Annotated in this window: 44 protein-coding genes (1 of these 44 running past the window's edge); 28 read left to right on the top strand and 16 right to left on the bottom strand. The window is 54.1% G+C overall.

The genetic code is table 11. The features are described 5' to 3' along the window. Positions 1-2 precede the first annotated feature (2 nt). Together K1558_RS05995 and K1558_RS05990 are read left to right on the top strand one after the other, a co-directional pair. Entirely contained in the window at positions 3-1,391 is a 1,389-nt protein-coding gene (locus K1558_RS05995) for a sigma-54 interaction domain-containing protein (RefSeq protein ID WP_238650473.1), read from the top strand. Positions 1,392-1,461: 70 nt separating this feature from the next. After that, positions 1,462-3,576: a serine hydrolase domain-containing protein gene (locus K1558_RS05990; RefSeq protein WP_238650472.1), complete on the top strand. Its 2,115-nt coding sequence runs from the start codon at positions 1,462-1,464 to the stop codon at positions 3,574-3,576. A 371-nt stretch (positions 3,577-3,947) separates the two neighbouring features. Here the strand turns inward: K1558_RS05990 and K1558_RS05985 are convergent, their stop codons facing one another. Together K1558_RS05985 and K1558_RS05980 are read right to left on the bottom strand one after the other, a co-directional pair. Continuing rightward, complete coding sequence (locus K1558_RS05985) at positions 3,948-4,823, bottom strand: ankyrin repeat domain-containing protein (protein WP_238650471.1); 876 nt, start codon at positions 4,821-4,823, stop codon at positions 3,948-3,950. 257 nt (positions 4,824-5,080) lie between these two features. Beyond that, positions 5,081-8,806, bottom strand: coding sequence for a glycoside hydrolase family 9 protein (locus K1558_RS05980; RefSeq protein WP_238650470.1), 3,726 nt, complete (start codon positions 8,804-8,806; stop codon positions 5,081-5,083). Positions 8,807-9,122: 316 nt separating this feature from the next. Here K1558_RS05980 and K1558_RS05975 point away from each other — a divergent pair, with 316 nt between their 5' ends. The 10 genes from K1558_RS05975 to K1558_RS05930 all read left to right on the top strand — a co-directional run bounded on the left by K1558_RS05975 (position 9,123) and on the right by K1558_RS05930 (position 25,976). Then, positions 9,123-10,487, top strand: a complete 1,365-nt coding sequence (locus tag K1558_RS05975) for a response regulator transcription factor (protein ID WP_238650469.1) — start codon at positions 9,123-9,125, stop codon at positions 10,485-10,487. An 82-nt stretch (positions 10,488-10,569) separates the two neighbouring features. Continuing rightward, positions 10,570-12,264, top strand: a complete 1,695-nt coding sequence (locus K1558_RS05970) for a sensor histidine kinase (protein WP_238650468.1) — start codon at positions 10,570-10,572, stop codon at positions 12,262-12,264. A 104-nt stretch (positions 12,265-12,368) separates the two neighbouring features. Then, entirely contained in the window at positions 12,369-13,304 is a 936-nt protein-coding gene (locus K1558_RS05965; RefSeq protein WP_238650467.1) for an ABC transporter permease, read from the top strand. A 19-nt stretch (positions 13,305-13,323) separates the two neighbouring features. Continuing rightward, positions 13,324-14,235 carry a carbohydrate ABC transporter permease gene (locus K1558_RS05960; RefSeq protein WP_238650466.1) on the top strand — a complete coding sequence of 304 codons (912 nt, stop codon included), beginning with the start codon at positions 13,324-13,326 and terminating at the stop codon, positions 14,233-14,235. A 75-nt stretch (positions 14,236-14,310) separates the two neighbouring features. Further along, on the top strand, positions 14,311-15,891 hold the full coding sequence (locus K1558_RS05955) for an ABC transporter substrate-binding protein (RefSeq protein ID WP_238650465.1): 1,581 nt from the start codon (positions 14,311-14,313) through the stop codon (positions 15,889-15,891). Between the two features lie 86 nt (positions 15,892-15,977). Beyond that, entirely contained in the window at positions 15,978-17,081 is a 1,104-nt protein-coding gene (locus K1558_RS05950) for a glycoside hydrolase family 88 protein (RefSeq protein WP_238650464.1), read from the top strand. A gap of 39 nt (positions 17,082-17,120) precedes the next feature. Next, positions 17,121-19,274: a GH92 family glycosyl hydrolase gene (locus K1558_RS05945; RefSeq protein WP_238650463.1), complete on the top strand. Its 2,154-nt coding sequence runs from the start codon at positions 17,121-17,123 to the stop codon at positions 19,272-19,274. A 424-nt stretch (positions 19,275-19,698) separates the two neighbouring features. Beyond that, positions 19,699-21,987, top strand: coding sequence for a polysaccharide lyase 8 family protein (locus K1558_RS05940; protein WP_238650462.1), 2,289 nt, complete (start codon positions 19,699-19,701; stop codon positions 21,985-21,987). An 83-nt stretch (positions 21,988-22,070) separates the two neighbouring features. After that, positions 22,071-23,111: a leucine-rich repeat domain-containing protein gene (locus K1558_RS05935; RefSeq protein ID WP_238650461.1), complete on the top strand. Its 1,041-nt coding sequence runs from the start codon at positions 22,071-22,073 to the stop codon at positions 23,109-23,111. Positions 23,112-23,192: 81 nt separating this feature from the next. Further along, positions 23,193-25,976 carry a polysaccharide lyase family 8 super-sandwich domain-containing protein gene (locus tag K1558_RS05930; RefSeq protein WP_238650460.1) on the top strand — a complete coding sequence of 928 codons (2,784 nt, stop codon included), beginning with the start codon at positions 23,193-23,195 and terminating at the stop codon, positions 25,974-25,976. A gap of 69 nt (positions 25,977-26,045) precedes the next feature. Here K1558_RS05930 and K1558_RS05925 read toward each other — a convergent pair whose 3' ends face one another. Next, complete coding sequence (locus K1558_RS05925) at positions 26,046-26,897, bottom strand: aldo/keto reductase (RefSeq protein ID WP_238650459.1); 852 nt, start codon at positions 26,895-26,897, stop codon at positions 26,046-26,048. Positions 26,898-27,002: 105 nt separating this feature from the next. On the opposite strand from K1558_RS05925, the gene K1558_RS05920 reads away from it, so the two are divergent. From K1558_RS05920 to K1558_RS05890, 7 genes are all read left to right on the top strand, one after another. Beyond that, entirely contained in the window at positions 27,003-27,458 is a 456-nt protein-coding gene (locus K1558_RS05920) for a MerR family transcriptional regulator (RefSeq protein ID WP_238650458.1), read from the top strand. Beyond that, on the top strand, positions 27,455-27,874 hold the full coding sequence (locus K1558_RS05915; protein WP_238650457.1) for an HIT family protein: 420 nt from the start codon (positions 27,455-27,457) through the stop codon (positions 27,872-27,874). Before K1558_RS05920 ends, K1558_RS05915 begins: the two co-directional genes overlap by 4 nt. 172 nt (positions 27,875-28,046) lie before the next feature. Next, complete coding sequence (locus tag K1558_RS05910; protein WP_238650456.1) at positions 28,047-28,889, top strand: transporter substrate-binding domain-containing protein; 843 nt, start codon at positions 28,047-28,049, stop codon at positions 28,887-28,889. A gap of 18 nt (positions 28,890-28,907) precedes the next feature. Continuing rightward, complete coding sequence (locus K1558_RS05905) at positions 28,908-30,239, top strand: CapA family protein (RefSeq protein WP_238650455.1); 1,332 nt, start codon at positions 28,908-28,910, stop codon at positions 30,237-30,239. A 39-nt stretch (positions 30,240-30,278) separates the two neighbouring features. Next, on the top strand, positions 30,279-31,034 hold the full coding sequence (locus K1558_RS05900; protein WP_274528400.1) for an amino acid ABC transporter permease: 756 nt from the start codon (positions 30,279-30,281) through the stop codon (positions 31,032-31,034). After that, a complete protein-coding gene (locus K1558_RS05895) occupies positions 31,034-31,783 on the top strand; it encodes an amino acid ABC transporter ATP-binding protein (protein WP_238650453.1) in 750 nt (249 codons plus the stop codon). Before K1558_RS05900 ends, K1558_RS05895 begins: the two co-directional genes overlap by 1 nt. A gap of 84 nt (positions 31,784-31,867) precedes the next feature. Next, a complete protein-coding gene (locus tag K1558_RS05890; protein ID WP_238650452.1) occupies positions 31,868-32,239 on the top strand; it encodes a hypothetical protein in 372 nt (123 codons plus the stop codon). Here the strand turns inward: K1558_RS05890 and K1558_RS05885 are convergent. Beyond that, positions 32,192-32,743 (bottom strand): SMI1/KNR4 family protein, encoded by a 552-nt coding sequence (locus K1558_RS05885; RefSeq protein WP_238650451.1) that lies wholly within the window; start codon positions 32,741-32,743, stop codon positions 32,192-32,194. The two genes, K1558_RS05890 and K1558_RS05885, sit on opposite strands and share 48 nt — an antisense overlap. A gap of 203 nt (positions 32,744-32,946) precedes the next feature. Here K1558_RS05885 and hflK point away from each other — a divergent pair, with 203 nt between their 5' ends. Both hflK and hflC read left to right on the top strand, forming a co-directional pair. Continuing rightward, complete coding sequence (gene hflK / locus K1558_RS05880; RefSeq protein ID WP_238650505.1) at positions 32,947-33,990, top strand: FtsH protease activity modulator HflK; 1,044 nt, start codon at positions 32,947-32,949, stop codon at positions 33,988-33,990. Continuing rightward, positions 33,987-34,856: a protease modulator HflC gene (gene hflC / locus K1558_RS05875; RefSeq protein WP_238650450.1), complete on the top strand. Its 870-nt coding sequence runs from the start codon at positions 33,987-33,989 to the stop codon at positions 34,854-34,856. Before hflK ends, hflC begins: the two co-directional genes overlap by 4 nt. Positions 34,857-35,231: 375 nt before the next feature. On the opposite strand, the gene K1558_RS05870 is transcribed toward hflC, so the two are convergent. The 6 genes from K1558_RS05870 to K1558_RS05845 all read right to left on the bottom strand — a co-directional run bounded on the left by K1558_RS05870 (position 35,232) and on the right by K1558_RS05845 (position 41,930). Continuing rightward, the gene (locus K1558_RS05870; protein ID WP_238650449.1) at positions 35,232-36,044 is read right to left on the bottom strand and encodes an undecaprenyl-diphosphate phosphatase; all 813 of its coding nucleotides are present in this window, start codon (positions 36,042-36,044) and stop codon (positions 35,232-35,234) included. A gap of 121 nt (positions 36,045-36,165) precedes the next feature. Then, on the bottom strand, positions 36,166-36,759 hold the full coding sequence (locus K1558_RS05865) for a DedA family protein (RefSeq protein ID WP_238650448.1): 594 nt from the start codon (positions 36,757-36,759) through the stop codon (positions 36,166-36,168). Between the two features lie 276 nt (positions 36,760-37,035). Beyond that, the gene (locus K1558_RS05860; protein ID WP_238650447.1) at positions 37,036-39,075 is read right to left on the bottom strand and encodes a serine hydrolase domain-containing protein; all 2,040 of its coding nucleotides are present in this window, start codon (positions 39,073-39,075) and stop codon (positions 37,036-37,038) included. A gap of 105 nt (positions 39,076-39,180) precedes the next feature. After that, positions 39,181-40,470: an ATP-binding protein gene (locus K1558_RS05855; protein ID WP_238650446.1), complete on the bottom strand. Its 1,290-nt coding sequence runs from the start codon at positions 40,468-40,470 to the stop codon at positions 39,181-39,183. Continuing rightward, the gene (locus tag K1558_RS05850; RefSeq protein ID WP_238650445.1) at positions 40,467-41,213 is read right to left on the bottom strand and encodes a LytR/AlgR family response regulator transcription factor; all 747 of its coding nucleotides are present in this window, start codon (positions 41,211-41,213) and stop codon (positions 40,467-40,469) included. The genes K1558_RS05855 and K1558_RS05850 overlap by 4 nt, the downstream gene beginning before the upstream one ends. A 177-nt stretch (positions 41,214-41,390) precedes the next feature. Further along, positions 41,391-41,930, bottom strand: a complete 540-nt coding sequence (locus K1558_RS05845) for a cupin domain-containing protein (protein WP_238650444.1) — start codon at positions 41,928-41,930, stop codon at positions 41,391-41,393. Between the two features lie 452 nt (positions 41,931-42,382). Between K1558_RS05845 and K1558_RS05840 the strand changes: the two genes are divergently transcribed. Further along, positions 42,383-43,564, top strand: a complete 1,182-nt coding sequence (locus K1558_RS05840; RefSeq protein ID WP_238650443.1) for a hypothetical protein — start codon at positions 42,383-42,385, stop codon at positions 43,562-43,564. 286 nt (positions 43,565-43,850) lie between these two features. Here the strand turns inward: K1558_RS05840 and K1558_RS05835 are convergent, their stop codons facing one another. The 3 genes from K1558_RS05835 to K1558_RS05825 all read right to left on the bottom strand — a co-directional run bounded on the left by K1558_RS05835 (position 43,851) and on the right by K1558_RS05825 (position 48,419). Further along, the gene (locus tag K1558_RS05835) at positions 43,851-44,984 is read right to left on the bottom strand and encodes a response regulator (RefSeq protein ID WP_238650442.1); all 1,134 of its coding nucleotides are present in this window, start codon (positions 44,982-44,984) and stop codon (positions 43,851-43,853) included. A 43-nt stretch (positions 44,985-45,027) separates the two neighbouring features. Continuing rightward, the gene (locus K1558_RS05830) at positions 45,028-48,108 is read right to left on the bottom strand and encodes a hybrid sensor histidine kinase/response regulator (protein ID WP_238650441.1); all 3,081 of its coding nucleotides are present in this window, start codon (positions 48,106-48,108) and stop codon (positions 45,028-45,030) included. A 131-nt stretch (positions 48,109-48,239) separates the two neighbouring features. After that, positions 48,240-48,419, bottom strand: a complete 180-nt coding sequence (locus K1558_RS05825) for a hypothetical protein (RefSeq protein WP_238650440.1) — start codon at positions 48,417-48,419, stop codon at positions 48,240-48,242. 287 nt (positions 48,420-48,706) lie between these two features. Here K1558_RS05825 and K1558_RS05820 point away from each other — a divergent pair, with 287 nt between their 5' ends. Continuing rightward, complete coding sequence (locus K1558_RS05820; RefSeq protein WP_238650439.1) at positions 48,707-49,123, top strand: MerR family transcriptional regulator; 417 nt, start codon at positions 48,707-48,709, stop codon at positions 49,121-49,123. A gap of 67 nt (positions 49,124-49,190) precedes the next feature. Here K1558_RS05820 and K1558_RS32690 read toward each other — a convergent pair whose 3' ends face one another. The 3 genes from K1558_RS32690 to K1558_RS05805 all read right to left on the bottom strand — a co-directional run bounded on the left by K1558_RS32690 (position 49,191) and on the right by K1558_RS05805 (position 53,626). After that, complete coding sequence (locus K1558_RS32690) at positions 49,191-51,053, bottom strand: collagen-like triple helix repeat-containing protein (protein ID WP_274528398.1); 1,863 nt, start codon at positions 51,051-51,053, stop codon at positions 49,191-49,193. Positions 51,054-51,167: 114 nt separating this feature from the next. Then, the gene (locus K1558_RS05810; protein WP_274528397.1) at positions 51,168-53,042 is read right to left on the bottom strand and encodes a pyocin knob domain-containing protein; all 1,875 of its coding nucleotides are present in this window, start codon (positions 53,040-53,042) and stop codon (positions 51,168-51,170) included. A 215-nt stretch (positions 53,043-53,257) separates the two neighbouring features. Further along, positions 53,258-53,626, bottom strand: a complete 369-nt coding sequence (locus tag K1558_RS05805; protein WP_238650438.1) for an alpha-helical endospore appendage domain-containing protein — start codon at positions 53,624-53,626, stop codon at positions 53,258-53,260. Positions 53,627-53,815: 189 nt separating this feature from the next. Here K1558_RS05805 and K1558_RS05800 point away from each other — a divergent pair, with 189 nt between their 5' ends. From K1558_RS05800 to K1558_RS05780, 5 genes are all read left to right on the top strand, one after another. Beyond that, complete coding sequence (locus tag K1558_RS05800) at positions 53,816-54,094, top strand: hypothetical protein (RefSeq protein ID WP_238650437.1); 279 nt, start codon at positions 53,816-53,818, stop codon at positions 54,092-54,094. Beyond that, the gene (locus tag K1558_RS05795; protein WP_238650436.1) at positions 54,084-54,617 is read left to right on the top strand and encodes a hypothetical protein; all 534 of its coding nucleotides are present in this window, start codon (positions 54,084-54,086) and stop codon (positions 54,615-54,617) included. Before K1558_RS05800 ends, K1558_RS05795 begins: the two co-directional genes overlap by 11 nt. A 182-nt stretch (positions 54,618-54,799) precedes the next feature. Continuing rightward, positions 54,800-56,062 carry a nucleotide sugar dehydrogenase gene (locus K1558_RS05790; protein WP_238650435.1) on the top strand — a complete coding sequence of 421 codons (1,263 nt, stop codon included), beginning with the start codon at positions 54,800-54,802 and terminating at the stop codon, positions 56,060-56,062. Positions 56,063-56,079: 17 nt separating this feature from the next. Next, positions 56,080-57,195, top strand: a complete 1,116-nt coding sequence (locus K1558_RS05785) for a glycosyltransferase (protein WP_238650434.1) — start codon at positions 56,080-56,082, stop codon at positions 57,193-57,195. Beyond that, positions 57,192-57,671: the 5' end (the start) of a glycosyltransferase gene (locus tag K1558_RS05780; RefSeq protein ID WP_238650433.1), read on the top strand. 1,527 nt of this gene lie beyond the right edge of the window; 480 of the gene's 2,007 nt are visible here — the first part of the coding sequence; it begins with the start codon at positions 57,192-57,194; the stop codon falls past the right edge of the window. The genes K1558_RS05785 and K1558_RS05780 overlap by 4 nt, the downstream gene beginning before the upstream one ends.

The raw sequence follows: 57,671 nt of genomic DNA, 5'->3' as shown, positions 1-57,671 counted from the left end.
TGATGAATGTGACCAAAAAAAACAAAAACACAGGTAAACCCGCGCTCGACGAATTCGTAGAAGAATATCCTTCGACCCTGTTTGTCACCGACCAGAACGGGAATATCTTAATCTCCAATGAATTCACCGCGCTCACCATCGGCATTCATCTGGAAGAGTTGCTTAAGGCCAACGTTCAGGACCTGGTGAAGGCAGGCTATTACAGCCATTCCATCACGATGGAGGCCATTGCGACGAAGCAGAAGGTCTCGAGAACCGTCAATACCTCCAGAGGCTTCCATGTGTTCTCGTCGGCGATTCCTATTCTGGATAAGGACGGGGAGGTACAGCTGGTCGTCACCACCTCCAATGAATTCAGCCAGGAGCATAACTATTATGAAGCGAATGTGCCGGTCGCCCAGCAGATCAACAAGCAGCTCGGCAAGGCGGCAGCAGAGAAGAACGAAGGGCTGGTCGCCGAGAGTCTGGCGATGAAGCAGATTATCAAGGTCTGCAACCAGATTGCTTCTTACGACAGCAAGGTGCTGATCTACGGCGAATCCGGGACGGGTAAAGAGGTCATTGCCAAGTATATTCATCTCAAAAGCGAAAAATGGAAGGGCCCCTTCATTGCCATTAACTGTGCCGCGATTGCTCCGGCCTTGTTCGAATATGAGCTGTTCGGCTACGAGAAGGGTGTCCTTGAAGGGCAGACAGAGGTCAAGGCGGGCATGATTGAGATCGCGAACGGCGGGGTGCTTTTTCTGGATGAGATTGCAGATTTGCCGATGGAGATGCAGGCCAAGCTATTGCGGGTGCTGGAGAATAATGAAGTGCGGCGGGTAGGCGGCCTGACGAATATCCCGGTCAACTGCCGGGTGATCTCTGCGACGAACCGAGATTTATGGAGTCTGGTCAAAAAAGGGCTGTTCCGCGAGGATCTGTATTACCGGATCAACGTCATTCCGATTCATATTCCGCCGCTGCGCAACCGGAAGCTCGACCTGGTGGGGCTGATCTCCAGCTTCATCGCCAGCTTCAATCAGATGTACGGCAAGAAGTATGTGCTCAGCGCCGAGGAGTTCAACCATATGCTGAACCAGCCCTGGCACGGGAATGTCAGAGAGCTGCGGAATTACATCGAGCGGCTGGTGGTGACTGAGCATGTGGGTCAGAGTCCGCAGGAGGAGGAGCAGATCGGCGACTGGTTCTCACTCGACCATTTTATCGAGAAGAATAAGCACCAGCTCTCCACCCTGAAGGATTTCACTGCTGTAGCAGAGGGCCATTATATCAAAAAAGTGCTCCAGGATTGCGCCGGGAACGGGACGGAGGCGGCTAAGCGCCTGAACGTAGACCGGTCGGTGATCTACCGGAAGCTGAAGAAGATGGAAGAAGTACTGGGGAATTAAGTGAACCAATTTCCAGGATCAGGCGTATTAACTACTATGCCTATTAATCTATGGAAATGGAGTGAAGTGAATGAATTTGTCATTGTTACGTAACCGCTCTGCCTTGTGGACGAAGACCGTGTTATCCGCTGCATTGGTTCTGACATTGACGGCTCCGGCTGTCCAGGCCGCCACCGTGCCCCCTGCTTCCCCGGCCGCTCCGGCCGCTGCCGCTGTTACGGGCAAGCCGCTGACCGCCGAGAATGTCGATGCCTTCCTTAAGCCGTTCTTCAGCTCGAAGGATGTGCAGGCCCAGCTTGCCGGTGCTGTTGTCGTAGTCGTTAAGGACGGGAAGACAATTGTTAAGGAAGGCTTCGGATACGCAGATAAGGCTGCCAAAAGCAAGGTTGACCCTGACAAGACCGTCTTCCGTATGGCCTCCGTCTCCAAAACCTTCAATGCCGTTGCCGCTATGCAGCTCGTGGAGCAGGGCAAGCTTGATCTGAAGGCGGATTTTCAAACCTATACCGGCAAAATGAACTTCGATAATCCCTTCGGTGTTCCGGTAACGGTTGCGGATCTGCTGACTCACACGACCGGCTTCCGTATCCAGGACCCGCTGCCGGAGGATATCAACCAGGATTTTACCACCAAGGTGTCGATTGAGGATTATGTGGTGAAGCATATGCCGCCGGTGGTGCGCAAGCCGGGCACCTCTTACATGTATGACAACTTCGCTTCGATGCTGCTCGGTCTGGTGGTGGAGAAGGCCAGCGGGATGCCTTATGAGGATTATATGCAGCAGCATGTCTTCGCTCCGCTGAAGATGGATTCAAGCGGCTTCCTGCTGGAAGGCAAGCTGAAGGACAACCTGGCTACGGCTTATGACGCAACCGGTAAGGCTGTGGATCTGTACACTTTGACGCCAACCGTGATGCCTCAAGGCGGTATGCTGTCTACTGGCGATGATATTGCCAAGTTCATGACTGCTTTTCTGGATGGAGGAGCAGCGGGTACGAACCGCATTCTGAAGACGGATACGGTACAATCGATGGAGGAATACCGTTCTTCGATTCATCCGCTGCTGCCGAATACCACTTACGGCTTTGAAGCGGCATTCCAGCTTCCCGGCGCGGGCAGCAATCCTAAGATTATCACCAAGGCCGGTGATTTGATCGGCTTCAGCACTTATATGTTCCTGATCCCAGAGCAGAACACCGGGGTGTTCATTGCCTATAATCAGCAGAGTGCACTGCGGGAGCTGTTCTATCCGGCTTTTATCCAGACGTTCTTCCCGCAATATACCGCACCGGTGAAGCAGGATGCCTACAAGCCGATGAGCGCTGAAGCGCTGAAGGCCTTCACCGGCTACTATGCGGATCTGCGTTTGAAGAGTATGGTGTCTACAGTCTCCGTGCAGAATGGTGCGCTAATGATTAATGATGCTCTACTGGGGGCCCGCAAGCTGATCCAGATAGACGATAATTTGTTCACGGATGAGCTGACCGGCAAACTAACGGGCTTCGCCCTGACAGCGGACGGTCAAAGCGCCTATATGAAGGAGCCGTACCTTAATCCATTCGGCTACGCCCAGAGAGGGCCGGACGGCGTGGGTTACGCTGATGTTCCCGCAGGCCATCCGTATGCAGCTCCGGTGAAGATGCTTCAGTCGCTGGGGTACCTGCCGAATGATGCATCGCTGAGCTTCCAGCCTGACTCGGGCATTACGCGCGCCCAGTATGTGCGGCTGATGATGGAGAGCAGCGGGCTCAAGGGAAGTACGACTGAGAAGCTGGCCTTCCCGGATCTGCAGGGCCATCCCGATGCTGCTTACATCCAGCAGGCTGTTGAGCTGGGAATGATTGAAGGAACGGCCAGCGGAGAATTCCAGCCGGACCGGGTGATTACCCGCCAGGAGGCCGCGGTCTTAATATGGAGAGCATACAATAAGCAATACCCGGATAAGCTGTTCGAGAAGGTCAAGCTGTCCGGCACTACGGACAAATGGGCCGTTCCGGCCGTGAAGATGGCCGTGGCTCTGGGTCTGTACGGACCGGACTTCAAGCCCGATGCCAAGGGCGCTGTGGACTACAAGTCCAAAGCCGCGCTGAGCAAGAAGGAGAACGCCGCCATCCTGTATGCGCTGTTCACGAACCCGATCAGCCAGATCGTAACCAAGCTGTCGCAAGCTGATGGCGGGAAGTAAGGTTACAGGTAGTTGATGGGAAGCTGTCCCGATGGGAAGCTTCTATTATAAGGGGAACAGGACCGGCCTTGGGCCGGTCCTGTTTCGTTTCTGGCGCTCTGATGTTGCGGGAAGCGGGCGCAGGGCGGGGATGAGGTGCATTAATACACTTGAATTCTGCGAAAGTAGGCTGGACGGGCGAATGAGGTGCATTAATACACTTGAATTCCGCAAAAGTGGACTGGATGAGCGAATGAGGTGTATTAATACACTTGAATTTCGTAAAAGTTGGCTGGATGGGCGAATGAGGTGTATAAATACACTTGAATTCCGTAAAAGTTGGCTTAGTGCGGGAATGAAGTGTATTAATGCCCTTGAATCCACCGGCCAACTTACAGATGTGCCGACTCAGCGCCCAGGCCCTCCAGCCATGCGGCCAGTTTTGTGGCCTGGCTGCGCCTTGCCGCGTCCAGGGGAGTGAGGCCGTCCCATGGGGAGGGCCAGCTTAGCTCGGCTCCCCGGCCGAGCAGGAATTCAGCGGCGGCGCGTTGTCCGCCGTGGCAGGCACACCAGAACGCGACGTTTACCTCGTCCGGTGCTGCTGAAGCAGAGCTTGTGCCCCAAGGGTAGCGGCGCGGTAGCGGATGTCCGGCGAAGTGTGCCTCCAGCGCATCAAGCAGCCCGAGCGCCGCCGCGTGCCATACTGCAGGCTGTGCACCCCGCTCCACCAGCCGCTGCGCCGCCCGCCACTGCGCGAATGCCACAGCATCGTCCAGCGGGGTACCGCCGGCGATGACGGCGCCCGGGGCCTCGATGTCAGCGCCAGCATCGAGCAGCAGGTTCAGCACCTCCACGTCATCACTGCTTGCTGCCCAGTGCAGTGCCGTCTCGCGGTGCGGACCGCTGAACTGCGCGTTCACTTCCGCTCCTGCTTCAATCAGCGCAGTAACTACCGCTGCATTATTGGGATAATGCCCCGGCCAGTCCGTGGCAATATGCAGCAGCGTGCGCGACATCCCGCGATCAGAGCCGCCGCCAGTGTTCCCGCCGCTTGCGCTTTCCCCATCATCGCCGCCACTATCCCCGTTGCCACCGCCTTCGTTACTTGCCCGCCCCTCTTCAGCCCCAACAATCCGGGCTGTGGCCAATCCCGGGTTTCCGGCCAGCAGCTGTGTCAATCCCGGCACATCGCCGGTACGAATCGCCTGTACCACAGACTTCGCCAGCGGATCGTCAATAGTCAGCCACATGATCTCTTCATCGCTCATCGTAAAACTCCCTCCGTTCATCCGCTATCACCCCAGTCCCGGTCCTCCTGCCAACAATCTGCGGGGATTAGCTATGACAAGTCCGATGTTACAGCGATGCAGCCTAGCAGCAAGAAGTATGCTATCAGACTGCACCGCTGTACATGGCTATAGTATATCCTTTCTCTATTCCACCTTCAAACTCGCCAATTTCCTCCTACTGGAACTGAAGTGCTGGGTATTCTTGCGTCTCCGCCACCTCTACATCTCTCCAGCCGTTACGGCTCCTCACTAACCCCCGGCCCACTCTCCACCCCGGTACTCACCGCATCGGTGAAGGTATCCGTGGTATGGAAGTAATAGGAGTGCTGGCCCGGGGGCAGCTTGGTGGTGTATTGATAGATTCGGCCATCCGCATAGTTATTGTCACTTGGATTGGCAGGCTGCATGGTGCGGACGACGCCGTCCAGAATCAGCTCCATGGCAAAAGGTGCCTGATTGTCCGCATCAGTATAAGTGACTGTGAAGGTATAGTCCGTCTGTGTGGTGCCGGTAGTGTGATTTACACCGCCAGCGGTCAGGGTAGGTGCGCTTCCGCTGACCTTATTGGTCGCTTTAATCTCGTCAACTAGCATTTGTCCTGGCGTGACGCTGTTCTGTTTCAGCCAGATGGACATCTTCACTGCCTTCTTATCTATAGCCGGGGTCAGGGCATTCAGATCAAATTGCAGATCATTCCAACTCGCAGGAACTGCTACCCAGCCTCCGGTCAGATTATAGGTCCGCTTGCCGTCATTGATTTCAATCCGTGTCCGCAGATCAGGCGAGGCCGGATTCTTCAGGCTGATGTTCAAATATTGATAGCCGCTGAGATCGACGACATCATTCCAGGGCTGGAACTTCGCCGCAGAGTTCACACTGGCCGGGGTCTGGCTGAACTGGCCGGCGGTACGCCCGTCTGCGGTGACCTTGGCGAACGTTCCTGTGCCGCCGTTCTGGTTATACCAGTTGACCCAGGTGGTATTGGCCGCTGAACCTCCCCAGAAGCCGCCGCCTCCGAAATCATCATAGAGCAGCGGAGTGGAAGGGTCCGGCAGTGCCGGAGCTACGGTGTAATGTGTGGAGCTGTAGGTGTACCCGCCGGATGGGTCTTTGGCGCGGACATCGATTCTTTTATTCGTATAAGGCAAGGCTTGACTCTCATCTATGACTGCAGTGTAGACGGCACCGCTCACCGTGGAATACACGTTACCGGAGACCGTCATCGGCTGATAAGGCAAGCCAGTTGCCGCATATTCCACCTGACTCAACTCCTCGCCCGCACGCGCGAATACCGTTACATTGCCCCGCACCCAATCCCCAATCACAGGCGAGAGGACCGGCAGGGCCGGCGGCACCGCGGCAACATCTGCACCCGTCCCCGGAGTAGCGCTCAAGCCCATAACGGTGTAGAGCAATCCGGCCTGAATGCTGATGCTGAACTCGTTATACCGCCACTGGTTCGTATCATCCAGGTAGAGCGAGCGGTCCTGATACCACGGGCTGACGCTGCTCTTGTTCTTGGGGTCCTTCATATTAGGTCCGCTGACCATCGCTCCCGGAAGAATAATCCCGGTATCTCCCGGCGTATTGGATTCCTCATTGTAACGGGTATGCGGGAACATCACATGACGGGTGCCGATGCCGGAGACCCAGCTGATATTCCACGGATTCTCCCCGAACAGCCAGTACATCCCCTTCAGCACCCCTTGCAGCGCAGCCGGATCACCGAACAATTCATAGTACCGCAGCAGATCACCGAGGTAAGAGGCATGGGGCTCGTTCACCCCGAAGTTTTTGAACTGGTTCAGCACCCCGTACGGGGTATCATCGGCCATGGAGAGGAAGTAATCCGCCTGCCCCTTGAGCAGGCTATGAATATGCGATTGTGTGGCAGCATCGGCAACCGGATAGAATTCAGCCATGGACATCGGACTCATATCCCAGTAGTTGGTGGAGGAGATGTCGCCTAGAGTCAGCGCGTTAATGGTAGCGGTAGCAGCATTCTTGTATTTGGCTTCGCCGGTCAGCAGGTAGAGCTCCACATCCGCCAGCAGCTTGGAATTGGGAATGCCCCCTCTGGTGGAATAAGAGCCGATCGGACCGTCAGGATGGGCAACCACATATTCATAAAAGACTACTGCCGCACTCTCACATTGTTCCGCGAATTCCGTAAGCTCCGCGATCTGAGCGGACGGGATGTCCCCTTCGTCAATCGCTGTGCGGATCGCCCGTGCGGTGGCGGCGAGTGTACCTGCCGACTTGGCCGAGCCGCCGACACTCAGGTCCGTCAGCTTGCGGTCGTCGGCGGTGCCGGAGATATTGTCGGTGGATTTCTCAGGATGGACGAATGAAGCGTTGTTGCGGAGATTGTACATCTCCCCGCCGAGCTGATCCGCGAACTTAATCAGGTATTCACTGCCGAAGACGGCTTCGTCCACCAGGTCAGGAATCCCGTTGCTGTCGTTATCGTATTTTACACTGTCATGGTCAGCATAACGGATATAGGCCAGGGCAATCTCCGCGCCGACCCACTGGTTGCCGCCGTATTTGCCGTAATCTCCGGCGTCGTACCAGCTGCCGGTCAGATCATAATGGGTCAGGCCGTCCGCAGACTGCGCATCATCCAGATGGCCGGCCCCGTGGTAGAGCTTAGCCGAAGGGGCTACACTGCTGTACCCCGCAGGATAAGCATCGCTGGTCGCGACCGAGGCGCGCAGCAGCCGGTAGAAGGCGGTCATTTCATCCTTGTATTGATCCCACAGGTTCGGAGCGATCTCAAAAGGATAAGAATACACCTGATTGCTCCGCACTCTATAGTTGCTCCCGGAATCCGTGAGCGGGGTGAAGCCGATCGAGTACACATGCTTGTTCCAGTGCAGACCCTCATAGGTCATCGTGCCGGAGTAGACTACGTTAGTTCCGTCCAGTATTTCATAAGTAGCATCTGTGACTGTGGTGTCTGAGATGAATTTGGCATTCTTGATATCACCCGCGCTGTAACCGGCCTGGCTCACAGCAATATCAAACACGGAGGAGGCTTGAACAACGTTCAGCGTCTGGACACTGGTGGTGACTTCATCGGAGGTCGTATCGGTGGTGCGGAAATAGTAGGTATGGGTGCCTGCCGGGAGCTTCGTCAGGAAGCTGTATTTTTTGCCGTCCGTATAGGTTACATCTGCAGGGTCGGATTCACGCATGGCATAGGCGGTATCATCGATAATGACCTGTACAGCGAAGGGAGCTTCATTATCTGCATCGGTATAGACGGCTTCAAAGGAGAAATCCGTATTCTGGTTGTAGCTGCCATCCGTATTGGCGGTCATGCCTGCCGGGCTTAACTGGGGGGCGCTGCCGCTTGCGGCTGTAGTGAACGTGATGTCGTCTACCCACATTTCCCCGTAGGTGCCGCCCGCCTGTCTGAGCCAAAGCTCCAGCTTGACCTTTTTCTTCTGAATCTTAGGGGAGAGGGCATCCAGGTCAAACTGCAGGCTGGTCCAGGCCGCTGTGGCAGGCACATATCCTCCGGTCAGATTGTAATTGGTAATGCCGTCGCTAATGACTACCCGGACAAGAGACTGGGCATAGCCGCCATTATTCAGGGACAGGTTCATATAGCGGTAGCCGGAGAGGTCGAAGGTCTCGTTCATCGGCTGAAACTTGGCCCAGGAAGAGGCAGAGGCCGGGGTCTGTGTGAACTTGCCGATCGTACGGGTGCCGTCCGTAGTCTTGGTGAAGGTTCCGCTGCCGCCGCTCTGATTGAACCAGTTCGTCCAGTTCTGCTTGAACAGTCCGCCGCTGGCGAAGTCATCGTACAGGAGCGGGTGTGCAGGGCCGGGCAAGGGGGCAACCGCAGCAGCGGCTGGCCGGGGGGACAGAGCAACCGTACATAGAATTAACAATAGGCTGAGGCTTACAGACAATACTTTTTTAAGGCTCGTGGTGAATGGGCTTCCTGTGAACATGGTAGAACCTCCTCATGATAGAATATCGTTCATCCGGCTCTCCTTTCTTTTATATGAAAACGCTTGCAAAAGTAGCATAAAAGAGTTACCATCACTAATCGATGATGAATTACCGGAAATCTGTGATCTATAATAGGGCTGTAACGGCTTACTGTCCTTGAATGGGCAGGTTACGAAGCTTCCGGCTGCAAGGATTCCTGATATAGATCACATAATAAATGAAATAGATCATCTACGGTGAATTATAGCGAGTGTAAGGTGAAATCAGGCGTGAGCATGCATAAGTGTGTGAATGGAGCAGCGAAGGGGGAACGGCATGTATAAAATTCTGGTGGTGGATGATGAGCCGAGAGTGAGCGCGGGGATTAGGAATTTCCTGTTATCCTCGGATATGAACATTACAGCGGTGGAGACCGCAGTCAACGGGTTTGAAGCGATCGATTATTTGCGGATGGATCAGTTCGATCTGGTGCTGACCGACATCCAGATGGGCCGGATGAGCGGCATCGAACTCATGGAGAACATCTATATGGAGCAGTGGAATGTTCCGGTGATTGTGATTTCGGCCCATGAGAAATTTGATTTTGCCAAAAAATCGCTCCGGCTCGGGGCCAGGGACTACCTGGTGAAGCCGGTAGAGCGGACCGAACTGCTCCGGGTGGTCCGCAAAGCGTTAACCCGGAAGGAGCTGCCGGACACCCGTCCGCAGCCGGAGCCTGCTTCCATCCGCAGGCAAGAGCGGCGTGATGAATGGCTGATGGAGCTGGTGACCGAGCGGAATCTGACGCCGCAGGATATGGAGCAGATTACCGGTGAGCTGGGGGGCCTGCTGCACGGTCCTTTTTACGGAGTGATCTCCATCCGCATCGATTACAGCCGGGCCGGCTTCAGCCGCCAGCAGGTGACACTGCAGGACCGCAAATTACTGAAATATGCTGCGCTTAATATTATGAACGAGACGCTGGCGGAGTGGAATGGCGTTACCTTCAATGGCTTCGGCCATTCCATCATCAGCCTGATCCAGCTATCCGCTGAGGACAGGGAGGATCCCCGGGTCAGTGTTCACTCGCAGATTCAGATGATCGGGCAGATGATTGCGATGAATCTGAAGCGGCATCTGAATACGGAGGCGGTGATCGGACTCAGCACTCTGGGCGAGGGCATCGCCACCCTTCCCGGACTGCTGGAGGAGGCGGATACGGCTGCCGGCTGGAATAGCGTTCATCCCGGGCATCAGGTGTTCTACTATGGCGATTTCGCGATGCAGGAGCATCTGAACCGGGGGCAGCAGCCGGATACAGAGTTAACGGCGCAGGAGTCTGAGGCAGCAGCACCGGGCGTCATTTCAAGGATTACCAGCTTCATTCAGAATAACTACCGTAACCCGGCGCTCAAAATCCAGGATATTTCCGAGGAGGTCCACTTCAGTGCGGCCCATCTGGGGTATATTTTCAAGCGCGAGATGCGGATGAATCTGTGGGATTATGTGACCGCCCTGCGGATGGAGGAGGCCAAGCATCTGATGGCGACCACCGACAAGAAGCGGTATGAGGTTGCCTATGCGGTCGGGTATGAATCACCGGAGCATTTCAGCCGGATGTTCAAGCGGGTGCTGGGCCTGACCCCGGCGGAATTCCGCAAGCAGGCCAGAGGAGGGGAGCGGGCTGAAGCAGAAGCTTAAGAAGAGGCTTAAGAAGAGGCTGAGACAGAGGCTGAGGCTCAGACTGAAGCATAAGGTCATTCTGGCGTTCCTGCTGTGCATCGTGCTGCCGTTTATCGTGGTGGGCTGGGTCTCTGCTTATGTGGCGCTGAACACCATCAAGGAGGAGGTCGGCGGTACGACCCTGCAGCTGGTCAAGCAGAATCATGTCACGATTGATAAGACCCTGTCTGCGGTGAATGACCGGACGATAACCTTGCTCGACAGCCAGTTCTTCAGCAACCCGGAAGGGTACAGCTTCTGGACCGGAATTGACACCTTGAATGAGATCCGGCAGGCCGACAATATTCTGGACAGCTGGTCCACCGGAGGGACGGAATATGCCATATATATGAAAAATATTGAGCGCAGGGCAACGCCGTTCGATCTGTCCTACAAGACCAAAGGCTTCAAATACCTGGACGGGTTCAGCGGCGGCTTGCCCGATCCTAACGTCAGTCTGATGGATGTCAGCGGCGCAGGGGCGCTGCGCGTCATGCCGTCCGGGAGCGGCGAGACCACCATCTCCTTCATGCGCAGTATTCTGAATCCCCGTAATTATAATGAAGTGATCGGCCTGCTGGCCGTCAACAAGATAGAGGTCATGCTGACCCGTGACCTGGTCTCGGTGGAGCTGCCCGCCGCTGCCGGGGCATTCCTGTTCAACACCAGCGGAGAGCTGCTGATGTCCACCGGCACAGGCGGCCTTATCCCCGGCGAGCTTGGCAAGCACCTCGAACCGGATGTCCCTTATGGCTATACCTTTGCGCAAGAGGGCGGGGAGGAATGGCTCTATGCCTACTCGGACAGCTCCAGATTCCACACCCGATTATTGTACAAAATCCCGTTAGAATCCATCACCGGCAAGCTCATCTGGTTTCAGCGGCTGCTGGTGGTGATCTCGTTCATTTTCTTGGCGTTCGTGCTGACCTTTGTCCTCTATTTGGTAAGACTTGTGGTGAGGCCGGTGGTCGAGCTGGTCTCGGTGATGAAGATCTATGAGCCCGGCGTAAAGCTGCCGCTGTCCGAGGAAGCGCTGCGCCAGGATGAATTCGGCATTCTCCAGGGCTCCTTCGTCCGAATGACGCGCAGGCTGGACCATTCGATTGAAGAGAATTACGGGATGCAGCTGAAGCAGAAGGAATACGAGCTGCTCATGCTCCAGTCCCAGATTACCCCGCATTATCTGTACAACACTCTCGATTCGATCTATTGGTACGCGCTGGACAGCGGCAATACCGAGGTCGGCGAAATGGTCCGCGACCTGTCGATGCTGCTGCGGATCGGCCTGAGCCGGGGGCGGAAGATGATTACAGTCGGTGAGGAGCTGGAGCATGCACAGGCATACACCCGGCTTCAGACCAAGCGTTACCCGGATACGTTTGAGGTCCGGTGGCAGATTGACGATACCTTGCTGGACTTTGAGACGCCCAAGGTGATCATTCAGCCGCTGATTGAGAACGCCATTCTTCACGGCGTGCGCGGCATGGATGGAGAAGGAGAGATCCGGGTCTCGGCGGTGCAGGCGGAGGGCATGCTGCGCTTCACCGTAGAGGATAACGGGCATCTGCCGGTAGATCTGGCGGAGCTTAAGACCATTCTGGAAGAAGAGCAGAGTGCCAAAGGATACGGGATCAGGAACGTGCATCAGCGCATCCGGCTCCATTACGGGGAGACTTACGGGCTGAGCTATGAGCGGAGCGGGGACGGGTGGACACGGGCGGTGATTACCTTGCCGCTGAAGCCGGGCGGAGTCTGAGATAACCGGAACGGACTTATAAAAGATCACATTTATACGGGAATGCATCATCGAAGCGGGGGGCGGATCGTTCTATAATGAGTCCATGAAAGGAGTAATGGACCATGAGTAGAGCCACTGGATTCTCAAGATTCATCCATGCCCTGTGGAAGTACAAGGCGCTGACGCTGATGCTGCTGCCGGCGGTGCTTGTTCTGCTGGCCCACAGCTATCTGCCGATGTTCGGCATATTTATTGCTTTTAAAAATGTGAATTATATGGACGGGATCTGGGGCAGTCCCTGGGTGGGGCTGGATAACTTCAGCTTCCTGTTCTCTTCGGGGGATATGTGGCGGATTGTGCGCAACACGCTGCTGTACAGCCTGACCTTCATGATCCTGAACCTGGTGCTGTCGGTGTCGATTGCGGTAGCCATCAATGAGATCCGGCGGCGGCTGCTGGCGAAGGTGTACCAGAGCTTCATTATCCTGCCGCACTTCCTGTCGATGGTGGTGGTGAGCTATCTTGTATACGCTTTCCTCCAGCCGGATCACGGCTTTATTAATGCCACCATCCTCAAGGCCTTCGGGCAGGACCCGGTCTTCTGGTATTCGGAAAAAGAGTATTGGCCGTATATCCTCGTCTTCGTCAATGCCTGGAAGCACGCAGGCTTCGGGGCGGTCATCTATATCGCGGCGATTGCCGGCATTGATCCGGAGTATTATGAGGCGGCGCTGATCGACGGGGCTTCGAAGTGGAAGCAGATTACGCATATCACGCTCCCTTTTATCCGGCCGGTCATTATTATTATGACGATTCTGTCGATGGGCAGCATCTTCAGCTCCGACTTCGGACTGTTCTTCCAGGTGCCTATGAATTCCGGGGCGCTATACCCCGTAACGGATACCGTGGATACCTATGTCTACCGCGCCCTGATGCAATTGAACGATATCGGCATGTCCTCGGCCACGGCGCTTGTGCAGTCTGTTGTCGGCTTCATCATGGTCATTGCGACGAACAGCATCGTGCGGAGAATCGACCGTGAACAGGCACTATTCTAATGAAGAAGGGAGAACCCTCATGAACAGCAACTCCAGTTATTCCCCCGGCGGCAACTCGGCCGCTTCCAATGTATTGCTGAACCTGGCCTTCGTCATTCTCTCCCTGCTGTGCTTCCTGCCGGTGCTGCTGGTGATTATCGTCTCGTTCACAGACGGGCAGTCGATTCTGACGCAAGGATACAGCTTTCTTCCGGACAAGTGGTCGTTCATTGCCTATGAGATGATTTTCAAGGATTGGGTGACGATTGTGTCGGGCTACCGCGTGAGCTTCACCATCACGGTGCTCGGCACGGCGGTCAGTGTGCTGCTTATGGCCCTGTATGCCTATCCCATCTCCCGGGCGGATTATCCGTTCCGTAACGTATTTACGTTCTTTCTGTTCTTCACCATGCTGTTCAATGGCGGGATGGTCAGCCGGTATCTGATCTACACCCAGGTGCTGCATATTAAGGATACCTATATGGCCTTGATTCTGCCGATGCTGATCGTACCGTTCAACGTTATCATTATGCGGACCTTCTTCCAGACCACCATTCATCCGGCGGTGATTGAATCGGCACGGATTGACGGTGCGGGTGAGCTGCGAATCTTCCTGCGGATTGTGCTGCCGCTCTCGCTGCCGGTGCTGGCGACCATGGCGTTGTTCAGTACGATCGGTTACTGGAATGACTGGTTCAATGCGCTCCTGTACATCACCAGCGAGGATAAATATCCGCTGCAATATCTGATGATGCGTGTCCTGAACGATGTGCAGTACCTGCGCAGCAATGTCGAGCTGGCCGCCCAGAATCCGGGCATGATGAAGAATCTTCCGAATGAATCGCTGCAAATGGCGATGGCGGTGATCGGGATGGGGCCGATTCTGGTGGCGTATCCGTTCTTTCAGAAGTATTTTGTTAAGGGCCTGACGGTTGGGGCAGTGAAGGGTTAAGCGTGGTGGAACCGGCAATCAGCATTGTCTGCTGCCGTTCTATATATAAGCTTGAACAACTAGGGGAGGGTTAATATGACAAAGGTAAAAAAGCGCAAACCGCTATTCACGGCGATGCTTCTGGTGCTGGCCTTATCCTTGCAGGCGTGCTCCGGCGGCAATAACGGGGGAGCCTCCGCGCCGGCGGCTACTGCCGGGGAGGGCGGAACAGGCGGTGCGTCTGCTTCAGCGCCTGCCAGTACTTCAGAGGCTCTGAAGCCTTACGAGGTGTCCATTATCTACTTCGGTGCGCCGCAGCGGGATGATGCGGTGGTTGAAGCCAAGCTCAGCGAGTATTTCAAGGAGAAGTTCAATGCGACCGTCGATCTTCAGCCGATTGCCTCCAGCGAATACAAGCAGAAGACAGAGCTGATGCTGAATGCCGGGGAGCCGATGGATCTGGTGTTTACCGCCTCCTGGCTCAATTTCTTCGGCAATGTAGCCAAGGGTGCCTTCCTGGATCTCGATGATCTGCTGGCCAAGTATGGGCAGGGCATCACAGAGAACCTGAATCCGATCTATCTGGAGGCTCCGCGCTACAAAGGCAAGCTGTTCGGCATTCCGACCAACAAAGAGATTACCCAGGGTAAGGCCTACACGTACCGAAAGGATATCGTCGACAAGTACAATATCCCGATTGAGGACATCAAGACGATGTCGGACTTTGAGCCCTGGTTCAAGCTGCTGAAGGAGAAGGAGCCGGAGTTGATTTTGGACTTCATCAAGGAGTCGGGCGAAGGCATGATGTATGAGACCCGCTCGAACTTCCGCGCCATCGGGCCGACGCCGAACAAGATTCCATTGTTCTTATACGACTATACGAATACGGATAACATCCAGATTAAGTCAGTGGTTGATCCTGAAATTTCCGCGATTGCCAAAGCGGAGTATGAGCTGAACCGCAGTTATTACGAGAAGGGTTACATCAACAGCGATGCGGCGACTACAACGACAGAGATCGGTGACTTACGCAAGCAGGGCAAGATCTGGATGCAGCAGGCGGTCTGGAAGCCGGGCGCAGATATTGAGCTGAAAATCGCCTCGGACAATAAATATGATTTTGTGTCCAAGGTGATTGAAGAGCCTATCGTGACCACGGACCTGGCGGCCGGGTCCATGTTCTCCATCTCCCGCACCTCCAAGGACCCGGAACGGGCGATGATGGTTCTGAATGCGCTGCATACTGACCCGTATGCTGTGAACCTGTTCGTTAACGGCATCGAAGGTACCCATTACAAGAAGGTCGGCGAGAACCGGATCGAGCCGATTGCCGATTCCGGGTATGGCAGCACAGCATTGTTCTGGGTCATCGGCAACCAGCTGCTCAATTATCTCAAGCCGGGCCAGCCGGATGATCTGTATACAAGCTGGAAAACATTCAATGATGAAGCGAAGCGCTCTCCGCTGTTAGGCTTCGTGTTCGACGAGACGCCGGTGAAGAACGAGATTACCCAGCTTACCTCGGTCATTGGTGAATACCGGGCGGCCAGCACGGGTGCAATTCCTGACCCGGCCAAGATGCTGGAGGAACGTAACGAGAAATTGAAGAAGGCCGGGATTGAGAAGGTCAAGACAGAATTGCAGACGCAGATTGATGCCTGGAAGGCAGCGCAATAGTTGACGGTGGAGAAGAGGCAGGAGGTCTGTTATTATGAGGGCTTTCTGCCTCCCTCACTGTATAAGAGAAATGGAGAGAAGAAACAATGGAGACCTGGATTAACGAGGCCTGGGACTATGCCCAGAGCAAATTGAGCCATACCCGGAGCAGAATCGGAGCCACCTTCCCGAATGCCTCCTACGGCGGGAAATATGATGCGCGCGACCTGGACTGCTGGACCAACGGATTCTGGCCGGGAATCCTCTGGCTGGCTTACCGTGCCACGGGCGATGAGGAATACCGGAGCATTGCCGGGCGCTGCGAGGAGCAGCTGGATGTGCCGCTGCAGGAGTATGAACAGCTCCACCATGATAACGGCTTCCTCTGGAGCCCGTCGGCAGTGGCTGATTACAAGCTGACCGGTAACCGGCTGTCCCGCAGAAGAGGACTGATTGCGGCCAGCCATCTGGCCAGCCGGTTCAACCTGAAGGGGAATTTCATCCGGGCCTGGCTGCATGAAGGCAGTGAAGGGCTGGCGATCATCGATTGCATGATGAATCTGGGACTGCTCTACTGGGCCAGCGAAGAGCTGCAGGACCCGCGGTACCGGCATATTGCTGTCGCCCATTCGGAGATGGCGCTGCGGGAGTTCATCCGTGAGGACGGCTCGGTGCATCATATCGTCCGCTTCGATCCCGAGTCGGGTGAGCGGATCGAGGCGCTGGGCGGACAAGGGTACAGCCCGGACTCGGCCTGGTCGCGCGGATCGGCCTGGGCGATCTACGGGTTTGCGATCGGGTTCCGCTATACGGGGGACATTCGTTTCTTGAATGCCGCCAGAGCGGCAGCGGATTATTTCGCCGCCCATTTGCCGGAGGATCTGGTGCCGCCCTGGGATTTCCGCGCCCCGGCAGATCAGCTATGGGCCAAGGACTCCACGGCAGCAGCCTGTGCAGCCAGCGGGATGCTGGAAATCGCCGGGCTGCTGGAGGGCGAAGTGTCCGCACACTACCGGCAGCTCGGAGCTGCCATCACGGAATCGCTGTTCCGCCATTACGCACCGGACAGCCCGGAGGAGGAAGCGCTGATCACTAAAGGAACAGGCAGCTTCCCGGCGAATGCGGAAGTCGAGATTCCGATCATCTACGGGGATTATTTCTTCCTGGAGGCGCTGCTGAAGCTGAAGGGAGAGCGCGAAATCTTTTGGTAATACGAAGGGCTTCAGGTCTGAAAGGAGGTACAGCTTAGGGTGACAAGAAGAGTGGAGTATGTAGATCCTTTTATTGGCGTGGACGGGGAGAATAACTGCCTGTGCGGACCTTATCTGCCGAACAGCATCGTCCGGCTGGGCCCGGACACTCTGCCGCCCCAGCTATCCCATGGCTACGACAGCTCGCGGCCGGTTATCCGGTTCAGCCATACACATGTCAGCGGGACCGGGGGCGGCGGGCGGTACGGCAATGTCGGCTTCACCCCATACACGGGAATGCCCCGGTTTCAAATCGACCCTTATGTGAAGGGGGAGGAGCATGCCGAAGCAGGCTATTATCGCGTAGAGCTGCTTCCGGCGGCTATCCGGGCTGAATTAACCAGTACGATGCGGACCGGAATCCACCGGTATACTTATCCGGCTGGTGAACCGGCAGGCCTGCTGATTGACGCTGGATCGGTTATCCAGGTGGGCGGGGATGAACCCGGGAAGACGACCGGACTCTCGACCGGCGGTTATATTGAGGTGTTGTCTGCCTATGAGCTTGCCGGCCGCTCCGACCTGCGCGGGGGCTGGGGGCATGAATTCCCTTACTCCGTTTATTTCTATATCCGGTTCGATCGGCCGATAGAGAACGTGCTGCTGATGGATGCGGGCGGAGTGCGCTTAGGCTCTTCTGTGGATGGGCCCCATTGCCGGGCTTCGCTGAGCTTCGGAGCCTGCGGAACGCTGGTGGCGAAGACTGGCATTTCTTATGTAAGTGTCGGCAAGGCCAGAACCAGTGTGGACCGGGAAGCCTCTGCAGGTTTCGATGACATTCGCGAGGCGGCAGGCAGCATCTGGGAGGATAAGCTGAGCAGAGTTACGGTGGAAGGGGGAAGCCTGGAGCATACCCGGCTGTTCTACACCCTGATGACCCGCCTGTTCTGTATGCCCAGTGATCTGGGCGTAGACGATGAGAACTTCGCCTGGGAATCGGGGGTGCGGCATTTTACCGATCTCTATGCGCTCTGGGACAGTGTCAGGAATGCCAATTCGCTGATTACCCTGCTTGATCCGCAGCTGGAAGCGGATATTCTGAACTGTCTGCTGGACATCGCGGATCACACCGGCTGGCTGCCGGACGCCTGGATCATGGGGCATAGCGCGATGATTCAAGGCGGAAGCTCCGCCGATATTCTGTTCTGTGAAGCGGCGCTGAAGAAGCTGGAGGGGATCGACTATGCGAAGGCCCTGAAGCAGATGCGCAAAAATAATGAGGTGCAGTCCCCGGACACCTGGCTCTATGGCCGTCATCTGCAGGATTACCACGCCTTAGGCTACTTGTCTACGAACGTGAAGAAGAACTGCGTCTCCCGCCATATGGAATATGCCTATCAGGACTGGTGTATCGGCCGGTTAGCCGAGGAGCTTGGGCAGGAGGAGACGGCAGCGGAGTACTATGACAGCTCGCGGAAGCTGTGGAATCTGTGGCGGGAGGATCTGCGCTCCTTCGCACCCCGGCGGCCGGACGGGGAATGGGTGAGTTCCTTTGATCCAGAATCCTGCCTGCCGGATTCCTGGAATGATCCCTACTTCTACGAGGGCACAGGACTGCAATGGTCGTTCAGCACGCATCATGACTTTCATGGACTGGTGGAGCGGCATGGCGGAGCGGAGGCCTTTGTCCGGCATTTGGACTATTTTTTTGATGGGGGCTTCTATAACTCCAAGGAAACGATGCTGCATATTCCTTATCTGTATATCTATGCAGGCAGACCCGACCGTGCGGCAGACCGGGTGAGAGAATGTCTGGAGCAATACTTCCGGGCAGCGCGTGACGGGCTGGGGGATAACGAGGATATGGGCTGCCAAAGTGCCTTCTTCATCTGTTCGGCCATGGGACTCTATCCCTTGATGGGCCAGGACCTCTACTTCCTTGTTCCACCGTTGTTCCAGCGGACGACTCTGTTGCTGGGAGCGAAGGGGAAGGAAGTGCCGCTAACGATAGAGGTTCACGGCGAAGTGGACGCTTCGGGCAGCCGGTACATCCGCTCTGCGGCTCTGAACGGGCAGGCCTTGGACCGGGCCTGGGTCCGCCATGAAGAGATTGCGGGCGGCGGCACCCTTGTACTGGAGCTTGGACCGGATGCCGGAGAGTGGGGCAGAAGGGTTCCGCCTTCGCCGCTGGCGGAGCGGGAGCAGCGCACATAGCACATAGATTGGACTAGTACATCGTCAGGTTTAATTTTTTGAACCGGAAAGTAAGACGAACATTGGACCACATTGGACCACACACCGGCTCGCGGGCGCAATATGTTCGGTTTTTCGCATACATTGGACCACACACCGGCTCGCGGGCGTAATGTGTTCGGTTTTTCGCATACATTGGACCACACACCGGCTCACGGGCGCAATGTGTTCGGTTTTTCGCATACATTGGGACCACACACCGCTCGCGGGCGCAATGTGTTCGGTTTTTCGCATACATTGGACCACACACCGGCTCGCGAGGGTAATGTGTTCGGTTTTTCGCATACATTGGACCACGTACCGGCTCACGGGCGCAATGTGTTCGGTTTTTCGCATCTGTTTGGACTCTATAGTGTAGTACTAGCCGGTGCAAGGAGGTGTTACCATGCGGAGCTTAGCCGGCAAATGGCTGCAATCGGTAGCCGGGTCTACGCTGTCACCTGAGCCGCTGAAGCGGGTGCGCGATGCACAGAAGACGATGCTCTATCAGCAGGAGCTGCTCTGGGCCGATATTCCTTATGCTGAGAATGCTGCGGATACGTTGATGATCATCAGCCGTTTGAGGGAGATGGCTATAACGCTGAGGTCTCCCGGGAGTCCTTGTTACAAGGATGCCGGATTACGGGATCAGATTACCTATGGTCTGGAATGGCTGTATACGCACAGGTACAACGAGTTCTGCCCGCCATACGGCAACTGGTGGTTCTGGGAGATCGGTGTGCCGATTGCCCTGCTGGAGACGCTGCTGCTTATGGGGGAAGCGCTGGATGCCGAATGGGTTGAGCGTCTGCTTCTGCCCGTAGACAAATATGTAGGAGATCCGGCGCTTCATGCCCGGTGGTTCGCGGCGGAGGTCCAGCCGTCTACCGGAGCGAATCTGGTCTGGAAAGTTACAGCGTCCGCGCTTGCTGCGGTGATCCGGCAAGACGGAGAGGGGCTACTCGCGGCCCGGAATGCGCTGCTTCCCCTGTTCACCTATGCAAGTGAAGGGGATGGCTTCTATGAGGACGGCTCCTTCATCCAGCATAACCACTATGCGTATACGGGCGGGTACGGCGTATCCCTGTTGCAGGACCTTGTCCGTTTGATGGTATGGCTCCATGATACCCCTTGGGCATTGCCCGCCGCAGCACAGGAGATGACGGCCCGGTGGATGGAGCATTCTTTTGTGCCGCTGATGTTCAGGGGAGTGATGCCGGATATGGTGAGCGGCCGGGAAATCTCGCGGGAGGAGTCGCAGAATCATGAGAGCGGGCATTCTGTCATCACCGCCTGCCTGCGCTTCTCGCGGATATTGGAAGGGCCGGAGCAGCTCCGGCTGCTCTCCAGAGCCAAAGAGTGGATCATAGCAGATACGTATAAACCGTATATTACAGCAGCGCCGCCGGATACGGCAGCTCAAGCTATCGATCTGCTAGACAATGAACGCATACCGCCCGCCCCGGAAGAGACCTGCTGCAAGCTGTTTGCCCGGATGGACCGGGCGGTGCTGCGCGGTCCGGGATTCCTCTACTCGATCAGCATGTTCTCCAGCCGGATGTACAGCTATGAATCTATCAATCAGGAGAATCTGAAGGGCTGGTACACTTCGTATGGCATGTCCCTTCTATATAATAGTGACCTTGGACAATATTCAGACGGATACTGGCCGACGGTAGATCCCTATCGGCTGCCCGGGACTACTGTCACGAAGACCTTGCTGAAGGATGGAGCCGGAGCAGGCCGCCCAAGCAGCCGGGATTTCGTGGGCGGGGCGGTGCTGCATAACAAGTATGGAGCGGTAGCGATGGAACTGGAGGATGTTGTACATGCATCCGGCGGGTTGACCGGGCGGCTCAGCTGGTTTCTGTTGGGAGACAGGGTCGTATGTTTAGGCTCGGAAATTCAGAGCCATGGTCCGGCTGCGGTAGAGACGATCATAGACAACCGGAGGTGCAGCCCGGGCGTGGGCGATGTGATTACAGCAGACGGAACGAAGATTTGCCGGACCGCCGGGCACATGGAGACGCTTCAGCCTAAGTGGATGCATATGAGAGGAAGTGCCGGGCGCGCGGATATTGGGATCTTTTTTCCTGTAAAAAGCACGGTATATGCATTGCGCGAACACCGGCAAGGGAGCTGGAAGGCAAATCATGCGGCGGGATCAGCTCAGCGCTTGGAACGGTCCTATCAGACGATCTGGTTCGATCATGGAGCAGCGCCGCAAGCCGCGCAATATGCCTATGTGCTGCTGCCCGAATACAGTGAGGCGGCAACGGCAAGCTTCGCTGAGTCACCGAGCCTGCGGATTGTGGAACGCAGCGGTCAAGCCCATGCGGTTGAAGACTCCGAAAGAGGGATCACAGCGGTGCATTTCTGGCAACCGGACTGGTATAGAAGCGCTGGAATTGCTTGCAGCAGTCAGGCCACTGTGATTATACACTGGCATCCGGCTGGCTGGAGCCTGGCGGTGGCTGATCCGACTCAGAAGCAGCGCCGTCCGGTGGAGATTGAGATCGGGATGGGCAATCGTCTTGGGGCTGGAACAGAGGGAGGCCGGGATAATCCCCTTCCCCGGGTCGTCAGCAAGTCAGAGCGGATCACGGTACAACAGGCTGAAGCGGGCAAGGTGAGACTGCGGTTCGACCCTGAAGGTGCCGGGGGAGCCTCGTTCCATGCGGAGTTCGGGTGCTGAACATCCCGGGTAATCTCTCTCTGAAGTGAAGGGCTATGCCGGATATGGTAGAATAATCCCATCGATCTTAGAGGGGGATAACCATGCAGGTTGAGATTACCAATGATTTCACAGATGAACGGTTTAGGCAGTTCGTAAGGGACAACTTCTGTGGCGGCCGGGAAGCGATTTACAACAGCGACACTGACGCCGTGGCCACACTGGAGCTAGCCAGCCGTGACTTCTCAAGTCTTGAAGGAATCGGACACTTCACAGCGCTTGAGGAGCTGGATTGCAGCCGGAACAGCCTCCGTACGCTGGACCTCAGCCGGAACACCAGGCTGGAGAAGCTGGAGTGTCAGGAGAATATGATATCGGGATTGGATTTAAGCAATAATCCCGGACTCACGGTACTCACATGTTCCTATAACTCGCTGCATGAACTTAACCTTGAGCACAATACAGCACTGCAGCAGCTCGATTGCAGCAGCAATTATATCATTACTCTGAATATCGCAGAGTGTACTTTACTCTTTGAAATCCGTTGCAATCATAATCATCTGACCAGCTTGAATGTCAGTAACCAGCCGCAACTAACGAGTCTGCGTTGCTTCAATAATCATCTTACTAGTCTGGACCTCAGCCGCAATAAGCAGTTAACCAAGCTCTATTGCTCGGAGAACAAATTGACGGAATTGGATACGAGCCATAACCCGCAGCTTACGGAGCTGGATTATGCCAATAATCTCATCATCCAGCCCGATCATGAGGTGGAGGGTGTCGGAACCTTGCGGTATGACAATACCTTCACATGCTATAGCGCAGCTTTTTCCTATTCGGGCCATGAGCTTCCTGTGACAGCAGAGGTTAAGACCAAGACGGAAGCGGAGCGCTTAACCTCTCAGATTCAAAAGGTATGGGCTGAACTGGACAAGCTGCTTGACCGCGTATTGCAACAGATTGCCGGTGCCCATCCGGATGAAGATGTGAATGAGCTGGAGCTGGCTGAGCTCATCTTCGCTGCTGACGGTTCCTTCCGCATCGGCTATGATGCCGGGGACACGCCGGCGGGCCGGCTCTGCATTTATGCAGCGTTTGACTCAGAGAGGGAGCTGGACCCTGAGCTGATCTATGAAATGTACTAGGCATACATGATACAGGCCGCAGATCGTGCGGCTTGCTCAGCAGAATAAATGAAAGCGCTTAATTAAGAGGAGGGATACCGAATGAGGAGAATCCTGATCAAAAGCTGTCTCGTCTTGCTGGTACTGTTGTTGTCAGTCAGTGGAATTGGCGGAGTCGCGGAACGCGCCCGCGCTGCCGATGAGTTCGACGGAATACGGGAGAACCGGAAAGTCCTGCTTACAGGGGGCAGTTCTCTGGATGCTGCAGATCCGGATATTGCCGCAGCCCTTACCAAGCTGACCAATGAAGCGAATGGTTATTGGCAGACGATGAATACCGCAGCGGGCCGCACCTATCTGTGGAGCGATAATCCCGGAACCGGGAATTCCATTCATATCCGGGTGACCTATGAACGGCTGAAGACCATGGCGCTCGCCTATGCGACTTCGGGTACCGCTCTCTATGAAGACAGCTTGCTTGGCAATGATATTGTGGCTGCCCTCGATTATATGTACGCCACCAGATACCATGAGGGGGTCACGCCGGTTGCCAGCGGAACAAGCAACTGGTGGGATTGGCAGATCGGCATTCCTTTGCAGCTTAACGATATAACGGTGCTGATGTACGACTCCCTAAGTCCGGCGCAAGTCGCGAATTATATGACAGCCGTGGAGCGCTTCTCGCCATCTGTTACCCTGACCGGAGCCAACCGCACCTGGAAGGCGATGGTGGTCGGCGAGCGGGGTATTCTGGTCAAAGACGGCAGCAAGATCGCGGCCGCCCGCGACGGGCTGTCCTCTGTCTTCAATTATACGCTGAGCGGAGACGGCTTCTACCGGGATGGTTCCTTCATTCAGCATAACAATATCCCCTACACGGGAGGTTACGGTATTGATTTGCTGCTGGCCGTCAGTGATCTGATGGGAATGCTTCACGGTTCTTCCTGGCAGGTGACCGATCCCAAGCAGTCTAATGTATGGGAATGGGTGTACAACGCATATCAGCCGGTGATGTACAAGGGCGCTATCATGGACATGGTACGAGGCCGGGAGATCTCCAGGAATTATAGCCAGGATCACGATGCGGGCCATCGGGTGATGCAGGGCATTTTGAGCTTATCCCGAACTGCGCCGCCTGCGCAAGCAGGTGATTATAAGCGGATGCTGAAGGGCTGGATCCTGTCGGATACCTTCAAGTCATTTTATGAAGATGCACCCGTTCCCATCCTTGCTCTGGCCAAAAGCATCAGCAGTGAACCGGCCATCGAACCTGCGGCGGAGCTGATCAGCTACAAGCAGTTCGCGGCGATGGACCGGGCGGTCCAGCACCGGCCGGGCTACAGCTTCGGACTGGCGATGTATTCCAGCCGGATCGCCAGCTATGAAGCGATTAACAGCGAGAACGCCAAAGCCTGGCATACCTCCGCTGGAATGACCAGCTTATACAACAGTGATCTTGGCCAATACAGCGGTGACTACTGGCCGACCGTAGATAATTACAGGCTGCCGGGAACAACGGTGCTGTCCCAGACCTCCTCCGGCAGCCACACCAGCACCAGGCAGTGGACCGGCGGCACCGATATGCAGAATCTGTATGGCGTCTCCGGCATGGAGCTGAAGTACGGGGATCATGATCTTAACGCGAGAAAATCATGGTTCATGTTCGACGATGAAATCGTGGCGCTTGGCTCAGGGATTAACAGTACAGACAATAAGGCGGTGGAGACGATCGTCGAGAACCGGAAGCTGAATGCGGCGGGCAGCAATACGCTCACTGTGAACGGTGAAGTTCAGTCTTCCGCATTAGGAGGAACAGGAACTCTGGACCAGGTAGAATGGGCTCATCTGTCCGGCAGTACGGCGGGTGCGGATACCGGATATTATTTTCCACAACCGGTTCCGCTTGCCATGAAGCGAGAGGCCAGAACCGGCAACTGGAAGCAGATCAACCCCCGCCCGGTCACGCCGTCCACTCCCGTTACCCGCAATTATATGACTTTATGGTTGAATCACGGGATTAACCCGGCGGGCGGGGAATATCGGTACGTGCTGCTTCCGGGTAAGTCGGCTCCGCAAGTGGCTGCCTACGCTGCTGCTCCAGATATTGAAGTGTTGGCGAACTCCTCCGGTGTGCAAGCGGTACGCGAGAAGGAGCTGGGCATCATCGGCGCGAACTTCTGGGAGGATGGCACAAGCTCAGCTGATCTGATTACCGTCAACAAGAAAGCTTCGGTCATGACCAGAGAAACAGAGGATACACTGGAGTTCTCTCTCAGTGATCCGACACAAACGGGGACCGGCGTAATCGAAGTGGAGCTGGACCGTTCGGCAAGCGGATATACAGCAGATTCAGGGGTTACAGTTACTCAATTAAGCCCGACGATCCGATTAGCGGTGAATGTCAGCGCAGCCAAAGGCAAGACGTTCAAGGCTTCATTCGACCTGGGCAGCGGTACGCCTCCTACTCTCCCTGGCGAAGAGGTGATCGTAGACAATAACGACAGCACCGGGGTGCTGAAGACGGGAAGCTGGAAGACCGCAGCGGTGCAGACCGACCGCTACGGGATCAATTATCTGCATGATGACAACAGCGGCAAGGGCAGCAAAAGTGTAACGTTCACCCCCGACCTGCCCGCTACGGCTACCTACAGCGTCTATATGATGTGGCCGCAGCATTTTAACCGGTCAACTGCGGTTCCAATCGAAATCGTTCATGCCGGAGGGACGGCAACGCTGACTATTGACCAGACTGCGAACGGCGGAATCTGGAATCTGCTCGGTACCTATTCCTTCGCCGCAGGCACCTCCGGGAGTGTGACCATCCGTAATAATGGAACGACCGGGTATGTTACTGCCGATGCGGTGAGGTGGGTGCGGAATCCTTAAATAACAGAGAGGCCCAAGCGATTGTGCATGGGCCTCTTTCTATTTTCAATTGACAAGTCCGCCTCCGGCTTACAGCTCAATCTTCCAGTTGCCCATCCGCTTGGCGACTTCCGGGTCGTGATATGACAGGAACAGACTCTCGCCCGTATCCAGCGCGGCAATCTGAGCCATATCGTCTGCACTCAGCGCAAAATCAAAAATATCGAAGTTCTCGGCAATCCGCTCTTTGCGCACGGACTTCGGAATGGCCACGATGTCACGCTGGATCAGCCAGCGCAGCACGACCTGGGCGACGGATTTGTTATGCTTAGCGGCAATCCCGGATAACACTTCGTTGCTGAACAGGTTGTTGCGTCCCTCAGCGAACGGTCCCCAGGATTCTATCTGCACACCCTGTTCCTTCATAAAAGCAGCGTTATCCGCCTGCTGAAGGAACGGATGGGTCTCCACCTGATTGACCGCAGGCACGACCTTGTTATGGACGATGAGGTCCATCAGGCGGTCCGGGAGGAAGTTGCTGACCCCGATCGCTCTGATTTTGTCTTCATGGTACAGCTCTTCCATCGCCCGCCAGGCCCCATAGTAGTCGCCGAACGGCTGATGAATGAGGTACAGATCTAAGTAGTCCAGCCCCAGATTTTTCATAGACTTGGCGAAGGAGAGCTTGGCGCTTTCGTATCCGGCATCCTGAATCCACAGCTTGGTGGTGATGAACAGCTCCTCACGCGGTACCCCGCTTCGCTTGATGGCCCGGCCCACCGCCTCTTCATTCAGATAACCGGAGGCGGTATCGATCAGGCGATAGCCTGCCATCAGTGCCTCATACACCGCATTCTCGCATTCTTCAGCATCTGGAATCTGATAGACTCCGAAGCCGAGCAACGGCATTTTCACTCCATTATTCAAGGTTACAGTCTGCATGATATTGTCCTCCTTAGGATGATTTGGTGATATGATGAGACTAACGCCTTCGTGTTACACGAAGTCAAGCAGGCGCTAAATTATTTTTTTGCAAGGAGGACGAACATGTATACAGTCAAAGAAGCGGCTTCCATGACGGGATTAACTGAGCATGCGGTGCGCTTTTATACAGATAAAGGGCTGGTGCCGAGCATTCAGCGTGATAAGAACAACATCCGGTTGTTCGACGACGAATCGATCAACTGGCTGTACGGGATTAGGTGCCTTAAGCAGACCGGCCTGCCCATTGAAAGCATCAAAACCTATGTCGATCTCTGCCTCGAAGGAGATGCGACGGTTCCCCAGCGCTTCGCTCTGATGATGGAATTCAGGGAAGCAGCGCTTCAACAGCTGGAAGAGGCCAAGCAGCGTGTCGCCCATCTGGAAGAGAAGGCCCGTCAGTATCAGGCCATTCTGGAGCAGCGCATCCCCGACCTGACCAATCCCGGCAACTGGAGCAGGCTGCTGGAGCAGGGCGTCAAGGTTCCGGCGCGCCGGAAGAGAGTGGTGCGTTCTTCATGAACACTACTTGTTTCATTTGTGAGAAGCATCAGGGGAATACTCCCCAGCCGCCTGGGGGATATATATATGAAGATGAACACTGGAAATTGTGTCATTTTCCTGCGAAGCAATCCGTGCCGGGGCAGCTGGTGCTGGAGTCGCAGCGGCATCTGCTCGATTTCGCTGAGATGACGGAGGAGGAAGCGGGCTCTTACGGGATTCTGGTCCAAAAAATAGTGTCAGCGCTCAAACAGGCAACAGGGGCAGAACGAGTCTATACGGTCATCATGGTGGATGGGGTTCCCCATTTCCACGCTCATTTCCTGCCGCGGCGGAGCGATAGCGCGAAGGGGATTGCTTTTATTGCACAGCAGAATTCCTGTACTGAAGCAGAAGCAACAGAGCTGGCTGTGAGACTAAGGCTTTTGATGAATTAGGTCAAAATAAACCATGCCACCAATCGACTATATTCGTCACCATTCGTCAAATCCTTTACCCGTTTACCTTGACACACTGTATACCCCGTGACATAATAATTCCAGACTAAATGACTATGATTTATTGGACATAATGCATGTTCCGTGATCAGACGAGGGGGAAGAGATTATAATGAAGAAGAAGTGGGTATCAGGGGTTATTGTCTTGATGTTGGGTGCCCTGATTGCGGGCTGCGGGAACAAGAATGAGGCCGCCAATGGTGATAAGAACAGCGGCAGCGCGGGCCAGAAGACGATTACAGCCGCAACCAGCGGTGTCAGCAATCCGTTCAGCTATGAGAAGGACGGCCAGTTGACAGGATATGATGTGGAAGTGATGAAGGCGATTTTCAAAGACCTTCCGGAATATAAGCTGGAGGTTCAGGCCATTGAATTCGAGGGAATTCTGACCGGCCTGGATAACGGGCGCTTCCAGCTCGGGGCGAATAACTTCGGCTCCAACGAAGAGCGGCGCAGCAAATACAATTTCTCGCTGCCGATTATCGAGAATGCCAATGTGTTCGTGGTCCGCAAGGATGACAACACCCTTAAGGCGATCGAAGATCTGAAGGGCTACAAGGCGGTAACCGAAGTAGGCAACTCCGGTGCCACATTGCTGGAGAATTATAATGAAGCGAACCCGGATGCCAAGGCTGAGATTATGTATACGGATGAGAATTTCGTGAAGCAGTTCGAGGGTATCGAAGCTGGTCGTTACGATGTGCGCATTATCTCCCGTGTATCTGCCGAGAAGGCCATCAAGGAGCATGGCTTCACTAACCTTAAGGTCGTTCCGTTCTCCACAGCGAACAGTGACCCCGGCTCGTATATCCTGTTATCCAAGTCGGCGGACAGCAGCCTGCTGGAGCTGGTCAACAAGCGGATCAAGGAAATGTATGCAGACGGCACATTGCTGAAGATCAGCCAGGAACAGCTGGGCGGCGACTATCTGCCGAAGAAAGAGCTAATGGAGTAACCGCAGAAAGGTGATCACATGAAATTCTTAATCTCGGGAGATTCATTATTCTCCAGCAGCAATTTAGATAAAACGATGGACCCGGAGCTGCTGGCGCTGCTTCAGGGGGCCGATGAGGCTTTTACCAATGCAGAGTTTGTAACCCCGCGGCCAAATACCGTTCCGGCGGCAGGCCGCGGCTATCAGACCAGTGTGCGCCCCAAGGCGCTGGACGAATTCGGGAAGCTGAATATCCGTTATGTCAGCTTCGCGAATAATCATACCGGGGACTACGGGACCCAGGGGCTTGTCGATACGATGGAAGAGGCAGAAGCGCGCGGACTGGTTCCGCTCGGAGTAGGCATGAGCCTGCATGAAGCCCGTAAGCCGGTGTTCGTGGATACGCCAGACGGGCGGATTGCGATCATCACGATTGATGTAACGAGAAGTGAGGTATTCGCAGCCTCGAATCCGGGGAATGGCGTTCCGGCCCGTCCGGGCGTCAACCCGCTCCGCTGGTCGCGGACCTATGTCGTGAACGATCAGGACTTCAACACGCTCAAGGAGATTAGTGAACGCATCGGCATTGCCGCCAGCATGGAGGAAGGCAAGCGGATTGAGACCTTCAAGAGCAGATCGGAGAATTACTATGAATTCGGCTCGTTTTTTGAAGGCTATTTAACCTTCGAGAAGGGGGAGCACTCCCGCGTCCGGACAACAGCGAACGAGCAGGATCAGCAGGAGATCTACCGCACCATTCAGGATGCCCGCGAGCGCAGTGATTATGTGTTTGTCAGCCTCCATACGCATGAAGGGGAGAACGAGAACTGGTACTCCGATTATCCGGCTGAGTTCATCGAGACCTTCGCGCGGGGCGCGGTCGATGCCGGAGCAAGCTGTGTGTTCGGGCATGGCGCCCACTTCACCCGGGGGGTGGAACTGTATAAGGGGCAGCCGATTTTTTATAACCTGGGCAGTCTGTTCATGGAATTCGAGGCCGGGGAATCGATTATCTCGCCTGAGATGTTCACCGCCTACGGGTATCCTGAGAATGAAGCGCCGTCCACGCTGCACAAGAACCGCACCAAGGATAGCGAAGGGAACTGGCAGGGCTTCTACAGCGACCGTAAGTTCTCGGAGAACTTCCTCGTTCTGTTCGATCTGAATGTGGAGGACAAGCGGTTCAGCTACGAGCTGGTTCCGATTGATCTTCGGCTCACCCATGAGATCGTGACCAAGCGCGGCCTGCCGGTGCTGGCTTCGGAGGAAGCTGCGGGTTCCCTGGTGGAACGGCTGAATGCGGTAAGCAAGGAACGGTATCATACGGAAGTGATCTATGAGGGCGGGCGTCTCGTTGTGAGACCGTGTTAACCGCGCCTGTAAATTGAAGGTGGAAGGAAGTTAGTCTGCATGGGAGAGATTTTTGATATCAACGCGGTATTCACATCCATACCTCGGCTGTTAGAGGTCCTTCCTGTGAGTCTGCAAATTACGGTCATCTCGATGATTGTCGGCCTTGTGTTTGCGTTGCTGTTCGCAGTCATCCGCATGAGACGAATCCCCGTCCTAAGCCAGCTGGTCTCAGTCTTCATCTCGTTCATCCGGGGAACGCCGATCATTGTGCAATTATATCTGACCTACAACGGAATTCCGTTATTACTCAAATTCATCAATCAGCAGTACGGGACAGATTATAATATCAATACCATTCCGCCGATGATCTTCGTGCTGGTTACCTTCGCGTTCAATGAAGCGGCGTACAACTCGGAGACGATCCGCGCTGCGCTGCAGTCGGTGAACAAGGGCCAGATCGAGGCTGCTGAATCGCTGGGGATGACGTATCTGCAGGTGCTGAGAAGAGTCATCGTTCCTCAGGCGCTGGTGGTGGCGATTCCGCCGCTGGGCAACGCGCTGATCGGATTGCTGAAGGGAACCTCCCTGGCCTTCGTGGCGGGTGTAATCGAAATGACGGCCAAGGGTAAAATCATCTCCGGCAGCAACTTCCGCTTCTTCGAGGTGTATCTCGCGCTGGCGATCATCTATTGGGTCATGACGATTCTGATTGAACAGCTTCTCCGCTTCCTGGAGAAAAGATTCTCGATTCCAGACTCCGCTGCCGGGGCCATGAACCGTGGCTGGTTCTCTTGGGGAAGGAGAGGGATCTGATGATTAAGGTAAGCCATTTATCCAAGTCTTTTCACGGGAATCTGATTCTGGACGATCTGTCCGTTGAGATTAACAAGGGGGATGTTGTGGCTCTCATTGGCTCATCCGGTGCGGGCAAATCGACCTTCCTGCGTGCTCTCAACTGTCTGGAGCAGGCAGATCAGGGCACGCTGGATCTCGAAGGCTTCCAGGTGGACTTCAGCACGATTACGAACAAGCAGCGGCTGGAGCTGCGGAAGCAGACGGCGATGGTGTTCCAGCAATTCAATCTGTTCCAGCACCGGACGGCACTGGATAATGTCAAGGAAGGCCTGAAGATTGTCAAAAAGATGAATGACCGCGAAGCCGCCCAGATTGCCCAGGAGCAACTGGAGCAGGTCGGTCTGGCCGACCGCGCTCATTATTATCCGAAGCATCTGTCCGGCGGCCAGCAGCAGCGGGTGGGCATTGCCCGCGCGCTCGCGATGAACCCGAAGCTGCTGCTCCTGGACGAGCCGACCTCGGCGCTGGACCCCGAGCTGGTAGGCGAGGTGCTGCAGACGATCAAGAAGACCGCCGCCACCGGCCAGACGATGATCCTTGTCTCGCATGAGATGAGCTTCGTGTACGAGGTAGCGAGCAAGGTGCTTTTCCTGGACAAGGGCAAAATCGTCGAGGAAGGCACACCGGACCAGGTGTTCAACCATCCGAAGTCCGAGCGGGCCAAGGAATTCCTGCAGAATTATTTCCGTAATAAGACGGGGAACTGAACCGGATAGTAGAACCCCCGGAGGGCGCTTGCGCCTTTCGGGGGTTTTTGGTGTGGGTGGAATGTATGCGGAAAACCGACCACCATGGGTTGGCGTGGAGGGTACGAGCCGAATAAACATGAAAAACCGAACACAATGGAACCCGGGACGACTCGAAGGCCCAATGTAATCGAAAAACCGATTACATTTGGTGGTGCGATGGCTAGTGGGCCAAATGTAATCGAAAAACCGATTACATTGGGCGGCGCGATGGCTGACAGGCCCAATGTAGTCGAAAAACCGATTACATTTGGCAGCGCGATGGCTAACTGGCCAAATGTAATCGAAAAACCGATTACATTTGGCAGCGCGATGGCTGACAGGCTCAATGTGATCGAAAAACCGATTACAATTCCGATTGCCTGGTTTTCATGGAAAGTACTTATTAAGATTTTCAGGCGTAATGCCATTCCATAACCAGAATTGATCTCCCTGTGATACAAGTAGACGATCGAGCCATAGTTCAAAACTCAAATTAAGCGGTTCACCATGATCACGGGCAGAGGTATAGATTGATTGGTCAAAAAGATAATCCTTTCTTCCTTGCTTCACATAATCGCTATTTACACATATTAAAGTCTCACTGAATTTTGCAATAACGTAGACATGATCAGGAGTTGGGAACTTATGCAGTGCATCTTGAATTTCATCTACACCAAAAATATGCCAATGAGGTGCTGATTCTTCAATATCCTTATATAGTTCCATCCCGTTATGCAAAGATAAAAAGAATTTATAGTCTTCTGGCAGCTTTAAATCCGTCTCCGTTTCAAATTCTTCAATTTCATTTAACAAGGCAGGCTTGGAAAATGAGAATGTGCATGTAAGCTGAAATCCTAAATTTCTTTGAATATGAAAATTATTGTTGTTGGAAATTGTCCTTTTTAAAGCTTCTAGTGATGCGAGTATTAATTTTGACATCTTACCCCTCCTCCAGATTTTAACCGACGAATATGTTGCTCTCAAATATACCATAAAATACCTAGGCAAACCCGCAAGAAACCCAGCAAACATCAGCTACCTTCATTAAAGTCGCAATTTTTGCGACTTTTTTGTTTTGAATCCGTATATATAGCTTTATAAAGACTAAATTAGGCCAAAAGGAGTGATGCATCTTGAATTTCATGAATCAGAATGGCGACAATGTGCCGGGGCTCAAGCTGCCGAAGCTGAAGCCGGGGATGTACAAAAGGATTGGGGTGGGGGTAGCCGCAGCGGCGGTGCTGCTGTATATCGGGGCCACCTCGTTCTATACCGTGCAGGAGCAGGAACGTGCAGCAATTCTGACCTTCGGCAAGTATACGAATGAGACCTCGGCCGGACTTCATTTCAAATGGCCTTATCCGATCCAGGATGTGATTACCGTACCTGCGGAGCTGACCCAGCGGATACATATCGGGTACCGCCAGGAGGCTAATGGGGCTGTGCCGGTAGATGATGAAGCGATGATGATTACAGGAGACGAGAACATTGTCTCTGCCGATGCGGTCGTCCAGTGGAAGATCAGCAACATCCGCGATTATCTGTATAACATCGATGACCCGGAGCATTTCCTGCGTAACTCAGCCAGCTCATCGATCCGTGCCGTCATTGGTTCCGAGAAGCTGGACTACGCTATTACTGACGGGAAGACGGTCATTCAGGATAAGGTCCGTGAGCTGCTCATCGACCTCCAGAAGAAATATAACACCGGCATCCAGATCATTGATATCAAGTTCCAGGATATTGAGCCGCCAAGCGGCCAGGTGGAGGAAGCCTTCCGCGAGGTGACGAACGCCCGGGAAGAGAAGAATACGAAGATCAACAACGCGAAGAAGTATGAGAACGATATCATTCCGAAGGCACGCGGGGAAGCACAGGCGCTGCTGGAGCGGGCCGAAGGTGAGAAGAAGTCGCGTATTCTGAATGCGCAGGGGGATGTGGCGCGGTTTAATGCGATTTTTGCCGAGTATGCCAATAATCAGAATATTACCGAGAGCCGGCTGATCCTGGAGACGCTGGAGCAGATCCTGCCGAACGCCCGCATCTTCATTACCAACTCGAACAGTGACACGGTGAACTACCTGCCGCTCAATGAGCTGGCGCGTAGCAGCAAGGATAACACCTCTGCTCCGGCAACGGTGAATCCGCCTGCCTCACCTGCACCGCAAGGAGGAGATGCCAAGTGAAAAGAAATTCAATCGTAACGCTAATCGCTGCCGTCGTGGTGATCATTCTGCTTGCCGGCTCTACGTACATCGTGAAGGAAGGGGAGTACAAGGTCGTCCTCCGTTTCGGTGAAGCGATGCGCACGGTGGAGCAGCCGGGGCTGAAGTTTAAATTGCCTTTTATCGAGAATGTCTCGGAGCTTCCCAAGTACCAGATGACCTACGAGAGCTCGCCGACCAGCATTCTGACCAAGGACCAGAAGCCGATTGTCGTCGATAATTACACCGTCTGGAGAATCACCAACGCCTCGCAGTTCCTGCGGACGGTGCAATCGGTGAGCGGCGGGGTGCAGCGGATTGACGAAGCCGTCTACAACTCGGTGCGCCGCAAGCTGTCGGAGATCAACTATGAGAATATCATCAGTGAGGATACCGGACGCGGCAACATTAACGATGAGATTACCAAGGACGTAAGCGACGCATTATCGCGTGACAATTACGGTATTAAAGTCATTGACGTTCGCATCAAACGTACCGACCTGCCGGAAGAGAACAAGCAGAGCGTCTACAACCGGATGATCTCGGACCGCCAGTCCATCGCTGCGCGTTACCTGTCCGAAGGGGATGAGGAGTCCAAGAAGATCACCTCCAAGGCGGACCGCGCCTCCAGAGAGCTGATGGCCCAGGCCGAAGCCGACTCCAAGAAAATCATCGCCGAAGGCGAAGGAGAAGCGGCCCGCATCTACAACCAGGCTTACGGGAAGTCCCCGCAGTTCTACAGCTTCTACCGTACTCTGCAGAGTTATGTGACCACGCTGAAGAACGAGCCGGTCATCATGATTCCGATTGATTCGCCTTATGCGAAGATTTTGACGGGACAGAAATGATATAAAAAAGAGCAGCACAACTCCTATTATGGAAGAAGTGCTGCTCTTTTTTGCGGGGAAGTGCTAGTTCTCTGCTAAGGCTGCTAGGGCGGAAAAACAGTTGGATTTCCGGCACTTGTTGATCAGCAGAGGAGCGATACGGAAACAGCAGTTGGAAAAACAGCACTTAAATTAACCCCAATCAGCCAAAATGGCGGGTACGGGCTGATTTAGTTGTTGTTTGTCCACTTGCTTCCGTTGATCCTGCATTAATCGCAGAATTAAGATACGTTTATCCAACTATGGTAAGGGATATCGTTCGGGGAGGCGCAAGGCAGGAGGTTGAGGAGCCACAAAAGGAAGTGAATTCCCTTCTGGCTCCTTACCATGCCCTTGTTACAAGAAAATCAGCAGCAACGTGCCAACGATGAAGCAATAATACGAGAAGTAAATCAGGTTCCCCTTCGCCATAATGCCGATGAACCAGCGCATGGCGAAGTAGGTGGCGACTAGGGTGGTGAGGAAGGCGATCAGGTAGGGCATGGCCAGCGCCGCACGGTTCGGATCATGGGCGATGTCAGATGCGCCGAGGATCAGGCCGCCGATACTGATGGGAATGTACAGCATGAAGGAGAACTTCAGGGCGGTCTCCTGCTTCATGCCTACCGCAATCGAGGCAATGACCGTTGAACCCGAACGGCTTATACCGGGGATCAGGGCGACGGCTTGAGCCAGCCCGACGATGATGGCATCCTTCACTTTGAGATTACCGTCTCTTTTTTGGCCGCGCAGATTGCGGATCAGCCAGAGGGCAACCCCGGTGACGAGCAAGCTAATGGAAACGGTATGTACAGAGGTGAAGACACGTTCGATCGTATCCTTGAAGAACACGGCAGCCACGGCTGCGGGAATCGTTCCGATCACGATGTAGATGCAGAACATGAACTCTGACCGGTACTTGGCATCGCGCGTCCGCAGGTAACGGAAGAACCCTGTGATCAAGTCCCAGATATCTTTGCGGAAAATGAAGCAGATCGCAATTAATGAGGCCGTATTCGTCAAAATTTCAAAAGAGAGTCCATTCTGCTTCACGCCGAGCAGCCGCTGGGCAATGATTAAATGCCCGCTGGAGGAGACAGGAATCGGCTCCGTCACCCCCTGGACAAGTCCTAGTACCAGATACTTCAGCCAAACCACTACAGATTCCATATTTTCCTCCTAAAGTTGAACGCTATATTAAAATGTACTTAAGTTTTGAACTGGAAAGGGTAATTTTCCCCTCCGCTTCTTCGCTTGTCGTTAAAGTCATAAGTACATCTTAATTATCCAATTAAGCCTGCCGTCTCCGGTACCGCTTGGACAGGACATACAGCCCGAAGCCTACCAGGAATATAGTAGCTGCCGGCAGAATGTAAGGCTTGACGAGCTCGTCCACATGCTCCCACTGCGAGCCCAGCTTGTAGCCCAGGTAGACGTAGATGGCGGTGATCGGCAGCATGGCCAGGAACGTGTAGAGACTGAATTTGAACACATTCATTTTGGCGATGCCGCAGGGGATCGAGATCAGGGTTCTTACACCAGGGATGAAGCGCCCGTAGAAGGCCACACCGCTACCGTATTTATCAAAAAAGCGGTCGGACGCTTCCAGGTGATGCGAGCGGATGAACAGGTACTTCCCGTATCTGTCCACCATCGGTCTGCCGCCGAACCGGCCCAGGGCATACAGCGTCAGCGGACCAAGGGTGCCGCCAACCGTACCGGCCAGAATCGTCAGAATCAGCTTCATATCTCCGAGATACACCCAATACCCGGCAAGCGGAAGTACGATTTCAGCAGGCACGAATTCAAACGACAAGGCGATCATAATTCCGGCATACGACAAATCCTTAAAGAAAAGTATAAACTCCGTAATCCACTCTGTCATACGCTTCTCCCCCTTCTCAAACAAAAAGCCCCCTTATTAAGGGGGCAGTCTCATCAACTGTCAGCACCCTCTCATCTGTGCAAGGCATCCCGGATGCCTCTAGTGCTGCGACTGATATGCTGTCCGCATACCGGTCACAGCGGCTTCATTGGGCTTATGCCCTCCGCCGAACTCTGGATAAGAGTATTATTCAAGTCGATAATATTAAAACATATCTGTATACCCGGAAGCAAGTTTCTGAGAATAATAGAAAATTTGTATGAAAAGTTGAAAGCGTTATTTCAACTCAAGCTTGAACACATCGCCCGCCTGTCCGCCGAAGACGATCATTCCGCCTTGCGGCAAGACGGTGGAGCGGTCTTTGGTTACGACCGAGTAATTTACGATTGTGCCCTTGTCGTCGTAGACGGCAAACCCTGCGCCATCTGGAGCGGTTACCTTCATGGTGCGGCCGGCCGCTGTCTTACCGATCTTGTACCATATGCCCTGGCCGCTGGCGGGGATGGTGGTGACCGATGCATGGCCTGCGTAGACCGGCTTCACCGCATCCCCGCTGATATAATCATTGCCGTCGATGGTTAAATATTCTGCACCATTCTGCTTGGAGAATGTCAGATCGAAGGCGTCTCTGCCGTTCATCACCGGAATCTCAGCCGCATTGACAGCGGTGTTCTGATCCACAATCCGCGTCCCGGAAGCATACCCCTGATCGACCGCAATGGTCTTCGTCAGGATGGAAGGGGAGAGGTAGAAAGATGAATTGATTTTCTCATCCAGGGCGTAGTAGCTTTTGCCGTCCCGCTTCGTCCAGGCCTGCTTCACCGTCGCATCCAGCGGATTGGCATCAAGCTTCTGGTATTCGTAAGTGACCATCAGCATCTGGCCGAGGCCGGGGAGCTGCAGATGAACATTCAGCTTCAGATACGTCTTGCCGTTCTTTAGTTGATCGAAGCTGACGATGGCGCTGCCATCCGGGCTCTTGAACTGGCCCTTACCGGTGTAGACATACTTCTGAGCAGGAACGAGTCCGCCTTCCAGCTCGGGCAGGCTCAGCTCTCCGTTCTTCAGCGTGACCTCTGTTGTGGAGCCAATGGTACCGTATAATCCCGAATAGGACTGGAGCTCAGCAGGCATGGCTGCCTTCACCGGAGCCGTAAACGTTGCTTCTGGCCGGATCTTATCAATCCTTCCGGTATCCTTCAGATACGCCAGCAATACATTCGAGGCGAAGATGCTGTTATAGATTGAACTTCCGCCCGACGAGAGCACCGCGATGGAGATATCCGATTCCGGCAGGGTCACCAGTGCGGTGTGATACATAATGGTATCCCCACCTTTGGATAAGGCTTTGATTCCATAGTCGCTGAACGGTGCGAGACTGACCGCATCCCAGCCCAGGCCGTAATTGAAGGTATTGGTCTCTTCGGGAACCCAGAGCCCCTTGCGGTATTCCGGCTGCTGCATCGCTTCAGCGGAGGCTTCCGACAGAATGTCCGGGTGCTTGCCGTTCAGCATCTCGGCGAATGTGGTCAGATCTTCGGCTGTGGAATAGAGGCCACCTGCTCCCAGAATGTTGGCGTTCTCGGCAGGGAGTGCCTGCTTGAAGGCAGGGAAGTAAGTCTTGGCAAGCTTTTGCCGGTCAAAAGTGTTCAGCGGCGTCTTGGTGGAGCTTAACTGAAGCGGGCCGTTCATGTGCTGGTCCAGGAATTCCGTATAGCTGCTGCCGGTGACCTGCTCAATCATCAGCTCCAGCAGCTGGAATCCATCGTTGCAATAGACGGAGTATTCGCCCGGATCGGATTTCAGTTGCTCAGACTGGAGTCTTGTCAGCAGCTCGTCATGATTCCGGGTGTCAGAATCATCCAGCAGAATGCTGTTTCCGTAGTGGCTGCCGTACAGGCCCGAGGAATGATTCATTAACATGCGCGGAGTAATCTGCTTGTAACGCTCATCGGCCATCTTGAACTGCGGAAGATACGTTATCAGCGGCTTGTCGATGTCGATGATCTTATCCTCCGCGAGCATCATGGTTGCTGCGGAGACATGCATTTTGCTGATGGAGCCGATGCCGAACATGGTGTCCTGCGTGACCGGTGCCCCGGCTGCCTTGTCGGATACGCCGAAGCCGCCGGACATCGTAATCTTGCCCTGGTCCCGGATGGCATACTGGAGTCCGCTCACCCCGTAATCGGATAAGATCTTCTGGCCCAGCTCCTGCGCCTTGGCCTGCGCTGCCGATTCCTTCTCCTGGGCCGATGCCGGAGCTGCGGGAATCAATAATACAGCGGCTAATACTACTGAAGCTAACTTGTTCATTGTCTGTCTCCTCCTGTTCCTGTATTGGCTTACTATCTGAATCCATCATACAGGCGGGAGGCAGAGAATAGAGCGGAATGACCCTGAAACGTTCAATAACGATCCCTAAACGTCAAAAGGCAGCACCACCATATTGTTGAATTCGTTATGCCTGGACAGGGTGGTCATATTCCCGCCGTACTTCTCGCAGATTCTGGAGATATTGGTCAGGCCAATGCCATGGTATTCCGGCTCAGGCTTGCGGGAATGGAGGGAGGCCGCTTCCTGGGCCGTATGGTTCAGCACCCGGATGAACAGCGCGGAGTCATTCGTATGCATCTGGATCAGAATGTAGCGGTCTTCGGCGAGCTTTACTTTTTTGGAGGCCTCGATGGCATTATCCAGCATGTTCCCCAGCACAACACATAAGTCATAGCGGTCGATCCGCAGCTCTCCGGGCTGGAGATTAAGCCGGGTATCGATACGGATACCGTTGGCCTGTCCGATATTCAGGGTGTTCGTCACCAGCGCATCCACTGCAAGATGTCCCGTATTGACCCGCTGGTAGGCATCCTCCACTTTATTCAGCGTGAGCTTGATATGCTCCAGAGCCGCAGCGGAGTCATTCCGCCGGATACATTCTTCGATGTAGAGGAACTGCTGGTGCGTGTCGTGAATGATCCGCTTGATCGATTTGAAGCTGTGTACGGTTTTCTCATAGTTGGCGTCCTGGTAATTCATCTGGTCCTGCAACTGCGCATTCTCGTGCATGAACTGGAACTTATCCGTTATCGTATCGAAGACATAGACGATCATCACATTCAGGAACAGGAAGCCAAGAATCGCAATGAAATAATAGATATCCTTCTTGGTGTCTGCGGTCAGAACGTTGATCTGGTACGTGCTGATCAGCGGGACAAGCAGGAACATCACATAATACCGGTAAGGCAGAGAGACGCTTCGGCGCTTGGAGATCAGGCGGATGAGCTGAATGACAGGGAACATAATGATACAGCTTAGGATCAGCCCCTTGATGAAGGCCGGCCGGTCAATTCCTGTACCGGCATCCATGCTGGTGTAGTCAACGGAATCGATCATGGAGAAAATATACAGCGAGATAAAGCTGACCACCGTCATCAGCACCGCGTACAGTATCGAAAAGATCACCTGGGTCTTCATCTCCACCCGATAGGATTGCGCCATACTGAAGATCATCAGCAAGGCTACACCGGAGGATAACAGGGGTGACATCGGGGCGAACAGGTAGACACAGCACAGTGCTCCATAGATCAGGAAATAGATGATCCGGTTAGGCTTCCTGGCGGATTTGTCAAATACGGAGCCAAAGTAGAAGTTGGTCTGAAAAGCCATCACCAGCAGCACACAGAGCACAATGGGCAGGTTATAGAGAATCATAGGGAGTGTTCCTTCATAATCATGAATTTGGTGTAGAAATCTTTAACCTCTTTGATCCTGGAGCGCCCGATGGGGAACTCCTGACCGCCCGACATCTGCACGGACCCGCCAGAGAACTTCTTCACATGCAGGAGGTTGATAATAATCGAACGGTGAATTTGCAGAAAATGGCTCTCCCGCAGCGCAGCGGCGTATTCGGCAATCAGCCCTTTGGTCTCGTAAGTTGCGGCGGGGGTAATCACGTTCAGCTTGCTTTTCACGGTCAGGCTCTTGGCGGCTTCGATTCCGATAATGTCATCATGCTTCAGCACGACCTCCTCGTAGCCGGACTTGATGACCAGAAACTTCTTATCCTGCGCCTGGAAGTAGTCGTACAGCCTGAGAATCTTCTCCTCCAGCAGACCCGGCGCCAGCGGCTTGATCAGATATTGAAAGGTGATGACGTCGAAGCTCTCCACCATATATTCCGGGTAGCTGGTCAGGAAGATAATCTGTTCGTCAAAATGCTTCTGGCTTCTGAGCCGGCGTGCCGTCTGAATCCCGTTCATGCCGCTCATCTCCACATCCAGAATCAGAATATGGAAGGGATCCCCGCCTTGCTCATAGTGAGCTAAAAGCTGCTCGCCGGAGGTAAACAGCCCGATCTCGAATTCGATATTCGTCTTCATGGATAAGGCCAGCAGCAGCCCCTTGACCTGCTCTCTTAGCTTAGCTTCATCATCGCATACTGCAACTCTGTACATCACGGACCTCCTCAGCTTCGGTGCAATGAGATATAATGAACGCTTAATGTTGTACATTACAGTATACAGCATGGTTTATAGGAGTTCGCAGCTTAGGGTGTCAACTGCATGATTTGATCCCTGAAATGCAGAGGAAGGTAGGTGAATGGCGTACGGGCAGGCGAGGTTTACTCATTCCTACGCCTGCTTCGGCTTCCACAGATTCAGCAGCGGGCCGTCCTTGCCGTAGACGGGATCACGCTCTGGCAGCGGAACCTCGCGGATTTCGGGCAACGCTGCCGCGAAGTCGTCCGGGTCCGCCTGGCGGGTGTTATAGTCCATGCCGCCGGGATAGGCACCTGCGATGCGGAAGTCCGGTGAAGCCGTGAGCTTCTTATGCGCCGTGCCGGCAGGCAGCACCACGACATCCCCGGCGCTCACCTGAACGGTGCGTCCGGCGTCTCCGCCAAGCTGGAGGCTGGCGCTGCCGGAGACGACACCCAGTACCTCATGCGCATTGCTGTGATAGTGATGATAGGGAAAGACACCGTTCACCCAGCTGTTCAGCCAGCCGTTATTATTGAAGATCCGTTCGGTGTCTTCCGGGTGTTCTCTAAGAACACCCGTATACAGCAGGGCCGGAAGCTCCGGGTTGTTCGGCAACAAGCCGTCCGGCTCGAACTTTAGCTTAACTATAGCTTCATCGTGTTGATGTCCTGTAGCGGTTGATTCTGGCATAACGGATCATCTCCTAAGTGAATTTTGGTATATATAGAATTACCCTAAGGCTGACAGCAATAAATGTACTCTGTACAATTAAAAACAGTGAAAAGGAGGGTTCTCCTCCTCCAACTGTAGTGTGTACAACTATTTTTGCCGGAATCATAAGAATCCAGGTATTATTGGAGATTTAGATGTACGAAATACAGCTAGACGGTTGTTTGGCGGCATACTAGACGATTTTGTTGTACAGAGTGCAGTTAAGCCTATCCATACAGCTTGCCCCCTTAACTCTGCCTGCACCATCATTTGGATATTGCATATCCTCGGTCTGTGATTGGCGATTTTATAAGTGAAATTAATTTATATAGCGGGGTTGTTTCCTGCGCTTTACCTGCTTGTAAAAGGGTAATTTATGGCATACAGTGTAACGTAGCTGTTATAGATGATGGTGAGAGGAAGGGGTTATTATGAGAATTACACGTAAGATCAGCACCCTGCTGGCGGCTGCGCTGCTGCTGCCTGCCATTCTGGTGCCGGGGGCAGGGGCTGCTCCGGCACAGGCGAAGGCTGTCCCAGCTGGGACGACGACGGTTGCCGCTGCTTTAGCCACCCAGACTCCGGCCACGAACGGGCTGGTGCCGCTGACGGGCGCGATCAACGGCAATCTGCCAATTCATATGTCGCTCAAGGCGGATAGCAGCGGGAAGCTGACGGGCAGTTATTATTACGACAAATACAAGAAGACGATCAAGCTCGCAGGAAGTGTCAGCGGCAAGCAGGCTTATATCACCGAATATGATGCGAAGGGCAAGGAAACCGGCCATTTCGAGGGCTGGTGGCTTAACGGCACCGGGTTCTTCGGGGTATGGAGCAACCCGGACGGCACCAAGCAGCTGCCGGTTGAGGCATTGACGGCTTCCGGCGCAGCCAGCGCCAAGGTGCCGTCCGTGAAGGATTGGCAGGGAGAATGGTATATGAAGAGTGATTCGCCCTTCTATGGATCTTATATTGAATTCAGCAATGTCAAAAGTGATAAGCTGGCCTTCTCAATCGATGCCTACGATGGCGCTCATTCCGGCCAGTTATATGAAGAAACGGCATTCGTCCGCAAGCGGATTGCCATCTACAGGGAAGAGGACGGCTCGGTGGTCTTCTTCTATCTGCTGAACGGCAGCCTGTATGTAACCAGCCCTTCACCGGTGTATTCTGCCGGAGCGAATGTAACCTACACCGGCCAGTATACAAGAGACCCGCAAGAGAACACGTTCACCTTGCGGGACACCGGGGTCTTCAAGACGGCAGCGGATGACCAGGCCTTCCGTAAGCTGGTAGGGAAGGATTATGATCTGTTCCTGTACAGTATGCAGCTGATCAGTGAGTCGAAGGATCTGGACGGTAAAGGGGCGAAGGTGGTGCAGGGCGGCGTGAGAGGGCTGTTCACCCTTACAGAAGCGATCATCATGTATGATAAGCAGGGTCATTTCTGGGCGGCTGCGCTAGATTCGGATGAAGCCTCTGATTCAGATGAAGCTCCTGAGACGTTCGTGCGGTTCTATACCAATGTTCCGGGAACCACCAAGCTGCCGAAGACCTTGGTGAAATGGATGGAGCCTTTTCCCGATTACGCGGTGGTCTATATGAATTTCTGAATCTTGCGCCAGAGCGTTTTAAGTTCCCCGTAACGGGTACTAAAAAAGTGTGAGGGTCCGTCTGACATGGGTAGCTACTGCATGAGAACCTTGTGTACACCGGTTATGTCAGCGGATTCGCATTTCCCGCAGCTTTTCACTGAAAGGACGGGACAGCGCAGCTGCGCAGGTCCTGCCGCTATAATGGAAGATGCGGGTGCAACAAGAAACGGTATGCCTAACCCTGACCGGGGGCGGCATACCGTTTTTGTATGTGACTCTGTAACGCCGGAACTCCGGCATGGAATCAAGTATACAGCCGCTTCCAGTTCGCATACCAGCGCTCGACCTTGGCGGAGGGCTTCAGCTTCAGGTCACGCCACAGCAGGCTGCGAAGCTTATCATATTGCTCCTGCACGAAGCTTAGCTCCCCCAAGCGGTTGTAGAAGTCCATCAGCGCCAGGTAACCCGGCTCGTGATAAGGGTGAAGCTCCACGATCCGCTGATAGGTGTTGACTGCCTTAGTGATATTGTCTTTGGCTGAATAATAATCGGCCAGCTCGGTGGCGTGCTGCAGCGAGAGATTCCGTAGCCGCTGGCGTTCGCTCTCGGCCCACAGATAATCGTAATCGCCCAGGAAATCACCGGTATAGAGCTTGAACAGCTCCTCGTGCACCGGGGCATTATGGTCATCGACCGGCTCCAGCGAGAGGATACCCTCCTCCCAGAGGACGAAGTCGATTTTGGCGTCGCCGCTCTCCAGCATATAGCCTTCGCCTACGCTTGCATTGCTGATGGTAAGGCCGATGTCCGACCGCTTCAGCGATTGTCTGAGCTGGTAGATTGCCGTATAGAGATGAGTGGAGGCCCGCTTGAAGGAAGTGTCCGGCCAGAGCAGCTCGACCAGCTTGTCCTTGACAACAATCCGGTCGTGATAGTAGAGCAGATAAGCGAATAATTCCTGCGACTTGGAGGTCCGCCAGCGGAAATCGCGGATCGGAAGCCCGCCGCGCTCGAACTGGATGGAGTTGAAGCCTCGGATCATCAGCTCATCCTGTTTGTCTGCACTCTGAATCTTACCCTTCCGGTTCCGGATTCGTTGAATCGTCTTGCGCAGCCGTTCTCTGGACACCGGCTTCAGCAGGTAATCCTGGGCACTGGCCTCGAAGGCCTCCAGGGCAAAATTGTTATAGGCGGTGACGAAGACAATGGCTGATCCGGGGCAGCGCGCTTCCAGTGCAGCCGCAGCCTCTAATCCGTTCAGGACCGGCATATCAATATCGAGAAAAATGATATCCGCATTCCACCCGGAGGCTTCATCCAGGGCTTGCAGCGGATTGGTATAGGTGGCGGTTACAATCGTCGTTCCCAGTGCCCTGAGCGTGGACTCCAGCTGGATCAGAGCAAGCTTCTCATCATCAATCAATACTACCCGAAGCACTGTATCACCTCCTTGAACAAGGGATAACCGGTGGAGGGAAGGCTCACTCCCCCCGCCGGAAGGGAACAATAAAGGAGACGGTGGTTCCATATCCGGGGCGGCTCTGAATGGATAAGCCCTGCCCGTAGCGTTCGGTCAGCCGCCGGTTCGTATTCCACAGGCCGATCCCGGCGGCCGTATCTTTGTTCTTCTTCAGCAGGCTGTCAATCTGCGCCTGTTCCATGCCCTTGCCGTCATCCTGTACCTCAAATAAGACCTGATCTCCCTGGTCTTCAATCCGTACCGTAAGCGTACCCCCGGCAACCTGGCTGAGCAGCCCGTGGCGGACGGCATTCTCAACCAGCGGCTGAAGAATGAGCGGGGGGATGAGCAGCACACCGCTGAAATCCAGTTGCCACAAGACCTCCAGACGTTCCCCGAAGCGTACCTTCTCAATATACAAGTAGGCTCTGACCAGGGAAAGCTCCTGCTGTATATTAACCAGTTTACCGGTATTCATCAGATCGAAGCTGGAACGCAGATAGGAGGAGAAGGCGTCGATCAGCTCCTTCATCTGGCAGATATCGATTTCACTGAGCGTGGAGATGGAATTCAGGGCATTGAACAGGAAATGAGGACGGATCTGGGCCTGCAGATAAGCCATTTCCAGACGCAGACTGTGATGCAGCGTCTGCTTCAGCCGGGCCAGTCCGGTTACCCGGTACTTCAGCTCCAGGCTGTCAACCGGCTTGGTTACATAATCATTAGCCCCCTGCCCGAATCCGTAATAGACCTCCTCCCGCATTGCCCGCGCTGTCAGCAGCAGCACCGGCAATTCAGACATGGAATACTGCTCCCTGACTCTGCGGGTAAGCTCATAGCCGGACATATGAGGCATCATCACATCCGTAATGAGCAAATCCCATGACTCCTCTTCCAGCCGCTTCAGCGCCTCTTCCCCGCTAAGTACCGGGGTCAGCCGGAAGTGCTCTTCATGCAGAATACTGGCCAGCACCCGCAGATTCACGGGATCATCATCGACTGCGAGAATATGGAGGACATCTCCTTCATGCTCCCCGCCGCCACCGGTTAGTGGCGGCGGCACTCCGGCCGGGAAGGGAGCGGTATCCCCGTTGCGGAATGGTAGATCCTGGGCGGCGGATAGCTCCGGCAGTTCGGCTGTCTCCGCAGGACCCGTATGATCCGCAGTGCGGCGAGCGGTAAGGGAGGCATGGTCTGCCAGCGGCAGACTGAAGCTGAACGTGGAGCCCGCGCCCGGCTTGGACTGCACACTTAAGCTGCCCCCGTGCAGCTCCACGAGCTGCCGGGTGATGCTTAAGCCGAGGCCCAGTCCGCCCCGGTCTTGTCCGCCTGCCTGTTCATAGGGCAGAAGAATCCGGGCGAGGTCTTCCTCAGATATCCCGGCTCCCGTATCAGATACGCTGACCAGCAACTGTCCGCCGCTCTCCTTAGCCGACACGGCTACACTGCCCGACTCCGTGAATTTCAGCGCATTATGTATAAGGTTGAACAGAATCTGGATCAGCCGCTTCTCATCGGCCCAGACGGGCGGCAGCGAATCGGATGCGCTTACAAGAAGTGTCAGGTTTCTCCCTTCTGCCAGATGGCGGAGCATATCTGCTACCCCGGATGCTGTCTTAGCTACAGACAAGGGAACGGGGTGCAGAACCATCCGGTTCTCCCGCAGCAGGGTCAGGTCCAGCAGGTCATCCAGGAGCTGTGACATCTGACGCCCGATGCGCAGCAGCAGCTCCATATCTCTGGAGTCTTCATCCGCAGAGGCAGCCCGCCGCTTGTCATACTGGGACTCAGCGATGCTCATCATTCCGTGCAGCGGGGTTCTCAGTTCATGCGAGGTATTGATCAGGAAGCGGTCCTTCTGCCTGTCTGCCTGTACAAGCTGTTCATTCAGCCGCACGTTCTCCTCAGAACGCCGGATATACTGCTTCATTCCGTAGGCGGAGAATCCGACAATCGCTGCCAGAATATCCACCGGGTAGTACGGCAGATTCTTATGGTAATTATTTACCGTGGCTCCCCAGACGACGCCCGAGATCAGACAGCAGGCGGTGAAGGTCAGGAAGGCAACGTCTTTTTTGCGCTGATAGACCATCCTTGCGAAGATCACGAACATCCAGCAGGGCGGAAGCATATACAGGAGATTGAAGGGCAGAGTGGCCCAGCTCAAGATGATATGTACAGGCAATACGGCAATGCTTAGAGTATATAAGACGAGCAGGAGACCATATACTTGGACGGCCCGGCCCGCTCTCTGGACTCCATGGAACCTGTAGGTCAGCAGCAGCATGAGGAACACCATCCAGACATAAGACAGCAGCTTGAACTTGATTCCCCAAGTGTAGCTCAGCGGCAGTACAAGGGACAGCAGGACATCGTTGTCCACAGCAACAGTGACCGAGATCATGACCAGCATCAGGGCGAACAGCACCAGAATGCGGTTCTTATGAGCCAGCAGATACAGGATGCAGACGTATAGTGCATGCAGCAAGAGGATTATAATCGTTGTCAATTGAAAAGCAGTGGAATACCACCGCTCCTTCAGAACGGAGGATTGTGCGCCGAGTCGCATGGAGTAGGAGATGCCTCCCTTCTCGCCATGCTCGTAATTGGCAGCCTGAATCAGGACAAGCAATTCTTGTGTGCCTTGGGGCGGGAGGTAATGTGCAGAATAAGGAACAGCCTTCGGCTGATACAGTTCCTTGCGCGTACCCGGCTGACCCATGGTCCGCAGAACATGGCCGTTGACCTCAATACGCGAAGAAGCCTGGATCTGCTGTGCCCAGAAGGCATAGGGTTCATCCAGCGGCTGGTCGATCAGGATACGGAGGGCGAACGTGCCGTAGCCCAGAGAGGAGCCGGACAGGGCATTCTTCCAGTTGCCTGGAACGCCAAGCATGACCGGTGCTCCGGCAGTCCCGGAACGGATATCGCTGTCACTGGCCAGGCGGTCAGGATAGAAGGCCCACTCACCGTCAAGGACAAGCGAGTGGGTATTCTTGAAGTTCCATCCGCGCAGATCAAGGCTGCCCTGAATGGCGCGCGGTTGTTGCGGAAATGCGAAAATATGCTGCCATACCCCTTGCAAACCTAAGAGAATAGACATATATATCAGGACTAAAGTCAGGTGTTTGAAGTAATATCTGGAGTTTGTATTCATCATAGTGTAAAGATTTCGACAACAGATAGGCATAACCTGCTAGACGTTCAAATAAATTCTTGAACAATTATAGAACATCAGACGAGCGGGAGTTGCTTCTCCGCAGGGTTCTCCTCACGGTTCTCGACGGCCTCGTTCCTCTGGCTTTCCTTCCAGGCAGGCCAGTAGTGCTGCTTGCACAGCCCCTTCGCATAATGCCTTCGATTACAGTTCTCCAGTGAGCACTTTCGTTCATTAACGGCTCTCAGTCTCCCCATTTGTGAATCCCTCCATGATGGTTTCAATTTAAGTCAAGCCCATTATAGAAATACTTCATATACAAGAACTGAACAAAATTGGAAAATTTATTCCATTAATTATCGATTATTTCTGGTTTCAGATTAAGTAGTGAGCGGCTGCAGCATAGCGGAGCTGGTGGGTGAAATCACTTTTTGAGGATGACAGAGATATATTGTGGCAATTAAATGGGCAATTTTACTCATTTATTCTCTCGTCAGTGAATATATCTAATGTATAACATTGAAAGAATATGGGAGGTAGTAATATGGTGTCTAAAAAGCTATATACTCAATTGGAAGTGATCGATCTGCTTAAGCTGCCCCCTACTACCATCAAGCGTTGGCTCGAATATTTCTCTCACTTCATCCCTCTGGTTCAGAAGGGCGACAGCAAATTCTATGAATATGAATCTTTGAAAATTCTGGTCCGCGTCAATGAACTCCGGCAGCAGCGGTACCATCTGGGTACCATCGTGCGTATTCTGGTGGAGGAAGGGTTCCCTATGTACAGCCCTTCAAGAGAACTTGAAGGGCCTGAAATGGACAAGCCTGGTGGTTCAGCGGCGGTCGGTGAAGCGCTGAAGGCCTATGAGGAGCAGCAAATCATTGTCTCCTGCATAACCCAGATCGCCGATGAATTGCAGCGGTTAGCCGGATATCTTAAGGAACGGGGACGGGATTAATAGGCACCCTCTTCAGCGCAGAACTGCTATACTGCCGGAGAGGGTGGCTGTTGTTATAAAAATATAATTAATTCACTAATTCAAAGATACTTATATTGGACAATGCTGGGTCTATTTGGGAAGTTCCACCACTTAAAATAGTGGCAGCTTGAAAGTTGAGATTGAGTGAACCGGTGGTTGGTCTGATTATACCTGCGGATTGAACCGTGTATTCCCATTCTTGAGTTTGGGAAGGAATTCCTTCATCGTAATAGGTTATATTTGTAATATTAGTTCCGAGACGGGCGACTATTTGAATACTAGTAACACTACGATTCGCAGGCACCTTTATTCTTATAGAAAAGGAAACATGATAAATGCGGTTAGCCAGTAAGCCAATATTTAATATGTCTGAACGAGTGATGCTTCCACCACTTTGATTATAAACTTCATCTATACCAAATCCTGTAAGTGTCGTGCGCAGGTTAGCCGCAACGGGTCTGAACAGTGCATTCGGGTTAACCAGAGGCCCCATTGGTCCGGTAGCCCCTGTGGGTCCTGTATGTCCTGTAGACCCGGTAGGACCAGTTGCACCTGTCGCACCTGTGGCTCCAGTTGGACCCATGGGTTCAAGTCCTGTAGCACCAGTAATGCCAGTAGCCCCGGTAACCCCAGTTGCCCCTGTTGGACCTTGAGGTCCAACGCCAGTGGCTCCAGTGGCTCCAGTGGCTCCAGTAGCGCCGGTAACCCCAGTAGCGCCGGTAGCACCAGTAGCGCCGGTAGCCCCGGTAGCGCCCGTGGGACTGACACCTGTGGCGCCGGTAACCCCGGTAGCGCCGGTAACGCCAGTAGCGCCGGTAACCCCAGTAGCGCCAGTAACCCCAGTAGCGCCAGTAGCGCCGGTAGCACCCGCAGGACCAGTCGGACTGGCACCCGTAGCGCCGGTAACGCCTGTAGCGCCCGTGGTCCCGGTAGCGCCGGTAACGCCTGTAGCGCCGGTAACGCCTGTAGCGCCGGTAGCGCCGGTAGCGCCAGTCGCACCAGTAACCCCTGCGGCTCCTCTAGCCCCGGTAGTGCCCGTGGCGCCGGTAGCGCCCGTAGCCCCGGTAGCGCCGGTAATGCCGGTAGCACCTGTAACGCCTGTAGAGCCCGTAGCTCCTGTCATACCTTCGGCTCCTCTGACCCCCGTAGCTCCAGTTGGTCCGGTGATGCCTGTTATTCCGAGGTCTCCAGTGGCTCCGACTGGACCGATACCTGTCGGACCCGTGGGTCCAGTGACCCCTGTCTGCCCGATCTCTTCCCACGGGCTCCAGTTGTTTCCACCGTCCTGGCTGCTCCGGTAATACAGGGAAGGGTTCGAGATATAGAGCTGTTGTACATAATCTCCTACCCGGGAGACATACAAGGTCCAGACAGACGGATGTAGCACCGGCGGACTGGCTGGCGGCGGTGGTGGCGGCGGTCCGGTGGGAGAATCAGAGCTGTATACGCCCGGCTCAGTGAAGTCTTCCAGAGGTGAATCAGAGGGCTCTACGTTGAGGGGCAATGCATCTACGTCATTCGCGTCCAGAACAACTACCCCAGCCTGACCGTTGACGAGGACAGCTCCACCCGGTGCGCCCGTTGGGCCCGTAGGTCCGCTGGGCCCAACGATAACAGGCAGATTCGCGGCGGTCTTCAGCTTCGAATCAAGAATCATTTCCTGCTTGAAGATGGTATCCAGCATGGATTGTACGCTGTTGTTGACCTGCAGCACCTGCGCCAGTGTCGCGGGGGGACCGCTTAAGCCTGGCAGGGTCCCTAGAGCGAACTGAATTTTCTCGCCTTCTGCGTTAATAATGTGTGCAAGGCCCAATTCTTCCATCGCGATGGAAGAGAAGAGCATATTAACGACATCATCCCGTGTCAATGAAACGGATGGTGTGATATTGGGGATATTGGGTGTAGACAATGAAAACCCTCCTTCGCTTGTACATTGAGTTTCACATTTCAGTTTTTAAGCAGGTTCCCCATCTCTGCTGCAGAATACAAGTGCAGAGATAGGGAAGTCCTCATCACAAGAAGCTTACTCAATCTGGAAGATGCTTACATTGGACCAGTCAGTATAGAAGGTAGCAGTAGTTGTCGTGACGATTCTTGCAGTCAGTTGAAGGGTTGGATTCCCGCCAGCTGTCTTAATTAGTCCGCTTGATTCTATCGTAAAAGCTCCTAGACCGGAACCGCCTGCTGTTTTATCCTTAATGGCCGTTATATGGAGGGGGGTGCCGTCCAAGGTGGAAGCAATCTCTGCTAAAGTTACAGGCGCAGTTCCGGTGCCTAATGTTATTCTAAATGAAAAGGACATGTAATAAGTGCTGTTGGGCAGCAACTGAATCGAATTGTTATCAGGGGCAACAAGAGTAATCGTGTTATTGCTTTCATTAAATAATGGACTTAGTATTATTGGAGCTGCAGTAGCTGTTATACCTAAAGCATTAGGCTGGAACATTGCATTTAAGTTAGCGCCAGTAGGCCCGGTCGGTCCGGTCGGTCCGGTGGCGCCAGTAGGCCCGGTCGCACCAGTAGGTCCGGTCGCACCAGTAGGTCCGGTCGCACCAGTAGGTCCGGTCGCGCCTGTCGGTCCGGTCGCACCAGTCGGTCCGGTCGGTCCGGTCGGTCCGGTCGCGCCTGTCGGTCCGGTCGGTCCGGTTGGCCCAGTAGGTCCGGTCGCGCCTGTCGGTCCGGTCGGTCCGGTAGCACCAGTAGCACCAGTTGGTCCCGTCGGCCCGGTAGGCCCGGTAGCACCCGTCGGTCCAGTAGCGCCTGTCGGTCCAGTAGCGCCGGTGGCTCCGGTAGCGCCAGTCGGTCCGGTAGCGCCCGTAGCTCCCGTAGCGCCAGTCGGTCCGGTAGCGCCCGTAGCTCCCGTAGCACCAGTCGGTCCGGTGGGTCCGGTCGGTCCAGTAACGCCAGTAGGTCCGGTCGGTCCGGTCGGCCCGGTTACCCCTGTAGGGCCAGTAGCGCCTGTCGGTCCAGTCGGTCCGGTCGGTCCGGTCGCCCCGGTAGGGCCCGTGACCCCTGTGGCACCAGTTGCGCCAGTAGCGCCCGTCGGTCCAGTAGCCCCGGTGGCCCCGGTGGCCCCGGTGGCCCCGGTCACGCCCGTAGCTCCGGTCACCCCAGTTACACCAGTAACCCCCGTCGCTCCAGTCAGACCTCTAGGTCCGGTAGAGCCGGTCGGCCCAGTGATGCCTGTGGGGCCGGTCACCCCTACACCTGTCGGTCCAGTGGCCCCAGTCGCCCCGCGTTGTCCAATTTCAATCCAATTGGTCCAGGAAGCCCCGTTATCCTGACTGCTCCGGTAGAAGAGGACAGGGTTCGAGATATAGATCTGCTGAACAAAGGATCCAACCTTGGACACATAGAGGGTCCAGACCGCCGGATGGGAGACGTTCTGTGGACCGAATAGAGGTGCCGGGCCAGTAGGACTATTGGAGCTATAGACACCAGGTTCAATGAAGGTTCTAAGATCAGAACCGGAAGGCTCCTCATTGTCGGGGAATGCGCCTACGTCTTCAGCATCCAATACTACATTACCAGCTTGACCGTTGACGGTGGCGACAGCTCCCGCAGCCCCCGTCGGTCCTACAGGACCAGTAGGTCCCAGCAAGGTGGGGACATTGGCAGCGGTCTTAAGCTTGGAGTCCAGCATCATTTCCTGCCGGAAGATCGTATCCAGCATGCCTTGCGTACTGGTGTTCACATCCAGAATCTGTGCAAGTGTAGCGCCTGGGCCGGTTATTCCCGGCAGTGTACCGAGGGCGAACTGGATTTTTTCTCCCTCTGCGTTAATAATGTGCGCTAAACCCAGCTCTTCCATGGCGATGGAAGAGAACAAGAGGTTCACCACATCATCCCGTGTTAATGTAATCGTTGGGGATATATTGGGGATATTAGGTGTAGACAAACAAAAAACCTCCTTATTTGGTGGGATGGTCTAGGATATTCCCGGCTGTGTGATACGGTAAGGGATAAATGCCTAACTAATTCCGACCATAAGTCTAAATTTCGTTTTGCTCGATAAACCAGAAGTAAAATATGATACTTTATTTGAAATATAGAAATTTTTCACAAAAAAATAAGACCCTCCATTATGGCCGGATCTTATACAGGGCTCACTATTTACTCCTCATCCAAATCCTTCAATTCCTTCAGTTCATCCAGATCCTCCGGTTCAACAAATTCACCATAAGGCTCATCGTCGTCTGTGAGCAGGCGAAGAATGCGGTCCAGCTTGCTTAGGCTTAACCATTGACCGTTCGAGACCTCCTCAAGCAGTCTGGAGGCCGTATTATTGATGTGGATAACGCTCGTATAACTTAATTCATCCGGGCGGGATTGAATAAGGGCCTGTATAGCATTCGCTTCCGCACTGATAATGTGGGACAGCGAGATTTCGTTCATGGCCACAGAAGTGATCAGGAGGGCGAGGCTTTCGCGCTTAGTGATCGATGGGCCGGACTTCAATTCGGGAGAATCAGACGAGGACATCTTTGGGCACCTCCTGCGACCGGCTGCAAGATCCGGAACGATTATAGTATCAATATATAAGGAACAAGCCTTATCTATTCCACCTATTCTTCGCGACGTCCGAAATCCGAAAAGTCCGATATATTAGGGAAGTCGGCTGCATAAAATATAATATTAAACATCTGTGCACCTGTTAAAGGAGTGTAGAAATTGCGGACAAAACCACAAATTACGGAAGCTGTGCTTCTGGCTGCCGCTGTTGAGCAAAGGGCTATCGTAATTCTGCTGGCAGCCTTGACGTCCATGTTACAGGCTGTTGCCGCCGAACAGGCGGAGGAGCGGCGGTATCAGCCGTCCGGGCGGCTTTCCCGTCTGGAGCGGGTAGTCATCCGGGTACTGCAGGCGCTCACGCAAAGACAAATCATCCTGCTGCATTACTTCACTATCAATAGACGTCTGCTGGACGAGGTGGATAACAGTGAAGCCTGAGACTTCCGGTCCGGTCGTGGAAGAGTTGAAGAAGGCTGTGGACGAAGCACTCGGCCAGATGGAGGCCTTCAAGCAGGTGAGCCGCTTGATTCCCGTTCAGGTCGAGAATGAGCTTAATGAATTAATCTCCAGAACCAGGCTCCTGCTTCATTGGAGCGAAGGGGAGGGCGAGACGGGAAGCCGGAAGTCCGAGACTGCAAGGGACAGTAAGCCGGTGGTCTTCCGGAGAGTAAGCAGCATCGGAGCAGGCGGCAAATCGCTGTTTCGGAGTGTATCTGAACCTCTTCCTGCTGTTCGTCACCATCCCGGCAAGCCGGAGATGGTCAAGCTCCCTAAGCAGCCTGAGCGCTCGAAGCCTAAGAAGAGGAGGGCCACAGATAATCCTGCTAGAATAAGTAAGACAACGAACAAGGCCACACGGCCGTTGAAACCGGCGGCCAAGCTGTCACAGCCGCAAAGCTCAAAGCTCACGGCTCAAATCGCAGAAATCCGGACCTCCTCCAATTTGAAATTGAAGGACTGAGCAGATCCTGAGGGAACTCAGGTTCTTTTTTTTGTTTTCAGGCAAATTCCGTCCGTTATGTCCGTGAATGAATGCACCTTTCAGATACAGCTACATATGCTGACTATGGTTAAGGCCCTTCCGGTCCTGAGGTGAGCCAATATACGGCCCGAGCCGGATAATTTGGTGAGAGGAGTACATCTATGAAACGTAAAGTTGTGGTCGTCGGTCTGGGATATGTCGGTCTTCCGCTGGCGATGTTGTTTCATCAGAAGAATTATCATGTCATTGGTATTGATGTAGACAATGAGAAATTAGTGAAATTGCGGGAGGGAAGATCGTATATTTCCGACATCGGTGATGATCAAATTGGATGGCTTAACGTGTCCGGGAGCTTTGAATATACCAGTGATTTCTCCAGAGTAAGCGAGTCGGAAGCGATCATCATCTGTGTTCCTACCCCGCTGTCGGAGAGTAGCGATCCTGACCTCAGCTATCTGAAGGGGGCTATGCAATCGGTCTTGCCTCATCTGAGACCTCAGCAGCTTATTATTGTGGAGAGCTCCACCTATCCCGGAACCACCGAAGAGGAATTTGTACCTCTGCTGGAACAGCATCAATACATTGTAGGCAAGGATGTATTCGTAGGCTATTCTCCTGAGCGCATTGATCCTGGCAACCTGCTGTTTTCGCTGGAGAACATCCCGAAGGTAGTCAGCGGAGCCACAGAAGGCTGCCTGGAGCGGATCGTAGACATCTACCAGACGGTCTTCCGGACCATTATTCCGGTTAGTTCTACCAAGGCGGCCGAGATGACGAAACTGCTGGAGAATACCTACCGCTTCATTAATATATCCTTCATTAATGAGATTGGCAGACTCTGCGGAGCGATGGACATAGATGTCTGGGAAGTCATTAGCGCTGCTTCTACCAAGCCTTACGGCTTCACCAGCTATGATCCCGGTCCCGGTATTGGCGGTCACTGTATCCCGGTAGATCCGCTATATCTGAAATGGAAGGCCAATCTGGAGGGGCTAGAGACACCGTTCATTGACCTGGCCAAGGAAATCAATGACTCCCAGCCAGCATATGTTATGGGCCGCATCAAGCAGCTGCTGTCCGATTGGAACCGAACAGACCGGGTGAGGATCCTGCAAATCGGGCTCGCATACAAAGCCAATATTGCTGATCTGCGGGAGTCGCCTTCGATCAGCCTGTTTCAGCTCTTGAAAGCCGAGGGGTATGAGCTGGATTATCACGATCCGTTTATTCCCAATTTCACAGCAGACGGTCATGAATATCATCATGTGCCTCTGAACGAAGAGACTCTTAATGAATATGACTGCGTAGTGATTGCCACCGCTCACCAGAGCGTCGATTATGAGATGATCCTGCGCGCTGCACCGTTAATTTTTGATACCCGAAATTGTTATGAGCTTGCTTATTCTCATGTGGCCAAACTTTAAATCTGGGAGGATCTTATATGATTACAATTAGCTTGTGTATGATTGTCAAGAATGAGGAAGCAGTGCTGGCCCGTTGTCTGGATACCATTCATGATATTGTGGATGAGATAAATATCGTCGATACCGGATCAACAGACAGCACCGTGGAAATTGCCAAGCGATACACCGACCGCGTATTCTTCTTTCCATGGACAGGAAACTTCGCTGCAGCCCGTACAGAGTCTTTCAAGCACGCTACGAAGGAATATATTCTATTTTTGGATGCGGACGATGTGATTCTGGAGGAGGACCGCGAGAAGCTGCGCAAGCTTAAGGAGACACTGGACCCTTCGGTGGATTCGGTATCGATGTTCTATGACGCCGGGACCGATGCCTATGGGAATGTTACTCTGAGATACCGCCGTAACCGTCTTGTCCGCCGGGACCGCAATTTCCAATGGAAAGGTGAGGCCCACCAATATCTTGAAGTGTACGGTAAGATCATCAATGAGAACATTTCGGTCACCCACAAGAAAATCAAGCATTCCGTTGGCCGGAATCTCAACATCTACAAGACACGGATCGAACGCGGCGATACCTTCTCCCCCCGCGATTATTTCTATTATGGGAATGAGCTGCGTGAGAACGGTCATCCGGAAGAAGCCATCAAGGCATACGACAAGAATATAGAGATGAAAGAGGGCTGGGTCGAAGATAAGTTCTATGCCTGCATTAATAAGGGAGATTGCTACCGCGCACTGGGCGACAGCGCCAATGAACTGGCTTCACTGCTTCAGTCATTCAAGTTCACAGGTACCCCGCGTCCTGAGGCTTGCAGCCGGATAGGCTATAATTTTCATAAAAAAGAGCAATATAAACACGCCATTTTCTGGTACGATCTGGCCACCCGGCTTGAGCCGGATGACAATCAGTGGAGCTTCAGCTATCCCGCATACTCCACCTGGTATCCTCACCTGCAGATGTGTGTCTGCTATTCCAAGATCGGAGATCTTCAAACAGCCTATGAGCATAACGAGCTGGCGGCAAAATATCGTCCGAATGATGCTGCAATCCTTCATAACCGCAAATGGTTCGAGGGGAAAGTGAAGCCCATAGAAGAAAATAAAACCTCTGCAGAAGATGAAGTTTCATGAAACAGCTTCCGTATATCCCGGCGGGCGGCAAAGCCAGGATCGTGTTCTTTGTCAAGCCAGGTCTAGATAACTTCCTGAATCCGATAATTATGGCGTTGTCTGAGCACTTTGTGACCAAAAAGCTTATCGTCTCGACTCATGAACAGATTGGTCCGGGGATGGAGGAGGCTGATATCTGCTGGTTCGAATGGTGCGATGATCTGGTAATGGCCGGAAGCAAGCATCCGCTTGCCCAACAGAGAATCCTCATCTGCCGGCTGCACAGCTTTGAAGCATTCTCTAGAAATATATACAGAGTCAACTGGAATGCGATCGACCGGCTGATCTTTGTTGGAAGCCATATCCGTGACTATGTTCTGGGCAGGAGAACCCGTCTGAGACAAGAGCAGACAGTGGTTATTGCAGGCGGCCTTGAGCTGGAGAAGTACAATTTCTCTGAACGGGAGAAGGGCTTCAATATTGCCTATGTAGGCTAC

It is taken from the genome of Paenibacillus piscarius (assembly GCF_022234545.1).
In the GTDB taxonomy this organism is placed as follows: domain Bacteria; phylum Bacillota; class Bacilli; order Paenibacillales; family Paenibacillaceae; genus Paenibacillus_AQ; species Paenibacillus_AQ piscarius.
Note: the sequence above shows the minus strand (reverse complement) of the source record. Positions and strands in the feature narration are given on the sequence as shown.

Excerpts from the sequence above, each read along its gene's own strand:
- K1558_RS05995 (WP_238650473.1), top strand. The coding sequence starts at position 3 with ATGAATGTGACCAAAAAAAACAAAAACACAGGTAAACCCGCGCTCGAC.
- K1558_RS05990 (WP_238650472.1), top strand. The coding sequence starts at position 1,462 with ATGAATTTGTCATTGTTACGTAACCGCTCTGCCTTGTGGACGAAGACC.
- K1558_RS05985 (WP_238650471.1), bottom strand. The coding sequence starts at position 4,823 with ATGAGCGATGAAGAGATCATGTGGCTGACTATTGACGATCCGCTGGCG.
- K1558_RS05980 (WP_238650470.1), bottom strand. The coding sequence starts at position 8,806 with ATGTTCACAGGAAGCCCATTCACCACGAGCCTTAAAAAAGTATTGTCT.
- K1558_RS05975 (WP_238650469.1), top strand. The coding sequence starts at position 9,123 with ATGTATAAAATTCTGGTGGTGGATGATGAGCCGAGAGTGAGCGCGGGG.
- K1558_RS05965 (WP_238650467.1), top strand. The coding sequence starts at position 12,369 with ATGAGTAGAGCCACTGGATTCTCAAGATTCATCCATGCCCTGTGGAAG.
- K1558_RS05960 (WP_238650466.1), top strand. The coding sequence starts at position 13,324 with ATGAACAGCAACTCCAGTTATTCCCCCGGCGGCAACTCGGCCGCTTCC.
- K1558_RS05955 (WP_238650465.1), top strand. The coding sequence starts at position 14,311 with ATGACAAAGGTAAAAAAGCGCAAACCGCTATTCACGGCGATGCTTCTG.
- K1558_RS05950 (WP_238650464.1), top strand. The coding sequence starts at position 15,978 with ATGGAGACCTGGATTAACGAGGCCTGGGACTATGCCCAGAGCAAATTG.
- K1558_RS05940 (WP_238650462.1), top strand. The coding sequence starts at position 19,699 with ATGCGGAGCTTAGCCGGCAAATGGCTGCAATCGGTAGCCGGGTCTACG.
- K1558_RS05935 (WP_238650461.1), top strand. The coding sequence starts at position 22,071 with ATGCAGGTTGAGATTACCAATGATTTCACAGATGAACGGTTTAGGCAG.
- K1558_RS05930 (WP_238650460.1), top strand. The coding sequence starts at position 23,193 with ATGAGGAGAATCCTGATCAAAAGCTGTCTCGTCTTGCTGGTACTGTTG.
- K1558_RS05925 (WP_238650459.1), bottom strand. The coding sequence starts at position 26,897 with ATGCAGACTGTAACCTTGAATAATGGAGTGAAAATGCCGTTGCTCGGC.
- K1558_RS05920 (WP_238650458.1), top strand. The coding sequence starts at position 27,003 with ATGTATACAGTCAAAGAAGCGGCTTCCATGACGGGATTAACTGAGCAT.
- K1558_RS05915 (WP_238650457.1), top strand. The coding sequence starts at position 27,455 with ATGAACACTACTTGTTTCATTTGTGAGAAGCATCAGGGGAATACTCCC.
- K1558_RS05910 (WP_238650456.1), top strand. The coding sequence starts at position 28,047 with ATGAAGAAGAAGTGGGTATCAGGGGTTATTGTCTTGATGTTGGGTGCC.
- K1558_RS05905 (WP_238650455.1), top strand. The coding sequence starts at position 28,908 with ATGAAATTCTTAATCTCGGGAGATTCATTATTCTCCAGCAGCAATTTA.
- K1558_RS05900 (WP_274528400.1), top strand. The coding sequence starts at position 30,279 with ATGGGAGAGATTTTTGATATCAACGCGGTATTCACATCCATACCTCGG.
- K1558_RS05895 (WP_238650453.1), top strand. The coding sequence starts at position 31,034 with ATGATTAAGGTAAGCCATTTATCCAAGTCTTTTCACGGGAATCTGATT.
- K1558_RS05890 (WP_238650452.1), top strand. The coding sequence starts at position 31,868 with ATGGGTTGGCGTGGAGGGTACGAGCCGAATAAACATGAAAAACCGAAC.
- K1558_RS05885 (WP_238650451.1), bottom strand. The coding sequence starts at position 32,743 with ATGTCAAAATTAATACTCGCATCACTAGAAGCTTTAAAAAGGACAATT.
- hflK (WP_238650505.1), top strand. The coding sequence starts at position 32,947 with ATGAATCAGAATGGCGACAATGTGCCGGGGCTCAAGCTGCCGAAGCTG.
- K1558_RS05870 (WP_238650449.1), bottom strand. The coding sequence starts at position 36,044 with ATGGAATCTGTAGTGGTTTGGCTGAAGTATCTGGTACTAGGACTTGTC.
- K1558_RS05865 (WP_238650448.1), bottom strand. The coding sequence starts at position 36,759 with ATGACAGAGTGGATTACGGAGTTTATACTTTTCTTTAAGGATTTGTCG.
- K1558_RS05860 (WP_238650447.1), bottom strand. The coding sequence starts at position 39,075 with ATGAACAAGTTAGCTTCAGTAGTATTAGCCGCTGTATTATTGATTCCC.
- K1558_RS05855 (WP_238650446.1), bottom strand. The coding sequence starts at position 40,470 with ATGATTCTCTATAACCTGCCCATTGTGCTCTGTGTGCTGCTGGTGATG.
- K1558_RS05850 (WP_238650445.1), bottom strand. The coding sequence starts at position 41,213 with ATGTACAGAGTTGCAGTATGCGATGATGAAGCTAAGCTAAGAGAGCAG.
- K1558_RS05845 (WP_238650444.1), bottom strand. The coding sequence starts at position 41,930 with ATGCCAGAATCAACCGCTACAGGACATCAACACGATGAAGCTATAGTT.
- K1558_RS05840 (WP_238650443.1), top strand. The coding sequence starts at position 42,383 with ATGAGAATTACACGTAAGATCAGCACCCTGCTGGCGGCTGCGCTGCTG.
- K1558_RS05830 (WP_238650441.1), bottom strand. The coding sequence starts at position 48,108 with ATGTCTATTCTCTTAGGTTTGCAAGGGGTATGGCAGCATATTTTCGCA.
- K1558_RS05825 (WP_238650440.1), bottom strand. The coding sequence starts at position 48,419 with ATGGGGAGACTGAGAGCCGTTAATGAACGAAAGTGCTCACTGGAGAAC.
- K1558_RS05820 (WP_238650439.1), top strand. The coding sequence starts at position 48,707 with ATGGTGTCTAAAAAGCTATATACTCAATTGGAAGTGATCGATCTGCTT.
- K1558_RS05805 (WP_238650438.1), bottom strand. The coding sequence starts at position 53,626 with ATGTCCTCGTCTGATTCTCCCGAATTGAAGTCCGGCCCATCGATCACT.
- K1558_RS05790 (WP_238650435.1), top strand. The coding sequence starts at position 54,800 with ATGAAACGTAAAGTTGTGGTCGTCGGTCTGGGATATGTCGGTCTTCCG.
- K1558_RS05785 (WP_238650434.1), top strand. The coding sequence starts at position 56,080 with ATGATTACAATTAGCTTGTGTATGATTGTCAAGAATGAGGAAGCAGTG.